The following is a 57671-nucleotide window of genomic DNA, read 5'->3' as shown; positions in this document are numbered from 1 at the left end:
AGTCCGGCTTGATCCCCCAGGACCGTACGAGACGGAACAGCGCGACCTCGACGGCGAACAGCGCGGGCTGGGTCCAGCCGGTCGCGTCCAGCAGGGCGGCCTCGTCGGTGCCCTCGTCCGCGAACAGCACCTCGCGCAGCGGGCGGTCGAGCAGCGGGTCCAGCTCGGCGAACACCGCGTCGAGCGCTTCGGAGAACACCGGGTGACGCTCGTAGAGTTCACGTCCCATGGCGGCGCGCTGGCTGCCCTGGCCGGTGAAGAGCATCGCGGTCCGGCCGCGCCCGGTCGCCTCGCCCTCGATCACCCCGGCGTCGGGGCGGTCGGTGGCCAGCGCGGTGAGCGAACGCAGCAGTTCCGCGCGGTCCCCGGCGAGCACGGCGGCCCGCTGGTCGAACCGGGTACGTGTGGTGGCGAGGGAGAACGCCGCGTCCACCGGGTCGAGTTCGGGATGCGTCTGCACATAGGAGAGCAGGCGTGCCGCCTGGCCGCGCAGGGCCGCGCGGGTCCGGCCCGAGACGAGCCACGGTGTTATTCCGGGGGCACGGCCGGTGGCGGTGCGCTCCGGGGCGGCGGGGGCCGGGGGCTGCTCGATGATGGTGTGGACATTGGTGCCGCTGATACCGAAGGACGAGACGCCGGCGCGGCGGGGGCGGCCGGTCTCGGGCCACGGCGTCGACTCGGTCAGCAGCTCCACGGCGCCCGCGGACCAGTCCACGTGCGAGGACGGGGCGTCCACGTGCAGCGTCTGCGGAAGCACACCGTGACGCATCGCCATGATCATCTTGATGACACCGGCGACACCGGCGGCGGCCTGGGTGTGGCCGATGTTGGACTTCACCGAGCCCAGCAGCAACGGCCGGTCCTCGTCACGGTCCCGCCCGTACGTCGCCAACAACGCCTGCGCCTCGATCGGGTCACCCAGTGACGTACCGGTGCCATGCGCCTCGACCACATCCACGTCCCCGGCCGACAACCCGCCGCTGGCAAGCGCCTGACGAATCACACGCTGCTGCGAGGGACCGTTGGGCGCCGTCAGACCGTTGGACGCACCGTCCTGGTTGACCGCACTGCCCCGCACCACGGCCAGGATCTCGTGCCCGTTGCGCACCGCGTCGGACTGCCGCTCCAGCACCACCATGCCCACGCCCTCCGACCAGCCGACACCGTCGGCCGACTCGGAGAACGCCTTGCACCGGCCATCGGCCGACAGACCCCGCTGCCGGGCGAAGTCCACGAACACCGCCGGAGTCGACATCACCGTCACACCACCGGCCAGCGCCAGCGAGCACTCACCACTGCGCAGCGCCTGCATCGCCCAGTGCATCGCCACCAGCGACGACGAACACGCCGTGTCCACCGTCACCGCCGGACCCTCAAGACCCAGGGTGTACGACACCCGGCCCGACGCCAGACTCGCCGAGCTGCCGCCACCGCGGAAGCCCTCGAACTCGGGGGCGGCCAGCACCGCGCCGTAGTCGCTGTACATGACACCGGCGAAGACGCCGGTCGCGCTGCCCTTAAGCGACACCGGGTCCATGCCGGCCCGCTCCACGGCCTCCCAGGATGCCTCCAGCAGCAGTCGCTGCTGGGAGTCGGTCGCCAGCGCCTCGCGCGGGCTCATCCCGAAGAACGCCGGGTCGAACTCGCCCGCCTCGTGCAGGAATCCGCCCGAGCGGGTATAGGCGGTGCCCTTGTGGTCGGGGTCCGGGTGGTAGAGGCCCTCGACGTCCCAGCCGCGGTTGGTCGGGAAGCCGGATATGACGTCCGCGCCTTCGGTGACCACGCGCCACAGGTCCTCGGGCGAGGTCACCCCGCCCGGGTACCGGCAGCTCATGCCGACGACCACGATCGGGTCGTCCGCCTCCGCCGCGGTGCGCCCGGCCGTGGGCGGCGCCACGGCCACCTCCGCACCGAGCAGTTCTTCGAGGATGTACCCCACCAGGCTCCGCACGGTCGGGTAGTCGAAGACCAGCGTGGCGGGCAGCCGCAGCCCGGTCACGGTGTTGAGCCGGTTGCGCAGTTCGACCGCCGTGAGCGAGTCGAAGCCCAGTTCGCGGAAGGCACGCCCGGCATCAATGTCGTCACCGCCGGCGTGCCCCAGGACCAGGGCGGTCTGGCCGCGCACGAGGTCCAGCATCAGGTCGAGGCGCTCCTCCGCCTCCAGCCGGTTCAGCTTCTGCACAAGGCCACTGGCCGTGCTCGATCCGGCGACGGAGGCACGGCGGGTGCGGGTGCGGATCAACGAACGCAGCAGCGGCGGGACTTCACCCTGCGCGCGGAGTACCGGGAGGTCCAGCCGTACGGGCAGGACGACCGGCTCCTGTGTGGTCTGGGCCGCGTCGAAGAGCGCCACGCCCTGCTCGGCCGTCAGCGCCCGCACCCCGGAACGGGCGTGCCGGTCCGCCTCGCCCTCGGCCAGGGTGCCCGTCATGCCGCTGGTACGGTCCCACGGGCCCCAGGCGAGCGACAGACCCGGCAGGCCCTCGGCCCGGCGGCGCTCCATCAGCGCGTCCAGGAAGGCGTTGCCCGCCGCGTAGTTGGCCTGGCCGGCGCTGCCGATCACCCCGGCGACGGAGGAGAAGACCACGAACGCGGAGAGGGCATGGTCCTGGGTCAGTTCGTGCAGGTTCCAGGCCGCGTCGGCCTTGGGCCGCAGGACCGTCTCCAGCCGCTCCGGCGTCAGCGAGCCCACCACACCGTCGTCCAGCACACCGGCCGTGTGGATCACCGCGGAGACGCTGTGGCGTGCCAGCAGGTCCACGAGCGCGTCGCGGTCGGCCACGTCGCATGCCTCGACCACCGCCTCGGCACCCAGCTGCGACAGCTCACCCACCAACTCCTCGACGCCCTCGGCGCCCAGGCCCCGACGGCTGACCAACAGCAGACGGCGCACACCGTGCTCCGTCACCAGATGACGGGCCACCACCGCGCCCAGACCACCCGTACCACCAGTGATCAGCACACGGCCGTCACCACCCCACACCGGCCCCGCCGCGATCTCGCCCGCCGCCCTGCGGACCAGCCGACCGACCAGAACACCACCGTCCCGCACGATCACCTGCGGTTCATCCGCACTCAGCGCGATCGAGGGAAGCGTGACCGGTCCCGCCGGATCCAGATCCACCAGACCGAAGCAACCCGGATTCTCCGACTGCGCCGACCGCACCAGACCCCACACCGAGGCCGCCGCCACATCCGAACCACCCACCGCGCCCCGCGTCACGAAGACCAGCCGTGAGGTGGTGAATTTCTCGTCGTCGAGCCAGCTCTGCACCGAGGCCAGGGCGTCGGCCGCCAGGGCGTGAGCGGACCGCGCCGCGTCGGCGCCGGTCCTGCCGTCAAGGGTCACCAGGACGACGGCGGGCACGGGCCCGTCGGCCGCCGCCAGCTCCGTCAGGTCCCGGTAGGCGGCGGCGGTGAGTGCCCCGTGCTCGACGAGTCCGAACGCGTCGGGACCGACCAGGGCGACGGACTCGGGAGCGGTCGCCCCCTGCCGTACGGACACCCAGTCCAGGCCGAACAGCGCGTCGCGCGCGGCCGTGGCGGCTGAGTCGAGCTGCTCGGCGGCGACCGCGCGCAGCACCAGCGACTCGACGGAGGCCACCGGCGCGCCGGAGGCGTCGGCCACCTGGATCGCGAGCGAGTCCTCGCCGGCCGGTGACAGCCGCACCCGCAGTGCGGAGGCTCCGGTGGCGTGCAGCGACACGCCCTCCCAGGAGAAGGGCAGCCCGCCGCGGCTCTCCGCGCCGAGTTCGACGAAGGAAGCGGCATGCAGCGCGGCGTCCAGCAGCGCGGGGTGCAGACCGAACGCGTCCGCTCCTGCGTCGCCGCCCTCGGGCAGCACGACCTCGGCGTAGACGTCGCCGTCACGCCGCCAGGCGGCCCGCAGCCCCTGGAAGACGGGTCCGTAGGCGAAGCCGTCCGTGGCCAGCCGGTCGTACATGCCCTCGACGGCCACCGGCAGAGCCCCGGCGGGGGGCCACTGCGTGGCGTCGAATCCGGCGCCGTGCTCAGCGGTCTGCTCGTCGACGGCCAGTACACCGGTGGCGTGCCGGGTCCAGGCGTTCTCGTCGCTCTCCTCGGGCCGGGAGTAGACGTCGACCGTACGACGGCCCGAGTCGTCGGGATTGCCGATCCACAGCTGGACCTGGATACCGCCCTGCTCGGGCAGGACCAGCGGCGCCGCCAGGGTCAGTTCCTCGACCCGGTCGCAGCCGACCTCGTCGCCCGCGCGGACGGCGAGTTCAAGGAAGGCGGTGCCGGGGAGCAGCGTGGTGCCGCGCACGGCGTGATCGGCGAGCCACGGGTGGGACTGGAGCGCGAGGCGGCCGGTGAGCAGCACGCCGTCGGAGTCGGCGAGCGACACGGCGGCGGCGAGCAGCGGGTGGTGCGCCGCGCCGAGCCCGGCCGCGCGCAGGTCGGCCGCCTGGTTCTGGGCGCCGCCCTTGGGCCAGTACCTGCGGCGCTGGAAGGCGTAGGTGGGCAGGTCGTGGCGGCGCGCGCCGGTGCCGGCGAAGTACTCCGCCCAGCGGACGGCGGCGCCGCGCACGTGGAGCCCGGCCAGCGCGGCGGTGAGGGCGTCGGTCTCGGGGCGGCCGGCGCGGAGCGTGGGCAGCGCGGTGTGCCCGTCCGCGTCGGCGGCGTCCAGGCAGTCCTGGGTCATCGCGGAAAGGACGCTGTCGGGGCCGAGTTCGAGGAAGGTGGTGACGCCGTGGTCCGTGAGCCAGCCGATGCCGTCGGCGAACCGCACGGCCCGGCGGACATGGTCCACCCAGTAGTCGGCGGAGGTGATCTGTGCGACGGTGGCGGGCTCGCCGGTGAGGTTGGAGACGAACGGCAGCAGCGGGGCCTGGAGGGACAGCCCCGACACGACCGCGCGGAACTCGTCGAGCATCGGTTCCATGAGCGGTGAGTGGAAGGCGTGCGAGACGGCGAGGCGTTTGGTTCTGCGGCCCTCGGTCTCCAGGCGGGCGGCGATGTCGGCGACCGCTTCCGCCTGGCCCGCGAGGACGAGCGAGCGGGGGCCGTTGACCGCGGCGACGGACACGGTGTCCTCGCGGCCCGCGAGCAGCGGGGCCACCTCGTCCTCGGTGGCCTGTACGGCGGTCATCGCGCCGCCCGCCGGCAGCGCCTGCATCAGGCGGCCGCGGGCGGTGACGAGCACGGCGGCGTCGCCCAGGGAGAGCACTCCGGCGACATGGGCGGCGGTGATCTCGCCGATGGAGTGGCCGGTCAGGTAGTCGGGCCGGACGCCCCAGGACTCCACCAGGCGGTAGAGCGCGACCTCGACGGCGAACAGCGCGGGCTGCGCGTACTCGGTACGGTTCAGCGCCTCGGCGTCCTCGCCCCAGAGCACCTCGCGCAGCGGGCGCTCCAGCAGCGGGTCGAGGGCGGCGAAGGCGGCGTCCAGTGCCTCGGCGAAGACCGGGAAGGCGGCGTGCAGTTCACGGCCGGCGCCGAGGCGCTGGGAGCCCTGGCCGGTGAAGAGGAACGCCAGCTTTCCCTCGCTCTGGGCGGCGCCGCGCACCTGCTCGGCGGTCTCGCGGTCCTCGGCCAGCGCGGTCAGCCCGGCGAGCGCCGTGTCGCGGTCGGCGGCCAGGAGGACAGCGCGGTGCTCGAAGCCGGCGCGGGTGGTGGCCAGCGAATAGGCGATGTCGAGGGGGTTCGTGGCGGGCTCGGACTCCAGCGCGGCCACCAGTGCGGCAGCCTGGGCACGCAGCGCCTCGCGGGTCCGTCCCGACACCAGCAGGGGAACCGGGCCCCGGTCCGCGACGGTGTCGGCCTCGGGGGCTGCGGCGTCGGCGTTCTCGGTCGCCGGGGCGGGCGGGGCCTGTTCGACGATGGTGTGCGCGTTGGTGCCGCTGATGCCGAACGAGGAGACTCCGGCCCGCCGGGGCGCGCCGGTCTCGGGCCACGGCCGGTTCTCGTCGAGGATGCGGACCGCGCCCTGCGACCAGTCGACGTGCGAGGAGGGTTCGTCGGCCAGCAGGGTCCGCGGCAGCACTCCGTGGCGCATCGCCATGACCATCTTGATGACACCGGCGACACCGGCGGCGGCCTGGGTATGGCTGATGTTGGACTTGACGGAGCCCAACAGCAGCGGCCGGTCCTCGTCGCGTCCCTGGCCGTAGGTCGCGAGCAGAGCCTGCGCCTCGACCGGGTCACCGAGTGTGGTGCCGGTGCCGTGCGCCTCGACGGCGTCGACCTCGGTGGCGGAGAGCCGGGAGTTGATCAGCGCCTGCTGGATGACCTCCTGCTGGGAGGGGCCGTTGGGGGCGGTGAGCCCGTTCGACGCGCCGTCCTGATTGACGGCGGTGCCGCGTACGACGGCGAGGACCTCGTGCCCGTTGCGCCGGGCGTCGGAGAGCCGTTCGAGCACGAGGATGCCGACGCCCTCGGCCCACCCGGTGCCGTCAGCGGTGTCCCCGAAGGAGCGGCATCGCCCGTCGGCGGAGAGGCCGCCCTGCCGGCCCATCTCGATGAAGGTGCCGGGGCTCGACATGACGGTGACGCCGCCGGCCAGGGCGAGGGTGCACTCGCCCGCGCGCAGCGCCTGGCTGGCGAGATGGACGGCCACCAGGGAGGAGGAGCAGGCGGTGTCGACGGTGACGGCGGGGCCGACCGTGCCGAAGGTGTAGGAGATGCGTCCGGACAGCACACTGCCGGTGTTGCCGGTGAGCTGGAATCCTTCCGCGCCGTCGGCGGGGCCGACCCGGTAGTCCTGGGCCATCGCGCCCATGAACACACCCGTCTGGCTTCCCTTGACCGAGGTCGGGTCGATGCCCGCGCGCTCGAATGCCTCCCAGGCTGATTCGAGCGCGACGCGTTGCTGGGGGTCCATGGCGACGGCTTCTCGGGGCGAGATGCCGAAGAAGTCCGCGTCGAAGTCGGGGGCGTCGTGGAGGAAACCGCCGGACCGGGTGCTGGACTCGGAGAGCGCCTCGGTGTCCCAGCCGCGGTCGGTGGGGAATTCCGAGATGCCGTTCCCACCGGCCTCGACCAGGCGCCAGAGGTCCTCCGGGCTGCTGACGCCGCCGGGGTAGCGGCAGGTCATGCCGATGATGGCGATGGGTTCCTGGGCCGCGGACTCCAGCTCGTTGACCCGCTGCCGCGTCCGTCGCAGGTCGGCGGTAGCAAGCTTGAGGTAGTCCCGGAGCTTCTGTTCGTTGTCCATCTCAACTCAACCCATCTCGACAGCCAGTGGCCGAACATCACGCGGGAACATCTCGCGCTCGCCGTGCAATACGAAGAATTGGAAAGCCACATGGCTTCGCAGCCGTTCAGCGGGAAGCCATGTGGCGATTGTCGTACGGACCGCGGCGGGATTTCCCTAGTCCTCTGCGGTCCTTCGGCCGACTACCAGTTGGAGGCCAGCAGAAGGTCTCCGTATTCGTGTTCCCGGGAGACCTGATTCAGGTCGGAATCGACCATCATGCTCATCAGTCCGGGGAAGTCGACGGTGGGCTTCCAGCCGAGCCGGGCGCGGGCGTGCCCGCTGTCGGCACAGAGGACCTCGACCTCGGCAGGACGGACCAGCGCGGGGTCGATGACGACGTAGTCCTGCCAGTCCAGGCCCACGTGGTCGAAGGCGATGCGCACCGCGTCCCGCACGGAGTGCATGGTGCCGCTGCCGATCACGTAGTCGTCCGGCTCGTCGGGCTGGAGCATGAGGTGCATCGCACGGACGTAGTCCCCGGCGAAGCCCCAGTCGCGTACCGCGTCGATGTTCCCCAGGTGCAGCTTCTCCTGGAGACCGAGCTTGATGCGGGCGACGGCCAGGGATATTTTCCGGGTCACGAACTCCGAGCCGCGGCGCGGGGACTCGTGATTGAAGAGCATGCCGGAGACGGCGTACATCCCGAAGGACTCACGGTAGTTGCGGGTGATGAAGTGCCCGTATGCCTTGGCGGCGCCGTACGGGCTGCGCGGGTGGAACAGCGTCGACTCGCGCTGCGGGGTCTCGGCGGCCTTGCCGAACATCTCCGAGGACGACGCCTGGTAGAAACGGATCTGGCCGCCCGACGTGGTGCGCGAACCGTTCAGGCCGCTCACCATGCGGATGGCCTCCAGAACACGCAGCACACCCATGCCGTTGACCTCGGTCACCAGCTCGGCCTGCTGCCACGACATCGGCACGAACGAGATCGCGCCGAGGTTGTAGACCTCGTCGGGTTGCACGGTGTCGACGGCGGAGACCAGGCTGCCCTGGTCCATCAGGTCGCCGTCCACGAACGAGAGCTCGGAGACGAGCCGGCTGACCCGCGACTTGCGCGGGTTGGCCTGACCTCGGTTCAGCCCCCAGACCTCGTAGCCCTCGGCCAGGAGATGCTCGGCCAGATAAGAACCATCCTGGCCGGTAATACCGGTGATCAATGCACGCTTGGTCATACGAACCCCTTCTCGACCACGGAGAGACCGCCCAAACGCACAGCTCGGTCGACGACCTCGCATCGAATACGCTTCTGTCCGGACGATAGACATCGGCACGCTCGCAAGCCGCCGACCACGGTGTCAAGAAATCCCGCGCTTACTAGGGAATTCCCGAGTCGGGGTCCTGCACGGAAGGCAGGAAGGGGCATAACACTAGTAATTTTTGACACCTCGATGGGGTGCACTGTGTGCGTCGGCGTTCGGGCCGGCTCTGCCAACCGGAGCGTCTTTCCGTGCTGCTGAGACTTCTGCGTACCCATGTGCGCCCGTACCGGCGTGCCGCCGCCCTGCTGATCCTCCTGCAACTGGTCCAGATCCTCGGGACGCTGCTGCTGCCGACGCTGGGCGCGGCCCTGATCGACAACGGTGTGGTCGCCCGGGACAACGGCTACATCGCCCGGCTCGGCGCCTTCATGGTCGCGGTGGCGTTCGTCCAGGTCCTCGCGGCACTCGGCGCGGTATCCCTGGCCTCCCGCACCGCGATGGCGATGGGACGCGACATCCGGTCCGTCGTCTTCCGCCGGGTGCTGGACTTCTCCGCCCGTGAGGTGGGCCGCTTCGGAACGCCGTCGCTGCTGACCCGCACGGTCAACGACGTCCAGCAGGTGCAGACGCTGGCCCAGTCGGGCTTCGGCATCGTGGTCGCCGCGCCCCTGATGTGTCTGGGCAGCATCGCGCTGGCCCTCCAGCAGGACGTACCGCTGGCCCTGGTCCTGGTACTGCTGGTGGTGGTCGTCGCCGTGGCGTTCGGTCTGCTCCTGGCCCGTATGGGCGCGCTGTACGCGCGGATGCAGACGGGTCTTGACCGGCTCGGCCGGATGCTGCGCGAGCAGATCACCGGAGTGCGCGTGGTGCGTTCCTTCGTCCGGGACGGCTATGAGCGCGAGCGGTTCTCCCGTACGAGCACGGATCTGTTCGACGTCTCGCAGCGGGTCGGCCGCCTCATCGCGTCGATGCTGCCCGTGGTGCTGCTCCTCATGAACGGCTTCACGGTCGCGATCCTGTGGGCCGGCGCCCACCGGATCGACGGCGGGGCCATGCGCATCGGTGCGCTGAGCGCGTTCCTGATGTACCTCTCCCTGATCCTGATGTCGGTCGTGATGGTCGCGTTCGTGTTCCTGTCGGTGCCCCGCGCGCGGGTCTCCGCCGCGCGCATCCAGGAGATCGTCGGCACGCCGTCGAGCGTCGTACGGGCGCCCCGGCCGGTGCCCGCCGTGCCGGACGCGGTGGGTCATGTCGAGCTGCGCGGGGCGCAGTTCCGCTACCCGGGCGCCGAGAAACCGGTCCTCCAGGGGATCGGCCTGACGGCCGGGCCCGGGGAGAGCGTGGCCATCCTCGGCTCCACGGGCAGCGGCAAGACGACCCTGCTCAACCTGGTGCTGCGGCTGTTCGACGCCACCGAGGGGTCGGTACGGGTCAACGGCGTCGACGTCCGGGAGCTGGACCCCGAGGACCTGGGCCGGGCCGTGGGCTTCGTACCGCAGCGCCCGTACCTGTTCTCCGGGACGGTCGCGAGCAACCTGCGCTTCGGCGATCCGGCTGCCACCGACGACGAGCTGTGGCGGGTCCTGCGCGTCGCCCAGGCCGACACGTTCGTCGCGAACATGCCCGAAAGGCTCGACACCGAGATCGCCCAGGGCGGCACCAACGTCTCGGGCGGCCAGCGCCAGCGGCTCGCCATCGCGCGCACCCTGCTGCGCCGGCCCGCCGTCTACCTCTTCGACGACTGCTTCTCCGCGCTCGACCATGCCACGGACGCCGCGCTGCGGACCGCCCTGGCGTCGGAGACCGCCGGAGCGACCGTCATCACCGTCGCCCAGCGGATCGCCCAGGTCCAGTACGCCGACCGCATCGTGATCCTCGACGCCGGCCGTGTCGTCGGCACGGGCACCCACGACGAACTGCTGCGCGACAACGCCACCTACCGCGACATCGCCCTCTCCCAGCTCACCGAGGAGGAGACCGTTCATGGTCTCGCCGCACGGCCGTAGGGCCTGTCTTCGACGTCACCCCCGGGCGAACGGCGGGCCGGTGAAGACCCGTACCGAACCGGCCGGGCCCTCCGGCACCGGCCGACGCCTGCTCGGCCTCCTGTACCCGCACCGCCGCCCGATCAGCGTCGCGCTCCTCGTGGGCATCGTCGGAATCGTCCTCAACGCGTTCGGGCCGCTCCTGCTCGGCCGGGCCACCGACCTGATCTTCGACGCCCTCGTCGACGGGTCGGACATCGACTTCGGCGCGGTCGGGCGGCTGCTGCTCCTGCTGCTCGCGCTGTACGGCGCGGCCTCGCTGTTCATGCTGGCGCAGGGCCGGCTGGTCGCTGCCGTCGTCCAGCGGGTGGTCTTCGGGCTGCGGCAGAAGGCGCAGGCCAAACTCGGACGGCTGCCGCTGCGCTACTTCGACCGCAATCCGGCGGGCGAGGTGCTGAGCCGCACGACCAACGACGTCGACAACCTCCAGCAGACCCTCCAGCAGACGCTGGCCGAACTGATCACCGCGGTCTTCTCCCTCCTCACCATGCTCGTCCTGATGCTGGTGATCTCCCCCTCGCTCGCGCTGATCATGCTCGCCGGCGTACCGGTGTCGGGACTGCTCGCCGCGTGGATCAGCAAGCGCGCCCAGCCCCGGTTCACGGATCAGTGGGAAGCCAACGGCGCGATGAACGCGCAGGTCGAAGAGGTCTACACGGGCCACTCCCTGATCAAGGGATTCAGCCGCCGCGAGCAGGCCGAGGAGCGCTTCGACGCCCACAACGACGCCCTGTTCCGGGCCGGCGCCAAAGCCCAGTTCGCCTCGGGCACCATCGAGCCCGCGATGATGTTCATCGCCAACATCGGCTATGTCGCCGTGGCCGTGGTAGGCGCCTGGAAAGTAGTGAGCGGCGAGCTGACGCTCGGGGACGTACAGGCGTTCATCCTGTACTCCCGGCAGTTCAGCCAGCCGATCGTGCAGGTCGCCGCCGTGGCCGGCCGACTGCAGTCCGGCATCGCCTCCGCGGCCCGGGTCTTCACCCTGCTCGACGCCGAGGAGCAGAGCCCCGACCCGCAGGACCCGGCGCGCGTGCGGGCGACGGCCGGACGAGTGGAGTTCGAGGGCGTGTCGTTCCGCTACTCCCCCGAGACGCCGCTGATCGAGCAGCTCTCACTGACCGTCGAGCCCGGCAGCACGGTGGCGATCGTCGGCCCGACCGGGGCCGGCAAGACCACGCTGGGCAATCTCCTCCTGCGGTTCTACGAGGTGGACGAGGGCCGCATCCTGCTCGACGGCACGGACATCGCGACAATGACCCGCGATGACCTGCGCACGCGGTTCGGTCTGGTGCTCCAGGACACCTGGCTGTTCGGCGGCTCGATCGCCGAGAACATCGCCTACGGCCGTGCCGGGGCCACCCGTGAGGAGATCGTGGCAGCGGCGAGCGCCACCTGCGCCGACCGCTTCATCCGTACGCTGCCGGACGGCTACGACACCGTGCTCGACGACGAGTCCGCAGGAGTGAGCGCGGGCGAGAAACAACTGATCACCGTGGCCAGGGCCTTCCTCGCGAAGCCCGCCGTGCTGGTGCTCGACGAGGCCACGAGTTCCGTCGACACCCGTACCGAGGTGCTCATCCAGCGCGCGATGAACACCCTGCGCGCGGGCCGTACCAGCTTCGTCATCGCGCACCGGCTCTCCACCATCCGCGACGCGGATGTCATCGTGGTCATGGAATCCGGCCGTATCGTCGAACGCGGCACCCACGACGAGCTGATCCGTGAACAGGGCGCCTACGCCCGCCTGTACGACGCCCGCACCCAGGGCCCCGGCCGGTCGGCCGGCATTGACGGGCAACCGAAACCGTTGGCGGGCGCGCGGCCCACGGGACCGGCGCTCGGGCCCCACCCCTTGTGAGCGAATCCGTCCGATGAACGACGACAAGGACCGTACTGTGCCTGCCGGAAAACTCCTCGCCGTCAGCGATCTGCACGTCGTCTACGACGACAACCGCACGCTGGTCGAGAAGCTGCGCCCAGCCTCGGACGACGACTGGCTGATCGTCGCGGGCGATGTCGGCGAGAAGTACGCCGACGTCGAGTGGGCGCTGCGACTACTCAGCGACCGGTTCTCCCGAGTGATCTGGGCTCCGGGCAACCACGAGCTGTGGACCCACCCGCAGGACCCGTGCGAACTGCGTGGCGAGGAGCGCTATCTGCGGCTGGTCGCCCTGTGCCGCGAGATGGGCATCGCCACCCCGGAGGACCCCTACCCCGTATGGCGGGGCGACGGCGGGCCGGTGGTGGTCGCGCCGCTGTTCGTCCTCTACGACTACTCGTTCCTGGCTCCCGGAGCCACGACGAAGGAGGAGTCGCTGCGGCTCGCCCACGAGGCCGGCGTGGTCTGCTCCGACGAGTACTTCCTGCACCCCGACCCCTACCCCAGCAGGGACGCCTGGTGCCGGGCCCGGATCGAGGAGACCGAGCGCCGGCTGTCAGCCGTCGATCCGGACCTGCCCACGGTCCTGGTCAATCACTATCCGCTGGTCCGCGACCCCACCCGCGTCATGCACTATCCGCAGTTCGCACAGTGGTGCGGTACGGAACTGACCGCCGACTGGCATGTGCGTTTCCGCGCCGCCGCCGCCGTCTACGGCCACCTCCACATCCCCCGGGTCACCCGTTACGACGGGGTGCGCTTCGAAGAGGTGTCGATCGGCTATCCGCGGGAATGGCGCAAGCGCCCGTCCCGGACGCCGCTGCGCCAGATCCTGCCGGAGCCGGCCGGACAGGCAGCCCGGTGATCCGCGCCCTGCTGCCCGCCGGGGTCGCGGCGGAAGTGGCGTACGACGACGCGCGCGCGCCGGAGGAGAGGCTCTTCCCGCAGGAGACGGCGCTGATCGCACACGCGGTCCCCAAGCGGCAGCAGGAGTTCACGACCGTACGGTTCCTGGCCCGGCGCGCCCTGCGCACCCTTGGGCAGGAGCCCGCGCCGTTGCTGCCCAACCGGCGCGGGGCGCCCCAGTGGCCGCAGGGCATCGTGGGCAGCATGACGCACTGCGACGGCTACCGCGCGGCGGTCGTGGCGCGGTCCGACACGACCGCCGCGCTCGGCATCGACGCGGAGCCGGACGCTCCGCTGCCCGACGGCGTGCTCGACGCCATCGCGCTGCCGCACGAGATCGCCCTGATCGGCTCGCTGACCGCCCGGCGCCCCGGCATCAGCTGGGACCGGCTCGTCTTCAGCGCCAAGGAGAGCGTCTTCAAGGTGTGGTATCCGCTCACCGGACGCGAACTCGACTTCCCCGAGGCGGAGATTGACATCAGTGAGGCCGAACGGACCTTCCGGGCACGGCTTTTCGTGCCGGGACCCCTCGTGGCGGGCCGCCGCATCGGTGAGTTCCACGGCCGGTGGACCGCCGAGCGCGGCCTGCTGGCGACGGCCATCCATCTGGCCCACGACGCGCCGCCCGCCCCTACCACGGCGGCCCGCACGGACGGGCGTCACGAGGGGACGGCCGGCCACCGTGCTCCAGGACGTTCTTCGGCGCGATGACGCAGAGCAGTGCGCGGCCTCAAGGAGGGGCCAAGTTCCCGGCGAGTGCGGAGAACGCTCTGTCGGACACGGCCGTTGCGACCTCGCCCAAGATCCCGCTGCCGTACGGCAGCGGGCCGCCCACCGTGCCGGTGAACGGGGCTGCGGTCCGCCTTTGCTTGGCCAACTAGGCAACCGAACTCGTTGATCGGAAAGCGGACGACGTCCCGGTCAGCCGTACCGGATCAGTGGCGGTCGTTCCGTGACGACTCCGCGTCTCGGTGATCGACCTCTCGCGTGGCGCTGTCCAGGTACTCGACAGTGCGGGCACCGGAACCAACGCGATTTTCCGCCGTACCTGCGTGGGCGCGGCGGATGCGGACCTAGGTATCCGTGCCCCGGGCCGGTGTCGGCCGGCCCACCAGCTTCGACAGCGAGCGCTACAAGAAACGCGACACCGTCGAACACGCCAGCGACCGTCTGAAAGGGTTCCACCCCGTCGCCACTCGCTACGAGAACCGCGCCTACAGCTGCCTCGGCACCGTCACACTCGCAGCCCTCGTTGCCTGGCTCCGAACATGATCCGAGAAACAGTGCCGCCTAGTGGACAGATGCCAGCTGCGTGTGAGGCCGGTCGCGTGCCCGCCGGGGTTCGGTTGAGTGGACGACTCCAGCGCCACGACCGGGTGTGCGTGCAAGACAGTGGTGGCCTGCTCGTGAGGCGCGGGCGCGGTGTGCAGGTCCAGGACGCCCCTGGTGGCAGCCAGCACGAGATCAGCCCGCGTTTCCCGGATGCTCACGTGCAGGTCGGTGCTCACGGTGGGCGCTCCTTCGCTGGCTCCCGGATGCAAGACCGGACGGGTGCTCATGGCGGGGTGAGCCCGGGCAGGGCCTGTGCGGCACCGATGCTGTTCGGGTCGGGGCCGAGCCATTCGCAGAACAGCACGGTGGCGTCGTCCTCCAGCTGCCCATGGTGGCACTCCAGGACCGCGTGGATGAGCCGGCGCAGCGTCTCGGGCACGGGCAGCCCGTCGGCGTGATGGCGGATGAGGAAGTCGGTGAACCGCTTCAGGCCGAACTCCGCGTCGCCCAGGCCGCGGGCTTCGGTGATCCCGTCGGTGCACGATCCGGTCACCCGGCTCCAGCTGTTCCCGGCACAGCACGGTCTTCAGCCCCAGGCCGGTGCCCATCGGGTGAGCCGGCCGGCAGTGCAGGTCGCTGCCCCAGCGACCCTGCCGGATGATCACCGGCGGGTGGTGACCGCGGTTGACCCACGTCAGGACACCGGTGCTGGTGTTCAGGTCGGCCAGGATCCCGGTCACGTAGCGCTTCTGCCCGTACTGCTCGATCGAAGCCTGCTCGATCCGCTCGGTGATCTCCGCCAGACCGGCTCCCTGGCGGCGGGAATTGCGGCAGGCGGCCATGGCAAGGTTCGCCGTCAGCCCGGCAGCGGTGTCGTGACCCATCGCGTCGAAGATCGACAGGTGCACGACCGGACCGGCCATCGCGTAGTCGAACGCGTCCCCGCTGATGCGGTAGGCCGGCTCCATCGCCGCTGCGACCACCACCCGCCCGTCGGCGTAGGTGCGCGGCGGCATCAGATGCCACTGCATCTCCGCGGCGATGTTCATCGGCTCGGCGCGCGTCAGACGGGCGAAGGAGTCGCTGTGCCCTCGCTTGCTGACCAGTATCAGCGCGACGAGAGATGCCAGCGCGGTCATGTCCTGCCGGATGCGCCCGCCGTCCGCGCAGGTGGTGACGCGCAGGACGCCCAGGCGTTCGGTGCCGTCCAGCAGAGGCACCCACCACCGGTACTCACCCGCACCGGCCGTTCCATCGGCCAGGACTTCGCTGTACTGGTAGGCCCGCCCAGGCAGCGTCCCCTCGATCCTCAGCTCGGCTTCCTCACCGTCCGCTGCCTGGCCCGCGTCCTCGCCATGACCGGTCAGCAGCCGCAACACGTTGCGCTGCAAATCCCCGACGTAGATCAGTACCTCGGACAAGCCCGCCGCTGCCGCATGCTCCGCCAACCGCGCGGGCAGCAGCTCCAACGGCATCAGGTGACTGGCGGCCAGCAGACCCTCCAGCATCCGCCGGCCATCACAGTTCCGCTCATCCACAGCCAGCACCCTCTCCTCGGCACACCACCACGCCGCCAACCACCAGCCGCGCCCTCCCCAGTCTCCTCCCTTCCGCCGACTTGATCCCGACCCTTTCCCGGCCCTCGGAGCCCGGAGCAGCCCGCCCACGCAGGGACAAAGAACAGTGGTGGACCCGAGGCAGACCTCCGGCGCAACCTGCCCGTCCCGCCGGGACCTGTCCACGGACAGTGGGACATCCGGGTGAGCGGACATGCCAAGGTTACGAAGCGCCTCGGTCGGAGGCAGGCCAGACGTAAGGCAGATCATCGGGGACGCCCGGGAAGAGCGAGGCATACATCTCCGGCGCCTTGCGCACCAGTGCCGACCGATGGCTGCGGTGGAAGGCGGGATCCCCCAGCCAGGGCGGCAACTCACCGCCGCTGGCCAGCTGTTCCTGGCCGCGAACGACGGCGCCGGGGCGGTGCCGGGTGAAGTCGGCGAGGAGCGTGCCGGCGCAGGTGTCGGCGCGCCCCTGGGCCACCCACACCGCGCATACGTCGAGGCCGTAGCGGGTCAGCGCTTCCTCGTAGCCGAGCCACATACGTACCGCGGGATGATGCCGCCATCCGTAGCCGGGCACGGTCAAACCACGCAGCACCTGGAGGGCCTCGACCCGCTGCTTGCCCAGACGTGATCGGTCCAGGGCCGCGGCGGATCTGGTGAAATCGGAGTACGGGAGAAAGGTCTGCACGCAGAATGCCTACCGCGGACAGTCCCAATTCACCCGCGCGCCTCGCCTGCAACTTCGCCGAACAGCGCCTATGACCCGGGGCGCACCGAGGGAACATTCGGTGCCCGACCCTCTCCACGCGCTCCGAGAAGGGACTCCATCACCCGCACCTCGCGCAAGAGCTTCGGCGAAGGAGGCCAGGTCTTCGGCGGCCAAGTCCCCGTTACCGCGATCTCAGTTGCCTCCTGCGCCACTGCGAAGGCGTTGCCCTCAACGGCTCCGGCTACCGGCTCAAGAACCGCCTCGAAATCATCGAGCGCGAGACCGCGGATGCTCCCACAGCCTGTCGCGGCCCTCAAGTGGCTCCGCGGCCCTGAGCGAGGCCCACAGCCGTGATGCGTCCCGCAGCCGGCGCGGACCGCAGGCCGTCTTGCTTCGTCTCCACCGCGTACAGGTGTTCCCGCACGGGCAGGGCCGTGCGCCCGGGACGGCGAGGGTCGGCGCGGACCGTGGCAGCACGACCACGCCCAGGGCCTCGCAGGGGTGCCCGCCGACCGCGACTGGTTTGCCTACCAGAGCGTCAGCATCCGGTGCGACTGCTTCGACGTGTCCTTGGGTGCAGCGCGGCTTGCCCGCGTCTGACGGATTCGACGAACTCCGGCACGCGCCGGATCAGCACTGCCGTCCCCCACGCGTACGCGACGCCGAAGGCCAGGGAGATCGCCAGCGCCAGCGGCTGCGAGATCTGGTCGAAGATGGGGTAGATCTGCCAGTGGGTCAGGTAGATCGCGAGCGAACTGCCGGCGAGCAGCCCCGCGAGCTGGTTGAGTCGGCGAGTGCCCGGCACCGTGGCGAGGCCCGCGACCGTCACCACCAGCCGCTGCCACAGCGTACGGGTCCGCGCCGCCGCCCATCCCAGGGCGAACAGCCAGAAGACGGTGACCGCGTCGGTGATGTGGGTGCGGTCGGGCAGCCCGATCGGCTCGTAGCGGGTGAGCAGGCCGAGGCCGGCGAGGGCGAGCACCTTGCCCGCACCCTGTGCACCGGAGAGAACCACCAGGTCGACAGTCACGAATGGGTGGGACGCGCCCGCGACGCCTGGGAGGAACTTCCACCTAGAGTGCGCCGCCAGGTGCGCCGGTTTCGAAGGCATTCCGGCCCGACAGGCACCCTGGTCATCAGCGGCCTGCCCGCCGGGCAGGAGGCCCTGCCCGCGACACCCGCGGAACCGGGCTCGGTCCAGCGCCAGGCCACCATCGCGGCCGCGATGCTCACCATGGTGGCCTGCGGTCTCGGGGAGCCCATCGCCTATCTTGCGGAGAAATCCGGTGCCCTCATACAGGACGTCGTACCCGTGCCCGGGCAGGAGACCTTCCACGGCAATGCCGGATCGGTTCCGCTGTCCTTCCACACCGAGAACGGCTTCCACCCCCACCCGCCCGACTACGTCGTCTTCCTGTGCCTGCGCGCCGACCACGACCGACGTGCCGGCATGTGCATCGCCGGCATCCGCCAGGCACTACCGCACCTGACGCCCGCCAGCCGCCAGGCCCTGTTCACACCGGAATTCCGCACCACCCCACCCCCCTCCTTCGGCCCCGCCGCCAGTGAGCCGGACGCCAAGCCCCGCACGGTGCTCTCCGGAGCCGTCGAGGACCCCGACATACGCATGGCCCAACTCGTCACCACCCCGCTCACCCCCCAAGCCGCCACAGCCCTGACCGAATTCGGCCACGCCTGCGAGGCAACTGCCCACACCCTGCACCTGACACCCGGCGACCTCGTCATCCTCGACAACCGCGTCACTGTCCACGGCCGCACCGCCTTCCACCCCCGCTACGACGGAGCCGACCGCTGGCTGCAACGCACCTACGTCACCGCCGACCTGCGCGGCTCTCGCGACCACCGACCCGACGACGGCCACATACTCGCCCGGTAACCCTGCGCACCATCGCGTGGCCGACAGCATCGCAACGGCGATGCGCTGGCAAGAAACCAGGACCGAACAGTAGGGCAGATCGCGGGGGTCCTCCCGGCTCAGACCGCTCGTCTGCAGCGCTCACCACCGTGAGGCCGCTCGGCGAACAGGGGACGTGGTGCGTCCGGCGCTGGATCAGCCGAGCTTCGTGGTTGCCGAGCAGCTCCCCCGGCAGTACGGGCCCGCGGTCCGGGGTGGCCAACCGGTGGGGCTCTGACTGGCAATAGTGACCATCCGACTGATCACTCCGGGGTGGGGCGTACCGCGTACTCAGCAAGGACGGTGCCGGACGTCCACGACGGAGCCCGCGTGGCCGCGAAGATCTCCGCGCATCTGATGCTGTTTCGACATCGCCTCGCTGGCCGTCCATGACCTGCCCCCCGTACTCCGAGTGCCGCGCCGTCCTGCAGACACCCGGGCCCGGCGGTCATGCGTGTCCGGGTGGTGGGGGGTTCGTGGGCCGGGCATGAGTGCAAGTGCGTTGGCAGATGTGGTTCCGGCGGCGGATGTGTCCGAGGTTCTCCGGCAGGCGGTGTTCGACGAATGGGAGGAATGGCACGAGCCGTGGCGGCAGTTGTTGTCCGGTGAGGAGTTCCGGCGTCGTTCGCACTCTTCGGCCGATGAGCACTTGCGGTGGGTGTATGAGCGACTGCGGCTGGTCGGTGAGGCCCTTGGGGCCCGGTTGGAGCCCGTGCGCAATCCGGTGCGGCTGGCCTCTCTGCACGAGTGGCTGGCCTTCGTCGATCCGACACTGGCAGCGGTGGCCACCATCCACTACAACCTGTTCCTGGGCGCCCTCCAAGGCCCGGACGGGACCTGGACGCGGAACATGGGTGACTTCACCTCGGTGCGGCAGGTGGGCACGTTCCTGCTGACGGAGGTTGCGCACGGCAATGACGTGGCCGCGATGGAGACAACGCCCCCCCAGGACTACATCCGCACTCTGCGCGCCTGGTCGGCACGGCCCCTTACCGCACGGGCACAGGCCGAGAAGACAGCGGGCGCGGGCACCTACCAGCGCTACCGCCTCTACCTCAACACCTGCGAGCTCCTGTTCCTGCGAGGAGAGGTGACCTTGTACCGCATCGCCCTGCGTCGAAGGCCTCAACGCCTCCACCTGTTCACCTGAAGCCCCGGCCGGTTCCAGGCTTCGGAGCCGCGTCCCGGCATCTCCCGTCCCACTGGTGCGTACGCCTGTCGGCGTTGCGCCGACTGTGCCGCCGACCGCCACCGCCCTGCGCTGGCACACATGATCAGGCTGGCGTGAACCGCTCGAACACCCAGAGCCTGCTGTTGTACTGCGCGTATGACCGATCACAGGCAGTGCACCGTGGTGCGGACCGGGCACTACGAGGGCGTCCAGGGCGGCGTATTCGGGGCAGGCGTGAGTGCGCAGTCCACCGGGGCCGAACGGCTGTGCCTGCACCAGCTGGTGATGCCCGCCGGCACCCGCGGCCGCCCTCACCTTCACGAGGGACACGAGTCAGCCATCTTCATCCAGTCCGGCCAGGTCGAGGTCTGGCACGGGCCCGACCTCACCGAGCACGTAGCCCTGCGCGCGGGCGACTACGTCCACATCCCCGCCGACACACCCCACCTGCCGGTCAACAACGGCGCCCAGGACATGGTGTGCCTGGTCGCACGGACCGACCCGAACGAACAGGAAGGGGTCCGACTCCTGGACCTGCCGACCTGGTTGGAACAGCGCATCGGAACCCTTCCCGTCGGGGCCGGTTGAACCCCCGCCGCACCCGGCGAACACGGGATCCATGCCCCCGCAGTGGAAGCGGAGCCGATGTCAGCCGTGATATCGCCGGCCGGCCCGAGTGAACTACGTCCGCGCGTGCCTGCGACCTGGACGGCGACACGGGCGCCTGATGGGTGCTGACGGAGCTCTGCCTGGCCCGGCGGGAGGCGAAGCGCACCCGGCGGGCGGTCCCAAACCCTGACGAGCACGGCGTACGTCTGGTGCGGGAGCGGGCCCGGGTTGGGGGCGTAGTGATCGTGGCCGTACACCCGGCCGCGCAGCAGCTGCTCGTCATCGGCGTTCATCCGACCAGCCTCCCAGCCACCACCGACAGCGCGGGCTCCGTTCCGCTCCCGGGGACGCAGCCCCTGGGAGCGGAACGCCTCGAAGTGTCTCGTGGGGGCGACTGACATCACAGGCAACCGGTCTGTCATCAACCTCGTGCGCGTCCCAAGGATTCAGACCCTGGTGCCGCCAACGGGCGCGCGTCCCGGCCGGGTCGTGCGCACCGGCCCGAATCGGCGGGTGCGCCGCACGAAGAATCGACGCACCCGATGGCGCGCCAGCGCGCGCCACGGTGCGGTGATCGGGAAGCGCGTCGGCACCGGCGTGAACCACGACATCGTCGGCGCGCGCGGTGCGCCCGATGCCGAACATCGTCCCCACCCGGCGCGCGCCACCGAGGCGAGCACGCACCGGGTGCCGCGATGTCGTGTACTCCCCCACCGGCCGCTGCTCACCGGAGAGTGGAGTCCACTCCATCCGATGAACATCGCGGTGGGTGGCTCTGTCCACGAGAATGGGTTCTGGTCCCACTTTGTGGAGCTCTTACGCTCTGTAACCTGTCGGGACCGGATGGCCCTTCGTGGCTCGTTGACAGAGCCGTTTGGGATCATGCCCGCATGGACTTCGACCTCGCCCCACCGACCGGCGTTGGCCCGTTGCGAATCGGTATGACTCAACACGCGGCCAATACGGCGCTGGACTCGCTCCGCGATCTCTCTACGATTTCGGAGTCTGATCGGCCGGGGCAGCACATCTCCCGTCCCAGTGGGCTGATGATCAGCATCCACTGCGTGCGCGACATGCTTGAAGCCACCGAGCTGGGAAGGCCGTCGTCCCAGACGGACCGAGTCTTGTTCCAGGGTGTGGACATATTCGCGCTTCCGGCCCGAGAGGTTGTCCGGCGCGTCGGGGAGTTCACCTCGATCGAGGAAGATCCTGACGACGATGCTTCATTCATCGCCCCGGACTTGCTGTTGAGCTTCTGGCGTCCGTTCGCAGCCGACGAGGAGCCGGAGGAAGAGCAGGGCTATTACTTCAACTCGGTCCTGCTGGCTCGGCCTGGCTACTATGACACCCCTGCTCAGGCTGCGGAGCGGCTCCAGCAGAGCTCGTGACGGTTTCGTCAGGATGCCAGCAGGACTCGTTTCCGCAAGAGGCCGAAGCCGGCCCGGCCGTACATCTGGCGCTTGATCATTTTGATCCGGTTTACGTGTCCTTCGACGATGCCGGGGCTCCACGGCAGTGTCAGGCCGGCGGTGACAGCGGCGAGATCCCGTTCGATGCCGTTCACGAAGGTGTGGAGGCTGGGCAGGTCGTCGGCGCGAACCTCCTTGATCCATTGCGGGAGCTGGTCGCCCTGGAGCTGGGTGAGCATCTTCCCGAACGCGCGGACGTGCCCGGTGAGGGCATCGAGTTCAGGGCAGCCGGCGAGAACGGATGTGAGCTTCAGACGCTCGCTCTCCGGCAGGGTGTCGGGGTGAGTCAGGATCCATCCGGTGACCGTGCGTGGGGACGGCGGACGGGCCGCAGGCGCGGTCGGGGATGTCCGGAACGGCTGGAGGTGGGCGGGGACGGCTCCGTAGCCGCCGGTGTAGCCGTGAGTCTTGATCTCTTCCCAGAGGGTCCAGGCGTTCGTGCAGCCCTCGGCCCATCGCCCGTGCAGGTAGGGCTTGAAGTCGTCGAGCTTGGTCCTGCGGTTCTGCCACTGTCCCTGGAACAGGTCTTCCGGCCTTGCGGCGTCGGCCAGCCGTTGGACGGTGCGGTAGGTCATGCCGAGCTGTCGCTGAATCGCGCGTCGGCTGTGGCCGGCGGCCAGCAGCGGGTGGACGGTGGCGTGCTTGGCGCGGGTGCGGTCGGCGAAACGGTGCCCGGTGGGCCATGGCGACCCACTCTCGGCCGGTTCCGGAGCCGGAGCCTTCTCCGGCGCCGGCTCGGCGAAGGTCGCACGGAGGCACGCGCGGTGATGGGCGACGCACCGCTCGGCCGCTTCGCCGAGGTTGCGCCAGAGGTGGAATCGGTCAGCGACCTGGACCGCGGTGGGTGCCCCGATCCTGGCACCCTCGGCAAAGTAAGGGGCGCGGTCGCGGCAGACGACCTCGATCCCCGGGTGATCGGCCAGCCAGGCCGCGACACTGCTTGCCTCGCGATCCGGCAGTAGGTCAACCGGCCTGCGAGTCTCGACGTCGACCAGCACGGTCCCGTAGACACGGCCCTTTCGCATCGCGTACTCGTCGACGCCGGCCACACGCGGGTCCTGTGGCTGGGGCTCCGGGAGAGCGCTGACCAGCCGCAGGACCGTGTTCCGGCTGACCCTCGCCCCGAAGACATCGGCCAGCCGGGCACCGGCGCGACCGGCCAAGGCGAGGCCGACCTCGGCCAGCACCGACCGCATCCGTTCGGTCCGCTGACTGTACCGCCGGGTCAGGCCGGCAACCTGCTCGACGAACGTCCGCCGTCCGCCGGAGATGTCTTCGCACGTGAAGCGCCGGACACGAAGCCGCAGAACCACCCGCCGTCCTGCCACAGGGAGGTCAGCGGGAAACCGCAGGTAAGAGCCGTGCACCCGCCTCGACCAGCTTCCGCAGCCTGGGCACCGCGCCCCGGCCGTCCGGCATCTGGCACCAACTCGGATTACCTCGCCATCGTCCTCCACCGACTCCACCCTGATCCCCGGATCCGCCAGGAAGAGCAGCTCTTCCAGCCTGAGCAGTACCTCGCGCACAGTCAGAACCATCAGGCCGAACGCGATCGGCACCGGCAGTTTCTAGACGATCTCGCGAGACCTATCACCAAGGCCAACGATCACAGTGAGTAGGCAGACCACAGAAGTTGGACCAGAACCGCTTGAAAGCGAACAAAGCCAATCTGGCCTATGAGGCAGCGCTCGACGGTGCGCTGGGACACCCCCAGCGCCTGGGCGGCCTCCCGGGTGGAGCCTTTGAGTTGCTTGGGGCTGTCAAACAAACGGTGTAACTCGGGTTGTTGGAGTTACTGGCGTGCTGCGGAGAGTCGGCCGTCGAAGGTGATGTCGAAGGCGTTCAAGGCTGTCTTCCAGCGCATGGTCCAGCGGGCCTGGCCCTTGCCGGTCGGGTCCAGCGACATGATCGCCATGTAGATGCACTTCAAGGCGGCCTGCTCGTTCGGGAAGTGCCCGCGAGCTTTCACCGCCCGCCGGATCCGCGCGTTCACGGACTCGATCGCGTTCGTCGTGCAGACGATGCGGCGGATCTCGGTGTCGAAGCGTAGGAACGGAGTGAACTCCTCCCGGGCGTTCTCCCAGAGCCGGACGATCGCCGGATACTTCTTGCCCCACGCGTCGGCGAACTCCGCGAACCGCTCGAGGGCCGCGTCCTCGGACGCCGCGGTGTAGACGGGCTTGAGGACCTTCGCGATCTTGTCCCAGTCCTGGTGGGCGACATAGCGGAAGGAGTTCCGCAGCAGGTGCACCACACAGGTCTGCACGCCTGAGCCCGGCCCACCAGCTCATCGATCAGCCGGTCGTCCACAGACTTCGACGGCGCCGTCTCAGACGGCTCGACGGGCTCGGCCTCGGTCACGTTGTTGCTGGTCATCGATGCATCTTCCATGATCGGGAGTTACACCGAACGTTTTACAGTCCCGCTCTTCAGCGCGCTTCGCGGCGCCGCCTAGGCCACGGGGCGGGACTGGTTGGCCTCGGCTTCCGGTGGGTCCAGCAACAGCTGTGAGACACCGCAGCCGCTTTGACTTCCGCTTCATCCAGCGAAGTTGGTACGCACTTCGTACGGCAAACGTACGCGTCTCGTACGTTCAATGAGGTAGGGTGCCGGTCAGGAGGTGCTCCATGTCCGAGTTGTTCGATGCGGTCGACGCGCTGGTCGCGTCCCGCGCCACCCTGCCGCCCCCGGCGGAGCGCAAACGCCTGCGTGCCGCGCACGGCTTGACGATCGATGAGGTCGCCGGCGCGCTGAAGGTGCGCCGGGCCACGGTGTCCGGGTGGGAGTCCGGCAAGACCGAACCGCGCCCCCCGGAGCGCGACGCCTACGCCCGGCTGCTGGACAAGCTCGCGGAGCTCTACCCCGCCGCGTCGGCCCCGGCCGCTGAGACCGCGCCGGCGCCGGACGCCCCGGTGCCCGCTCCGGCGCAGCCTCTTTCCGCCGAGCCGACGTCCGGCGCCGGGGTATGACCGGGCCGGTGAACCCGCAGGAGCCCGCTGAGGACCTCGCGGACGTTCCGGCGGCTGCGCTGCGTCCGGCGAGCGCCACCGAACCGTCGACGCCGCGCCGCCCGGGTGCGCGGAAGGCGCCTGCGGCCGGCACACCGGCGGGCGTCGTCGATCCGCGGTTCGGGAACGGGCCGCTGGCGATCGTCGACGCTGACGCCGACGGGCAGGTGGCCGCGTACTGCGTCGGCGGCCTGGTCCTGGACGTGCCCGCCAAGTCCCTGCCCTCGTTGGTGGAGTGGACGCTGAAGGAGGCGAAGCTCGGGCAGCCGAAGTTGTCCGGCCCGGGAAGGCCGGCCGACCCGCTGCTCGTGCTTACCGAGGCCGCGCTGGAGCGCTACGGCCTGCCCACCACACTCACGGCGGAGGAGAAGGACGCTGGTCGAATCCCGGAGGGACACAAGGTCATCAAGCAGCTGGCCCGCGCCGACTGGAAGCTGACCAAGAGGGGCTTCGGCCCGTGGGCCAGGATTTACCGCCCGGCCAAGGGCTCGGACCGCCAGTGCGTCCAGCTGTGCATCGCCTCGTGGAACGCGCTGGACCCCCGGTTCTGGGGCCACGCCGCGCAGCTGCCGCCGGCGGAGCTCGCCCGCGTCCTGGGCACCTACGCAACGAGGGTGATGACGCCGCGCGGCTCCACCGCCGTCACCGGCCTGGAACTGATGACCGCGCTGCACCCGCCGACCCACGCCGTACGGGACGAGGAGACCGGCGCCCTGCGTCAGGCCGAGACCAAGACACCCGGCTCGCTCGGCAACGACCCGGTGGACTGCGCCCCGTGCGAGGCCCCCGACGGGCACCCGGTGCTCACCGCGCTGGACCTGCCGCGCTTCCACGTGCGCGGCCCGTCGGAGAAGCTGTTCGAGGAGGCGTACGACTGGGCGCGGCCGATGACCGACGAGGAGTGCACCCTGCGCTACCTGGTCGGCCTGGACGTGAACATGGCCTTCGCGGCGGGCGCCAACGGCCTGGTTGTCGGCCTCGGTGAGCCGACGCACGTCAAGGCACCCGCGTTCGACCCGAAGCTGCCCGGCTCGTGGCTGGTCGACCTCTCCCACGTCGACCTCTCCCGCGTGAAGGCCGGCAAGGAGTGGGTGGAGCTGGACGGATCACTGCTGCCGAGTCCGTTCACGCCGAAGGGCGACCGCCCCACCGGCCCGGCCTGGTACGCGACACCGACCGTGGCGTACGCGGTCGAGCTGGGCTACGACGTGACGCCGACCGAGGCGTGGGTGCGGTACGACAACGGCCGCTATCTGGACGGCTGGTACCAGCGGCTGCGCGACGCCCACCTGGCCACGATGGCCGACCTCGGCGTCACCGCCGACCTCTCACCCGAGGACTTCCTGACGGCGATGGACAGCTACAAGGACCGGGACCCGGAGCTGGGCATCGTCATCACAGCGATCAAGGCAACGGTCAAGGGCGGCCTGGGCAAGCTCCGCGAGCGCCCCCGCGGCGAGGGCTGGCGCCCAGGCGAGCGGTGGCGGGCCCTGGAACGCCCGACGTGGCGGCCCGACATCCGCGCGGCGGTCATCTCCCGCACCCGGATCAACCTGCACCGCAAGATCGTCAAGCACGCCGCCTTCACCGGCCAGTACCCGATCGCGGTCCTCTCCGACTGCGTCGTCTACGCCGCCGACGGCCCCTCCCCGCTGGACGTCCTGCCCTACCGGGACGGCAAGCCGCTGCCCGGAGGGTTCAAGCTCGGCATCAACCCCGGCCTGGTCAAGCACGAGGGCACCCAGTCCGTGCTCTGGGGCGAAGGAGTGCGCGAGCAGTTCGACGCACCGCAGCTGAACTTCGCCCGGTTCATCAAGGACGGCACCGTCACCGATGCCGACAACGGAGAGTAGGAGAAGACCGGCATGAGCCTGATCGGGGACGGCCTGGAGAAGGCGGTGCAGAAGGCGTTCACCCGCCCGGCGCCGAAGAGTGCGGGTGCGCAGATGCGGTACCTGGTGAAGCAGCTCGGCGGCACCAAGGCGGTCGCGCAGATGCTGCGGGTCTCCCAGCGCACCGTCGAGCGGTACGTGAAGGACCAGATCAAAAAGCCCCGCCCCGACCTCGCCGGACGCATAGACCGTGAAGTGAAGGCCCGGTGGCAGCCCCAGATCCGGGCCAAGGCGAAGGCGAAGGCGGCGTCCACGGGCGGCATCATCATCGACACCCGCGCCCGCCTCGGCTACACCGCCCCGATCGGCTCCACCGACCAGGACCGCATCCGACACCTCACCGTCGCCCTCCCGCCGGTTCACGCTGCCCGCCTCTTCGAGGCCCAGGAGCAGGGCGCCAGCGACGCCCGTCTCCAGCAGATCGCCGCCGAAGCACTCAAGGAGGTGTACTTCCAGGACGGCGGCCGCCGCGCCGGATCCCTGGACGAGGTCCGCTTCACCGACATCGAACACCTCGAGTTCGACCTGTAGCCGGAGCGCCCTGAACAGCCTGCGAGCCACGGATGTGACTGAGCGCTTCAGATGGCCACTGTGTACTTCAGTTGGCCAGTCTGGTGCTCAGCATCGGTCGCGTGGCGAGGCCGCCGAAGCAAGGCTGCCTCGCCACCCCCGGGCGTGATCAATTGGCTTGGGCTGAGGGCACGGGTTGGCGGCGGAAGAAATGGGCTTGGTTGCGGCTGTTCAAGCCTGCTGAGCGATAAGCGGAAGCCTGCTAAGAGGTGTCCGGTGGGTGCTTCTCCGCTTCTGCTTCCGCCTCCAGCTCATCTCTGACCGCCTCATCGAGTTCACGCCGAAGCGGCGCCACCTCCTCGGCCCAGTAGCGTGGAGCATGCGCCGCGCTGATCGTGGAGCGTGCGCTCCGGGGCCAGATGATGCGCAATGCCACGTATGTAACGCCGCGAGCCAGGGATGAGACACGTCTGCTTGCATGCATGGCGAGTGCGTGTTCCGCCCGATGCACGTGGCTTCCGGCTTCCCTGACCGCCTGCGGGTCATAAGGCTCAGCGAACACAGCCTCCCGCATCTCCGATAACGCATTCTGGATACCCATGTACCTGGCGTGCCGTTCTTCACGTCTTCGGCGTTCCGTCTCCGCCTGGTTCTGGCGACGCAGGACTTCCAAGGCGCCCCGGTGGGTCTTCTCCGCGACCTCCAACGCAGTTCGATGAGCGGCTTCTGCTTGTGCCATCGCCGTTCTGTGAGCAGCCTCGGCCTGCGCCAGCACGGCCCGCTTCTGCCAGTGCCCTACCAAGGCCGTAACTGGGATACCAGCAAGAGCGATGAGTGCCGCAAGGTCACCTAGGTCCATGCTCTGCCCCCCTACGTTGTCTGGGAGGGATCATGCCGCAAGGCGAGCTCTCCTAGGGATGGGAAGGCGAGTTCGAAAAAACGGACTGGCCAACTTATACCGTGTCCTACATGGTCAGTTGGTCGTTGTGTTCGCTAGGGGGAGTGGACAGTGGGGATGGATTGTTCCGGACGGGCTGGGGGAGATAGCGAGGCCGTTGTTGCCGCCGGCGCGCGTGCGGCCGCAAGGCGGCGGGGTTGTGAACATCGATGATGAGGCGGTCTTCGCGGCGGTCATCTACGTCCTGGTCAGTGGCTGCGCATGGCGGGCATTGCCGCCATGCTTCGGGGCGTCGAAGTCAACCGTGCACCGTCGGTTCGTCATCTGGTCGAGAGCCGGCGTGTGGGGCCGACTGCATCAGAAGATTCTCCAGCTCCTGGACGAAAGGGACTTGATCGACCTGTCCCAGGCGGTCCTGGATTCCGCGCACGTCCGCGCTAAAAAAGGGGCGAACTTGCAGGTCCGAGTCCCCTGGACCGGTGCAAGCCGGGTTCCAAGATGCACGTCCTGTCCGACGCGGACGGACTGCCCCTACGCGTCGGGCTCTCCGCGGCCAACACCCACGACAGCCAGGCCCTGAAGCCGAAGCTGTCCCATTTCCACATGGGACACGAATCCCACGCGACCGAATCCAAACCGGTCCGCCTGCACGCCGACAAGGCGTACGACATCCCTCACCTGCGGAAATGACTCTGGGGCAAACACATCGGGGTCCGCATCGCCCGCAAAGGCATCGACTCCAGCGAACGGCTCGGCCGACGCAGATAGGTCATCGAACGCACCATGTCCTGGCTGACCGGCTACCGCAGACTCAACCACCGCTACGAACGCCACCCCCGCAACTACCTGGCCATTCTCGGACTCGCAGCCGCCCTCTGCTGCTACAAACGGTTCCTCAAACTGACCATGTAGGACAGGGTCTTAGTGAGGTGCCGCTGTACGCCACCCCGAGATGCTCGAGGCGTACACCGCGACGTTCGGGACGTTCCTGTTCAGCGCTGACACTGTGCTCGGGTGCGTGACCGTAACCGGCACGTACACCCCGCCGAAGCCGTGAGGTGAGCCTGGGCCCGGACTCAGAACGCCCCGGGCCCAGGCTCAGGAGGGCTTAAGCCGGCTTTGCTGAGCGGGCTGGCTCTGTCGGCCGGGTGGGTCCGGGGAGAGTGCCGCCGAAGCGGCGTTGGCGGCCGGCGTAGATGGTGACCGCTTCCCGTAGCTGTTCCAGGCCGAAGCTGGGCCAGGGAGTCGGGTCGAAGACCATCTCGGCATAGGCCAGATGCCAGGGCAGGAAGTTGCTGATCCACTGCTCACCCGAGGTGCGGATCAGCAGATCGACGTCCGGGAGACCGGGCACGTACATGTTCCAGTCTAGGTCAGCGGGGCCGATGTCCTGGGGCAGGATCGCTCCACTGGCCGCTTCGGCAGCCAGCGCGCGGGCAGCCTCGACTAGTTCTTCGCGCCCGCCGTAGTCAACGCAGATGGTCAGTGAAAGCGTCTGGTTGTTCGACGTCATGCTTTCCACCAGAGTCAGCACGGAGGCCAGTGACGGGTCGATGCGGTCACGCCGCCCGCACCAGCGCGCCCTCACCCCCAGGTCGTGCAGCCACTCCGCCCCCGGGCGATCGCATCGCCCATGGTCTCGAACAGCGCGTCCAGTTCATCTTGAGAGCGGTTCCAGTTCTCGGTGGAGAAGGCGTAGAGAGTCAGGTGCCGCACTCCCATTCGCAGCGCGGCGTTGACCAGACGCATAGCGGACCACTGACCTGCCTGATGTCCCCGGAAGGCCGGCTGTCCCTGCTCCAAGGCCCACCGTCGGTTGCCGTCCATGATGACCGCGACGTGCTCCGGCACCACATCCACCTCCACGTGCGGCCATACCGCGCGGCGAGGGGCCCCGCCAGCAGCCACCAGCGGCTCAATGCCTTGAGTGAAGATCCGCTCCTGGCGGAGAGCGGTCTCGTCGCACTGCAGATGGATCCCCAGCGCCAGTAGGTGCAGGAACGGCTGGTATTCAGGCTTCACCATGCCCGTCATCGGCGCCGCCTGTTTCACAAGGGGGTTCCAGCGGCCGAGTTGCATGCGGACCAGTTCCGCCAGTGCCCCGGGACGTTCACCGTGTACGAGATCATCTACCTCCAGTCCCAGTGCCCGCAGATCGGCGCGCGGCAGGTAGCATCGGCCGGCAGCGAGGTCCTCCGGCATGTCCTCGAAGTTGTCCACCACCTGGGCCGCCTCCCCTAGCAAAGAGGCCATCGCCAACATTTCTGGATCCCTCACACCCAGCAGCGGGAACCACAGCTCAACGGTCGTACCCCCCGCTCCCCTCAGATATCGCCGCCGGTCCTGGAACGTCTCGAAGACAGGCGGATTGACGCAGTCGGCCTCCAGAGTTCCCAGGAGCTCCTCGATCACCGTGCGGTCGAGATCCCACCGCCACACCGTGTCCACGAACGCCCGCAGTACCGGATGGTCGCTGGCCCCCGAACGCAGCCCCTCGCGGGTGGCGGAATACCAACGGGCAAGCCGCTGCTCACGCTCTGCCGCAGTTCCGTCCCTGTCGGCGATGGTGTCGGTCCGTAGAACAAAGCCGTTGACAGCATGCATATGAGGGTGAACCGGGGCGGGCAGCAGCTCGGTAGCCCGCCACATCGGAGCATGGAACTGCCTGGTCAACGCCTCGCACAGCTCGTAGGACTCACGCAACTCGGACGAACCAAACAAAGTCTCATCGATCATCATGCACAGACCTCCTCTTCAACCCCGCGGTCGACAGCACGCCCCCGCCCTAGGCAGCGTGGCGGGCAACCACTCCGCCTCACCGCCCCGCAGGCGGGAAGCATCCCCCGGGCCAGTCGTCCTCCGGCCCCGTTGCTCTGCCATGCAGCCCTCCACCGACTCACCCAGTTGTCGCGCATTACCAGCCACGTACTGGTCTCATCCAGGCCCGCATTCGGCGACATCAACACATCCAGGAACATGGAGCGGAACAGATCTGGCCATACACCTTCGGATTCACCGCACCAGATCACCAGCTCGCGCGAAGCCCCGCAGCAGATGATCACAACTGATCGCTCCGAAGGTGACCGCGCATCAACATCAACGACTTTTGCCAACAAGCGTGATGATTTGCCAACCATCCTGCGTCGTCACACCGCTCACAGCAGTCGTCGCCGACGCCGGGACGGCTTCCAACAGCCGTCGTGAGCAGAGGCAAAGCACCGACATCGGTGCAGTGAGCCATGAGCTTTCGCTCTTCGCCACTGGTGACAGAAAGGCTGCCGAATGAACATGCGTGACAACCGCGTGCCTCATCGGTGACAACCCGACTGCTTTGATCGGCCTCCTGCACCAGCACAACCGGCTCTGGCGGTGACAACTACTGAGCGTCGGCTCACAGCCATCGATCGCGACAAGAGCCCTCCGCTCGACGCCGACCACGACTCGGTCCGCATCGCCGACGCGCTGCGCGGCAGCCCGCACATCCTGGGCGCTCACGCCGAACCACGCTGGCGGGCAACGACTTCGACCTCACCCTCCATGACGCCGAACCGACCACGGACGACACCCTGCCCGCGCCGGCCCTCACCGAGGCCCTCGCCGCGGCGATCCTCAACCACCCCGACTTCTCCGTCCCCACCCCCGACTCGCCGCGCGAGGAAACCATCACCGTCCAGACCCGGGGCTGTATCCGCTACCTCCTGGCCCTGGACGTCGACCCGGACGCCGACGACTACCCGAACCCCGCCGAAGACGTCTCGTACGCCGCCGACCGGCTGCTGACCAGCGACCCGAGCGACTCGGAGCGGGCGACGGCCGAACTCCTCAACTACATCGCTGCCACCTGGGAGAAGCAGGACCTGGCGCTGCGCCAGCATGCCCAGGCCGTCGCCCGTGCCCTGCGCGGGCAGGAAGGGATCACCGCATGTCCCCTTCCACGGCTACCCGGCGCGCGTACCGTGAGGTGACGACCCGCCGGGAGGACCAGATGAGCGCGCAGCCCGACCACGCCTCCTCACCCCGTACGCCCCCGCGCCGGGAGCTCCGGCCGAACTGCTCCACCAGCTGCGCGCCGACCGGCGCGCCGCGCAGTGGGTGCCGGCCTTCGAGCAGGAGTGGGCGGCCGCGCTCAAGGAGTCCCGCCGGACGTTCTCTCTCGGCGAGCTGTACGAGGTCCTCCAGGACTGGCAGGGCCGACTCGCCCACGCCCCGGCCGTCGATGCGTTCGTCGTCTCCGGCTACCACGACAGCGAGGCCGTCGACATGGCGGAGCTGCGGGCAAGGCGAAAGCGCCGGTGAGCGGACAGCCTTACGCGGTCCGCTTCTCCGCACCGGCCTCCTGCCCGAGCACGTCGAAGACACCGTGTGGAACGTCCTGAGTGCCGCCGCCACAGACCCGTGGGGGTTCCGGCAGTGGAACGCGCAGGACCTCGAGGGCGAGGACGTGCGCTACGCGGCCGTCGGCCAGCTCTCCCTCACCTACTGGGTGAACCGGCCGCTGCGCCGGCTGACCGTGCTGAACATCGTCTGGCTCGGGTGACTACCCGGTGACAACGCCACGACCCCGGCATCGCAACGACACTGTTGGCGAATCCCGTCTGTTGCGATTCGGATGGGCAGTCGTTTCCACGGCACCCGCGGGGCAGAAGCAAGGCTGTGTTGGGGCGGTGTTTCAACGACGACGGGGGTTCGGGTCTTGTTCGAGGACTTTGAGGCCAGGCAGGTTCAGGTCGATGGAGCGTCGATTTTCGTGCGCTACGGCGGGGAGGGGCTGCCGGTGGTGCTGCTGCACGGCCACCCCCGGACATCCGCGACCTGGCATCGTGTCGCCCCGCTCCTGGTCCGGCGCGGTTTCACTGTGATCTGTCCCGATCTCCGGGGTTACGGCCGGTCCACCGGCCCGGCGCCTACCGCGGACCACTCCGGATACTCCAAGCGGGCCGTCGCCGGTGACGTGGTCGAGGTGATGCGCTCCCTCGGACATGCCCGGTTCGCGCTTGCCGGGCACGACCGCGGCGGCAGTGCCGCACTCCGTCTCGCACTCGATCATGCCGACGCGGTTTCCCGGGTGGCGCTGCTCGACTGGCTGCCCGTCACCGAGCACCTGTCCCGCATCACGGCCGAGTTCGCCACGCAGTGGTGGCACTGGTTCTTCTTCGCCCAGCCGGACATCCCCGAGCGGGTCATCAATGCCGATCCGGACAGCTGGTACCGCGGCGATCCGCAGAGCATGGGACAGGAGAATTACGAGGAGTGGCGCGCGGCTACGAGGAAGCCCGACGTGGTGCGGGCGATGCTGGAGGACTACCGGGCCGGCCTCACCGTCGACCGGCGGCATGAGGAGGACGACCGCGCCGCCGGAGTACGGGTGGGGTGTCCGGCACTGATGCTGTGGTCGCTCCGGGACGATCTCGAAAACCTGTACGGGGACCCGTTGAAGATCTGGCGGCAGTGGGCACCGGACGTACGGGGCCACGGCATCGACTCCGGGCACCACATGGCCGAAGAGGCTCCAGAAGAGCTCGCGTCCTCCCTCGCGGACTTCTTCGCCGGACGACCGGCTACGTAACTGCAGTGCTCAGCCACTGCGCGTCAGTCAACGACACACCGAACCAACGACCGGGTGAGCCAAACGAAACTCCCTAGGTCCACGACGTCGCCGGCGCGAAGACGCCGGGAGGCTGGTGCGGGTCGAGAGTGACTTGAGCGGGAGTGGTGGGCGGGGCGGCGGCTCATGATCATGATTATCGACGTGAGGGTCATCGCTGCGCTGGTGGGGGTGCGGAATCTCGTAGTCGCAGGCCAGGCGGCCCGAGCGCATCACCCAGCCGATTGACCACCCCGAACTGGGCCCGCCCCCGCCACGGCGACATAGCCGCGTGGGCCGAAATTGTCATGCTCCTGGAAGCGGCTGCCACACACATGGGCGACGACGACCCGTGATACGGGCACGTCACACCCATCCTCACCGCCCTGCTCAACGCCTATACGGCCCACAACACAGTGGCGGTCCTCAAAAGACACACCTACAGCTTCTGTTGTCACCACCATGGTGGTGCCCGGCAGCGAGGACACCTTCCTACGGAAGGAGAACCAGGCCCAGTACTTGCAGTACGCCCTCACTCACGGCGAAGACCTACGCGACGACCCGGCGGCCCGCGCCCTCCACGCCGCTCTGACCATGCGGTCTCCTCAACCTTCACTCGCGACGGACACGCCTGCTTCTGCGGGGAGGGATGACGAGGGAAAAGGGCGCTGCTGGAACAGGCTGGCCGACCTCTTCTCCGACCCTGCTGACTTCACCGACCTCACGGGACATATTGCCGAGCACAAGCTCGACCGGCTGGAACTCGCCCTTCGAAACCAGGAGGGCATCCTCACAATGATCGCGGATGCCAAGTACAGCCGACTGCTCACCCGACTCGTTCGTGAGCTGGAGCAATCCCGCGACTGGCTGCCCGACATCGCCCCCTTCATCCTGCTGCTCGAAGCCACAGTTCGCTATGCCTACATGTGCTACGACGTCGGCCGGAAGATGGGCGGAAGCTACACCGAGTTCCTGCGCCTACGGGACAAGGACAAGAAAAGGCAAAATGTCGACGAAGCCCTCTTTCACCAGCATTACAGGGAGACGCTGACCTATACCGCCCTATTCCGCATCGTGCACTCCGAAGTGATCGACATCGGAGGCGGGCCAATTGACATTCTCTTCACCTTTCCGACCGCCCGATTCCATGTCGAATGCAAGATCGAAGAGAACGACGCGAGCGAGAGCGGTTTGCGCCGGTATGTTACGCAGGCCGCCCCGTACCAGAACACGAATCCCTCCTTCGCTATACGGCTTGCGCTGGACAGAACAGTCGGGGCTGAAAGAGCCGTAAACCTGTTCGGCAGCGTCTGGATTGAAAACATCCAGCGGCGAGGTGAGCGTGACGCTTGCCGCGTCGTCATCATCCGAGTTCCGGGAAGCCGAGACACCCCGAATCAACTGCGGGCAGCCCTCTGATGACGCCAGAAGCGGCAAGCAGATAGCCAGTCCGTGACCTGGCAGAAGAAGTCGCTGTTGCTGCGGTGACCGAACGGCGGTAGGACGATGTCAATATCGCGTTCTATTGCACTGCCCGTTGTACTTCCTTGGGACTGACCACGAGGGCGGGACATCGGCGCCTGGCGTACGACACACACCGCCTGCGGCCTGTCCGACTGCGCAACGCCTCCTACCGCTTGGAGGTCATCGCGGAGGTCACCTTGCGACGGTGACGCTCAGAGGTCAGTACGTGAACTGATATCTGCTTCGTGACTGGTGATCCTGCCGTGAGTAAAGGTGCAGGTCAGGGCAAGGACCGGTGGTATACATAGGCGGAGGCCAGCCGCCCGGCACAAGCGACCTTCTTTCCCTGCGAGGGGATCTGCTCTCGCGCGGCTCAGTTGCTTGCCGTCGCCGCCGTGGCCGAGCCATTGGCGGTGCACAAGGCATTCCCCGCCAAAGTAGCGTCCGAACCGGCCAGTCTGAGCGTCCTGGCGGTAGCCTTGGTTGCTGCGTGTCAGCCTGGAACCATCAGCTGTGTAACAGCCTTCGGGGGAGGGCGCCCATGGAGATTTTGCTCGCAGTCGCGAACGTACTGATCTTGCTATGTGTTCTCAGGATCAGCGGCCGTGGCCGGAGTGGGGGAAAACAGGCAGGGGCCGCGCTGCTATGGCTTGCCGGTCTGGTCCTGATGCTGACTTCAAGCGATCCGAAGTTTCTCACCATGGGCGCCACCGCGCTGCTTACTGGCTTTCTGCTTCTCGCTGAACTCGTGGCAGGGCGCCCGACGTGTTTCGTCTCGCTGCTGTGGGTCGTGGCGGGCGGGGCACTGATCTGGCTCCATGACGACCTCGGAATATGGCTGACGCACACGAACGTCAAGGTCGTCGCGCTTGCTGTCATGGGTGTAGTGTCCCTGTCCCTGGCATTGCTGGTGCAAGACGAACGCCGCAGGGACAGAGATCCCTACGGCGGGGCACCGGGAGTGTGACGGCCCGTGCCCAGCACTCCATCCAGTGTCCTGCAGGTGGCTCTCCTGATCCTGTTCGTGCTGCCCGGCGTTGTCTATCAACTGGCCCGCGATCGCTGGACCGGCCCGGTTCCAGGCGAACGAGTCCTGGGGGAACGGGTTCTCCGCGCGATCGTGGCCTCCATCGTGCTGGACGCCGTCTACGCGACAGCGGCGGGGCCCTGGCTCTTTGAGTTCGCACGCGGCGCAGGAGGGCGCGGCTGGCCAGCCGGGATCATCGAACGTCCGCGTGCCTCGGGGCATTGGCCTTGCTGCTGCTGGTCGTGGTGCCGGCTCTCGTGGCCGGAGGGGAAGCGTGGTGGTCGCGCCGCCGGAGGGCGGTCGAACGCGTCCCTACACCGGGGGCATGGGATCACATGTTCCGTACGCACGGTTCTTGCTTCGTACGGCTTCGGCTGCGCGACGGGACGTGGATCGGAGGCTGGTTCGGCGCATCTTCCTACGCCAGCGCCTATCCGCAGAATCCAGAGCTGTTCTTGGAACGAGCCTGGCGGATGGGTGCCGACGGCACGCCACTCGGTCGGATCGAGAGTTCGCGCGGGCTGTACGTCCGGGCCGCAGACGTCGATGTCATCGAACTCATGAGTCCTGAGCCCAGGGAGGGACGCGCATGACACAAGCCGATCAGAGTCATCAGGACGACGAGCTCACCCCGCTCGAGCGCCGTCTCCTGGCCAAGCCTGACCCACGAGGTGGGTATGTACCGCGAGACTTGGTCTCCGAGCCCGAGAACATGCCTGGCGAACCGGCCAGCACTTCCCCCTCCACCGGTGCCCACTCTGAGGGCGAGCACGCGCCGGAGCCGTCACAGCAGCGGGAAGACTGACATGTGGCAGGACTTCATGGTGCTCTGGGGTTCGCTGCTCGTGCTGATCTGCTCCACAGTCTCCGACCGCGTACTCAAGACGACCCAGGCGCGCATGAGCGGTGTGCTGGCCGGCCTGTTCATGTACTTCAACGGCACCGGATTCTTGCAAGACCGGGCCCAGGAGCCGGAGTACTCCTGGGTCCGTGTCACGGGTGCCGTCATGCTCGTCCTCGCCGGACTGGGGAGCCTGAACCGCTCACGTCGGGCCAGAGCCAAGACGCGGATCTACCCGCACCACAACCAGGACACGGCAGACGTCCTCATCGGCCGGGCACGCCGCGCCCTGCACGCCTTCGCCCAGGGCAAGGAGGACACCCTCGACCAAGCGGTGACATGGGGAGAGAGGCCGTCAAGGCAGCTCGAGGCACGTCGATGTTCCCCCAGACCACCGCCAATCTCGTACTCGCGCTGCGTACCCGCTATGAGCGCGCACACCGCCGCCAGGACTTGGACGAGGCGATCGAAGTCGGGCTCCTGCTGGTCGGCGACCGCGACTGCCGCAACGAACAGGAGTACTTCGCGCTCCTGGCCTACGTGGGCGGCGCGCTGCGGCTACGCCACGATCACTTCGGGGACTACGACGACCTGCGGCAGGCGCTTCTGCTCGGGAAAGCGTCGGTGGCCCCAGGCCGCACACTGGAGACCTACATCGCCGTTATCTGCCACGAAGAGCTGAGCGCCACCTTCCACAGCGCACACTTGCGTACCGGCGAGTACTCATATGTGGACTCCGCCATCATTCACCTGGAGGCGACAGCCGCGCTCACCGAGCGGCTCGGCCGCGTCGGCCGCCGGGCAGTGGACCAGGCCGCGCTGGGCCGACTGTGGTGTGACCGCAGCGTGGCCCAAGACGCACCGTCCCCCGCCGTGGACGCACTCAAGGCCATCACCGAGTTGTCGTCCGCCATGAGGCACATTCCGCCAAGCCACCGAATGTTCGGCCCGGTGCGCCGCGAGTACGCCCGCGCCTTGCGATACTTGGCGGCAGTACAGGACAACATGCCCGACGTGACGGATGCGCTGGACCTCGCGGCGACTCTCAGGGCGGACCTCGTCACCGACCTCCTGGTACAACACCCCGAACGCCTCAGCACCCTGCACCTGCTCACGGACCCCTCACAAGGTGGCACACTCCCGCATGCCCTCTTGGATTTCGCCGCGGACGTGATGGAGCGCACCCTCACCGAGGTGGACTCCGACGATCCGGAGTACGCCCGCTGCCTCCTGGAACAGGCCAGGATCAGCGCAGTCCGGGAGACGAACCGGGCCCATGCCGTTCAAGCCGCACGCGAAGCGGCCGACCACGCCACCGCGGACCTGGCCACTCGAATCGAGGGCGCACTCCTGCACGCCCGCACGGCACAGGCACTTGGCTGGTTCCCCCAGGCGACCCGCGGCTATGAGCAAGTGATCACCCTGTTACCGCGGGCTGCCTCCCGCGCGCTGCGTCGTGGCGACCAAGAGCACCAGCTCGCCCGCTGGGAGGGAATACCCTCCGAAGCGGCCGCCTGCGCGCTGGCCGAGGGCCGGCCCGAGCAGGCGGTGCAACTCCTCGAACAGGGCCGCGGGGTCCTCCTGGCCCGGGCCCTGGCGACGCGTGGCGACGTAGCGGAACTGCGTGAAGCACATCCGCAACTGGCCCGTCGCCTCGACGAACTCAGAGCCAGGGAAACCGAGTACGAGAACACCGGCCTGACCGTTGCCGGCAGTACCGCTCCCGCAACCACCGCCACGCCTGGCGCCGCACTCGTCACGATCAGCGCCGCAGGCTGGGCCGGGCATCAGAAACTGAGCGGGTTACGCCAGCAATTGGCTGAAGGATGGGATGCGCTACTCGACGAGATACGCGCCTGCAGCGGCTTCCAGGACTTTGCTCAACCTCCACACCTCGGCCGGCTCAAGGAACAGGCCGTAGAAGGACCGATCGTCTACGTGAACGTCGCCTCGTTCCGCTCCGACGCGCTGATACTGCTACCGGACCAGGTAAAACACCTGCCCCTATCGGTGACGCCCCACGACGTCGAGACACAACTGCACGTCTTGCGCCGCGCTCTCACCCCAGACACAGGGGCCACGCGCGAAGCACAGAGCGCGGTACACGACGTCCTGGAATGGATGTGGGACGAACTGGCCGAACCGGTCCTCAATGCGATGCCCGACGGACTGCGTCGCCTGTGGTGGGTTCCTGCCGGACAACTGACGCAACTGCCTCTGCACGCGGCAGGTCACCACCGCACGCACCATGGGCAGAGGCCGCGCACCGTCCTCGATCGAGTCGTCTCTTCGTACACGCCCACGGTGGGGGCCCTGGTAGCTGCCCGTGCACGCCCGTCGGCCGAACAGGTACGCGCCCCCCTCGTGGTCGCAGTTTCGTCGGCTTCGGGGCACCGCCCACTCGCCTTCGCACGGAATGAAGCCGAACTGCTGCGCGGACTGTATCCCGCTGCTCGCGTACTGACGGACACCCAAGCGGTCGCTGCTGAGGTCCGGGCAGCACTACCCGAAGCTCTCATGGTCCACTTCGCATGCCATGCCCTGGCCAGCGACGCCGAGCCGTCCGAAGGGCGCCTTCTGCTCCACGACCATGAGGCGTCACCCTTCACCGTCGGCGACATCTCACGGCTCAATCTCCACCGAGCGGAGCTGGCCGTACTGTCCTCGTGCGACACGGCCCGCATCGGACCGCGTCTCCAGGACGAAGTGATCCACCTTGCCTCGTCCTTCCAGGTCGCAGGGTTCGCCCAGGTCGTCGCCGTCCTGTGGATGGTCGACGACGAGGTTGGGCACCTCTTCGCCCAGGACTTCCACCAGCGGCTTGCCAAGGTCCCGCTCGCCTGCGCCGCACAACAGGTCCATGAGGCGGTTCTGCGGGCCAGGGAGCGAGCACCGAACTTTCCCGTGCACTGGGCCGGGCATCTCCATGTGGGCCGGTGACTCCGGAGCATGCCCACCGGCACGTCGGGCCCGCACGAACCGCACCACGGGTCCCCTGGCCGCTGGGCGGTTCGGCTTGCTCAGCGCTGCTCGCTCTCCGGCGGGTTGCCGCGAGTCTCCATTTCACGCAGTGTCTCGTCAGCGCCGGTGATCTCCGGGTAGTACTGCCGGTGCACCTTGCACGAACGGTCGAACTTGATCTTGTGATACATCCCGGTTGGAGCGCCGAAAGAGCAGTTCGGCGTCGAAAAGCCAGTCCCGAAGGTAGCCGGCCAGGAACCAGATTTTCTCCAGCAGATGCGGGTCCGGCTCGCTCCACACCTCTCGATGACCCGTACGTGCCCGAGTAGTGCTTCTGGCCCTAGTGTCACCGGAAGGTCCGCCACGGCCGGGCGGTTCGCAGCAGCCGGAGCGGGGCGGTCGACCACTCCAGGTCCTCGGCAGCGGCCTCGTCACCGCACCGGATACTCACCCGTACCGACGTCGCCAGCTCCGCTGCCCCCATCGGACCCCCACCCGCGTTGAGCCAGGCGACCCGGATGGCTGTTAGGTTCCCGCGAGCTATGTCCTCACAAATCGTGGTTCTGTACCGCCCGGTGCCGAAGCCGCTACCAGGCCGTGCGCCGCAGAGGTCTCCTGCCCGGCGGCCTCCTTCCAGCGTTGCTGCGTCCACGAAAGGACCGCCTGGCACCCGGCGCCGCGACGGTGGCGGCGCCACACGCCAGCTGCCCGCCCCGGCCCGCGCAGCCTTCCACACCGCCGCGCCCGCCGGGTGCCGGTCGGTGCTCCCGCTGGTGGTGAGTTCCACTCCCCACAGCAGGTCAGAGCATCCTGCGCCCGGAACTCACCACGGGCTGCCGCCAAGTGAAGCCGCGGCGAGCCCGGAGTCGGCGCGCCGGCCCAGGAGCGGCTGCGCCGTCCGGCCCGGGGTGACGTAAGGCCCCACGACTCCGGCAAGATCAGCGGCAATCTCCGCCGGCCACGGCGCTACAACCGCCGCCTACAACGCGTCTTCTACATCTCCGCGTTGTTCAGCATCCGTCACTGCGACGAGTCCGGCCGGTTTTACGAACGCAAACGAGCCGAAGGTAAGCGCCATATCCAAGCCGTCCTCGCCCTGGCCCGCCGCCGCGTCAGCGTCCTCTGGGCCCTCCTCCGCGACGGACGAACCTACGAACCTCTGCCACCCACCGCTCTAGCGGCTTGACAGACCGCATTAGGAATTAGTGCCGCGAGCGTCATGCGTCATCGCTTGCGTGCCAGTACCAGTCGTTCGGGGGTGAACACTTTCCCCAGCTCCTGTCGTGTTTAGTCGATTTTCCTGACCTCGAAGTCCAGGTCGCCGCCGTCGGGTGCGTCCAGGAGGGAAATGTCGAGGCCCGGGTCGGTTCGGGTGAAGAGCGGCAGACGCTCACTCCACTCATTCACGTACTTCCCCTCCATTTTTTGGGGCTGGAAAGTTCTGCGGAGAGCGTGCCGTCTTCTTCGTTTCGTTCGTAGAGCAGGAACCACAGGGGCATGGAGTCGAGCTCACCGCCGAACTCGACTTCGTCCCGGGAGCTGAAGACTCCCTGGCCGCTGCGTTCGTATTTCGTGTTGTTCTCGACCAGCTGGGCCATGACCCGGCCTCGGGGGTTCTTCGACCGGCCTCCGTTCCCTGCGGGGCCGGCGGATCCGGGTCGGCCGCCGTCGAAGGCCCCCGGTACCTCCATTCTCCGCCTCTGGACGCGACGGCACCTGGCCGCACCGTGAGGTGCGGCCAGGCGCCGTCGCAGTACGGCCGGGTCAGTGGTAGGCGTGGACGACGGCGTGGCCCTTGCCGCGGCCGATCATCCACTTGTTGACCGGTGTGGTGATCAGGAAGGCCACGGCGAAGCCGCCCAGGAGGGCCGTCCAGAACAGTGCGTCCGACAGGTGGGCGTCCATCGCGCCGGGCGTCAGGGCGATGATGCCGTTGTCGACGAGTTCCATCACCGCGATCGAGACGGTGTCGGCGGCCAGTGCGACCTTGATCGCGCTCTTCCAGCCCAGGCCCGCCTTGCGGACCGCGAACAGGGTGAAGGAGTAGCCGAAGACGAACGCGAGGGTGATCGCCAGGATCATCGTCTGGACATTGCCCCACATCAGGGCGGTGCCGATGACCATGCCGAGGATCTCGCCGATGGCACATCCGGTCAGGCAGTGCAGCGTCGCCTTCGCTGCGGCCCTCCACGTCACCCCGCCCATCTGGTGCCCGGCGTGACCCGCGTGCGCCATGTGCGCGTCGTGGTCGTGTGCGGTGCTGGTGTGGTGAGCGCTGTGGTCCATGACCGTCATCCCCAATCCCGTCCAGTGTGACCCGCCCCTGCGGGTCACGTCCACCGTATACCCCTGGGGGTATACGCAAGATGGGGTCTCGGATCCTGCATCGGGGCCTTGGCGCCGCACACTTCCGGCCGCGCCCTCGGATGGAGTGAGCGACCTGCGGGCGGCATGGATGTGCCCATCGCCCGAGAGCGCGCGCATGAGAGGGGACGTCGGCTCCAGGCGCGCAAGGGACGCAGGAGCCTGCGTTCCTTGAATGTCATACCCCCCGAGGGTACTTCTCACGGGCGGCATCCGACCCTCGCCTCGCCGCCCGCCAAGGGGCCCGCTTACGATGCGCACATGGACGGCCAGGTGGTACGAGCAGTAAAGCCTTTCGGGTTGCGCTCCTACCTGCTCCTCGTCCTAGCCGTAGTGGCGGGGCTGGTGGCCATGCACGGCCTGGGGCCGGCGCCGGCTGCCGCACACGCGGCGGCCTCTTCCCACCACGAGCCGACCGCCAACCACGAGAAGGCGATCGCCGACGATGCCGCATGCCCGAACGGGTGCGTCCATGCCGACGATCCGGCCGACAGCGGAGGCAGCGGGCACGCGGAGCACGCCGATGCGACGTGCTCCGCCACCGGCACGGCCGGCGCGCCGGTTCTGCCCGCGCCAGCGGTCCTGCCCGGCCACGTGCAAGCCCAGGCGGTCCCAGCGCACGGGGTCATCCCCGGCGCCACTGCCTGCGGGCGGGCACCGCCGTCACTGAGTGAACTGCAACTCCTGCGCATGTAGGGCGGCCCCCGGCCCCGGCCTCCAAGGGCCGGCGAGCCCTCGGCCTCGCCCTACCTCCGCACGCCCGCAGACGCGCGCGTGCTTCACCGCAGGAGTTGCACCATGAGCACCAAGCGTTCCCTGATCCGCCGCGCCACCGCCGTGGCCGCGGCCGCCACCGCCGCCCTCGCCCTCGCCGCGTGCGGCGGCAACGGCGATGACAGCGGCTCGGCCCACAACGGGCACAACGCGGCCTCCCCGGCCGCTTCCACCCCCGCACAGCAGGGCGACCACAACGCCGCCGACACCGCGTTCGCGCAGGGGATGATCCCCCACCACCGTCAGGCCATCGAGATGGCCGACCTCGCCGCGACGCGCGCCGAGTCGGCCGAGGTGAAGAAGCTGGCCGCTGAGATCAAGAAGGCCCAGGACCCGGAGATCAAGACCCTGACCGGCTGGCTGACCTCCTGGGGCGAGCAGATCCCGGCCGAGGGCGCCGGCCACGAGGGGCACGACATGGCCGGGATGATGGCGGCCCAGGAGATGAACCAGCTGGAACCGGCCTCAGGCAAGGCGTTCGACACCGCCTTCCTGACCATGATGGTCAAGCACCACGAAGGCGCCGTCGCCATGGCCAAGACCGAGCAGGCAGACGGCACCTACCAGCCCGCCAAGGACATGGCCCAGGCGATCATCACGTCCCAGAGCGCGGAGATCGCCAGGATGAACACCCTCCTCGGGAAGAGCTGAGCCGCATCACCACACCTCGGGTGCGGGCAGCCGGCAACGACTGCCCGCACCCGCGGCCTGCCAGTCTTTCTCCCCCTCAAGTGTTTTGGACTCACACATGACCATCCGCCTCCGTTTCCGCATTGCCGCGTTCGGGGCCGCCGCGGCGGCCGGCGCCTTGCTGCTGACCGCCTGCTCGCCCCCCCGGCACCGGGCCCGCGCAGGGTAAGGCCGGTGCGACGAGCGATACCGACCCGGGGACCGGGCACCTGCACGGTCTCGGCGTCGACCCGGCCGACGGCACTCTGTACGCCGCCGGACACCTCGGCGTCTTCCGCCTCACCCCCGCCGGCGCGGCACCGATCGCCGACCGCTACCAGGACACGATGGGCTTCACCGTCACCGGCCCGCGCACCTTCCTCGCCAGCGGCCACCCCTCACCCACCGACCCCGCCGCAGCCAGACCGCATCTGGGCCTGATCCGCAGCACCGACGCCGGCCATGCCTGGAGCACCGTCTCCGCCACAGGCGAAGCCGACTTCCACTCCCTCCGACAGGCCGGACCCATCCTCTGCGGCCTCGAAAGCCAGACCTCGCAGGTCTGGGCAAGCACAGACGCCGGCGCCACATGGCAGCGACGCGCGAAGATCCCGGCCGGGGACCTCGCCGCCCACGCCAGACCCGCAGGAGCTATGGGCGACCAGCCGCGACGGGCTGCTGCACAGCACCGACAGCAGCGCCACCTTCCGGCCCGTACCCGGCGCGCCGGCCCTGTCCGCCGTGGAACAGCCGGCTGCCGGCCAGCTGACCGCTCTCACCATGGACGGCAAGGCATTCTCCAGTGGCGACGGGATCTCCTGGACCGAACGCGGCCGCCTCCCGGACGGCGTGCAGGGCTCTGTGCTCAATCCGGTCCGCCCCGACCACCTCCTCGCCGCCGACAGCAACGACGCCGTACACGAGTCCAAGGACGGCGGCCGCACCTGGACCACCGTGCACCAAGGGGGCCACACGAACACCGGACACCGAGCCGCCCGACCCGCGCGCCCGAAGGTCCCTGCCGGAGTGAATCCGGCGGCGACCGCCCTGCAGACCGCCACGGGGACCCAGGGACGGACAGGGACACCCGGTGCTCGGGACTGCGGCAGCTGCCGCTGCTCAGCCGCCGAGGAGTACGGCCAGCAGTCGCTGCGTGGTCGCCTGCGCCTCCTCGCCCTGTCCGGGAGTACGGGTCATCAGCAGGTGGTGGGTCGTGCCGACGAGCGCGAGCGCGACGGTGGCAACGTCGGCGCCGACGGGCAGCCGGCCTCCGCGCTGCTCCGCCCGCAGGTAGGCGGTGAAGGCGTGCTGGATCGCGTCGAACGCGGGCGCCCCGGACTGAAAACCCTCTCGGGTGTGCAGCGCGGCTGCCGGGCGGGTCATCGCCAGTCCCACCACCGCGGGAGGCAGGGAGTCCAGCAGGGCAAGGACGACCTCCTGGAGGTTGTCCGCAACCGTGGCCTGCCCCACCTTGGCCTGCAGCGCCGCGGCGTCACGGGCGCTGCAGGCGAACCGGTCCAGAAGCAGCTCGGCGACGAACTCGTCCAGGCCGGCGAAGTGCGTGTGCAGGACGCCCTTGGCGCAGCCCGCCTCTGCGGTGATCGCGCGGCTGGTCAAGGCCGCAGCGCCGTCGCGGGCCACCACCCGTTCCGCGGCCGCGAACAACCGCTCACGCAAGTCTGGAATCGCCACTCCACGAGGTGACACAACAGCCCCTTTCCGCTGACCCATTGCAAGTATGGGCGAACGCCCATACTGTTTGGGCGCTTGCCCATACTAGGGCCGGGGCGCCATACCGCGCCCCGGCGGAAGGGAGTTCACCCATGGGTCAATTCGCCAACACCGCGCAGGCCGAGGCGTGGAACGGCTACGAGGGTGCGCAGTGGGCCCGCAGCCAGGAACGGTGGGACGCCGTCAACGACGGCTTCAACCAGCCCCTCCTGGACGCCGCGGCCATCTCCGAAACCGACTCCGTCCTGGACATCGGCTGCGGAGCCGGCCGCACTACCCGCCTCGCCGCCCGACGCGCCGGTCGCGGCCGGGCGCTCGGACTCGACCTGTCGGGCCCGATGCTGGACAAGGCCCGCGAGAGCACCCTGAACGAAGGAGTGGAGAACGTCTCCTTCGTTCAGGGCGACGCACAAGTCCACCCGCTGGAAGCCGCAGGATTCGATGCGGTCATCAGCCGGTACGGCATGACCTTCTTCGCCGACCCCATCGCCGCGTTTGCCAACCTCCACCGCGCACTGCGTCCCGGCGGCCGGCTGGCCTTCATCTGCGCGGCCGAAGCCGATGCCAACGAGTAGCTCGAGGCACTGGCCTCACTCAAGGGCATCCTTCCGCTCGGCGGCTTCGGGAACCCTGCCGGTCCCGGCATGTTCTCGCTCACCGATCCCGACCGCATCCGCAGCTTGCTCACGGCGGGCGGGTTCACCGGCATTGACGTGGAGCGCATTGAGGTACCGGGGAAGTGGGGAGTCGACGCGGCAGATGCCGCGGCGTTCCTGCTGGGCACCGGTCCGGGACGCCATCTGCTCGACCAAGTGACCCCGCCCGAGCAGGACGAGGCCCGCCAGGCGCTGACGGCCGCCCTGCAGCGTCATGAGGCGGACGGCACTGTGTGGCTGCGGAGCAGTTCCTGGCTGGTCACCGCCGAACGCGAAGGTGCCGCGCAGAACTGACCGCCTGCCCCGGCCGGTCTGCGGTGGGTCAGGAGCGGACCATGCGGGCGATTGCCTGGGACGCTTCGGTGATCTTGTTCTGGGCCTGGTCGCCGCCCTGCGCGATGGCGTCGGCCACGCAGGACTGAAGGTGGTCGTCCATCATCGTGGGGGCGAATGACTGCAGCGCCTTGGTGGTGGCGCTGACCTGAGTGAGGACGTCGATGCAGTAGGTGTCCTCCTCGACAAGATCGACAAGTTGGCTGAGTGCCGAGATCATTAGGAACCTCCCTTTTCGACTCCAACCCTGGCAGCAGGCACCCCGGCAATGCCCGACCGCTGCGATCCGATCTGGTCAGGTGCTTGGACTGACGCGGTTCGCCGCTTCCGACCTATCGGTCTTAGGCTCAACTCGCCGACTCGACCTCTCACTCGCCAAATGAAGCGCCCAGTCACAGGCGGGAATTGCGTGGTCCTCCTTTCCGCTCCTATTCAGTAGTCCTGATCCAGATAATCGATGTCGTTGAATTCCACGTCCGACAGCCCCATAGCGCGACCACCACCGTCCTGGAAGTGCACTTCCTTGAACCCTTCGGCGATGATTTCACGCATCTGCTGGTCGCCGGCTCCCGTGTCGCGGGCGTCGAAGAGGCGCTGCGCGTATGCGGCGGGGAGCTTGACGGTGAGGCGGCGGAACCGCCCGTCGTCGGTCGTTCCGGTCGCTGCGGAGTATCCGAAGCGGGCCCGGGTCTCCACCGTGATCCCGCCGGATGCGGCGGCCTGCCGTGGCAGGCCAGTGTCGAAAGCCGCCGCCATGCTGCACGAGGCGGAGGCAGGAAGCGGGCTGCAGGTGCCGGCGCCCGCCACCAGTTGGTGTTCATCGACCGGCTGGCGGCCACACTGATCCATCTGCGGCACGACCTGCCGCACTCGGTCTTGGGCCTCCTGTTCGGCGTCGACCGCTCCACCATCCCGCGCGATCGGGGAGATTCGTCGGCTCCTGGCCGAGCGGGGGTGCGCGGTCCCCGACCGCCCCGGCCTGCGTCTTCGGACGCTGACGGACGTGTTCGCCTGCGCCCAGGCCGAAGGCATCGAACTACGGCTGGACGCCACCGAGATCCGGGTCCGCAGACCACCGGCCAACCGCGGCGGTCGCCGTGCGTTCATCTCCGGCAAGAAGAAACAGAACACCATGAAGGCCACCATGGTCGCCGACTGGCGAGGCCGCACGTTGTGGACCGATGCCCTGAGACCTGGACGTATGCACGACGCCACGGCCACCCGCAACGAGGGCATCGCCGCCTGTTTCCCGCACTTCCCCGACATCGAGGTCCTCCTGGACGACGGCTACCTCGGTCTCAGTCGCGACCATCACGGGCAAGCGATCACGCCACCCAGAAAACCGCCGCCGGGAGCACTGCCCAGCAGAGCCGAACAGTGGGAACGCGACCGCCACGGCCACTCCTCCGACCGCATCACCGTCGAACACGCCCTCGCCGACCACAAACGCTGGAAGCAACTGATGCGCTGGGCCCATCGCCGCGACCGCCTGCCAGACACCTACGGCGCCATCGCCGGCCTCGTCTCCGACCGCACCACCAACATCTGAAAACAGCCCCGGACAGGCCAACGACGCCTCGCCCGCTATCACGCACCAACTCGTTAAGGCTCGCAGCGAATCAACATGCTGACTTGATCTCTGTGGGGGGTCGCTTTTCGTGAGGAACGCGGTGACGTCGGCGGGTGTGCGGAACCTGGCTGTTGAAGGTCGAACGGTGCAGCCGTGGTCGGCAAGGAGGGACTGGATCTGGTGGACGGCCCTGGTGATGGTGCTGCCGTTGACGCCGAGAAGCTGGGCGATCAGGTCTCGTGTTCCGAGTTTGCGCAGGTAGAGAACGGTGGCCATGGACTCGGTCGGCGGTGGTCAGCTTGTCCTTGGCGCCGGCTCCGCGAGCCCGGATGCGGCCTCCTCCTCGGTGCTGTGACCGCCCGTGTTCACGGAGCGCATCGAGTTTCTGAGACAGCTGGTCGACGAGCTCATCCAGTGCCGGTTCGGTCATGCCGGTCAGTTCCGGGTTGCGCAGACCGCGGGCTCGGGACTGAGGCGGCAGACCCCCGGCTGACCGTGGGCCTCGGCCGCGCCGGCCGTGTCGTCGAGTTGTGGATGGAGGGTGTAGTTCCAGTCGCCGTGGAAGCGGTGGCGGTGCATGGGTAGTGCGTCGATGTCTGTGTCGGTGACCTTGATACCGGTGTCGTAGGTGCCCGGGTCGAGTTCCGCGAGGACTCTCAGCCCAGTGTGGGTAGTGGTTGCCTTGATGCTGTTCACGATGACGTCGTGGCTGGTCAGGGGCCTGCCACGACAGTTCATAGAGATGTGGGAGAACAACCGGTGCTCGATCTTGTTCCACTTCGAGGTGCCCGGAGGCATGTGGCAGACCGTGACCTCCAGGCCCGTCTCGGCAACCAGGGTGGCAAGTTCGGTCTTCCAGGCGCCCGTGCGGTATCCGATGGAGCCGCCCGCGTCCGCGGTGATCAGCAGCCGGGCGGCCCGAGTAGTCGTGACTGCCACGGGCTTGCCACCAGCGGCGGATCGAGGCAACGGCGAAGGCTGCCGTGTCGTGGTCGGTGCCGACGCTGACCCAGCCGGTGTTCGCGGCGACGTCATAGATCCCGTAGGGGATCGCCTTGCCGGGGCCCTGCCGGTCCAGGAAGTCATGGGTCTTGACCTGGGCCGGAGCTCCCTTCGGCCCCCACTCACTGCCCCCGTTCTTGTAGAGGCCGACCAGTTCCTTCTTCTTGGTGTCCACGCTGATCACCGGGTCGCCAGCGCCCATGTGTTCCTCGGCCCGGTCGTTGATGTAGTGGAACTGGGCATCCCGGTCGGGATGCTGGGCACCTTCGAGGGTCTTGGCGTTGGCCTGGAGGCTGAATCCCTCCTCCCGCAGAAGGTCAGTGACGGTATCCGCCGAGACACGGTGGCCCTGCCTGGTGAGCTCGTCGGCGAGTCTGCGGGTGGACTTCGTCGTCCAGCGCAGCGGCGACATCGGATCCCCGCGCATGTCGGGCTCGACTAGCGCCAACAGCGCGGGACGCAGTTCTGGATCCACCTCGGCCGCCCGCTTGCGCCCGCCACCTGGACGGCGGACCCGGCGCAGGGGTTCCGCCCCGGCCTCCAGCTCGTCCACGCCCTTGCGGACTGTGGTCTCGCTGACTTGGGCCGCCTGGGCGACCGCCCGGATCCCGCCGTGGCCCAGGATCCTGGCCTCAGCCTCCATCAGTAGACGGCGCGGCCTCTCGTCCAAGTGCGGGAACAACACCGCGAACTTCAGACCGAGTTGTTCACGGACCTCGCCAGATATGCGCATACCACACCAACGAGCCGAACCACTGGAAGCAACACGTTGATTCTCTGCGAGCCCCTACTGCGGCCGCTGCTCATGTACGGCCCAGTCCCGGCGGCGCTCCCGTCGCCGGGAGACGAAGGCGGCCAGGATCGAGCCGACCACGAGCGGCCCGGCGACCCAGCGGGTCACGTCCGCCGCCCGGCCCGGCTCCCCGCCAGCCATCAGGGTCACCGTCTCAACGGTGATGGAGATTCCCAGCAGGACAAAGCCGAGCCCCCAGGCACGGACGCCCCACACAGGCCCCTGGATCGGCTCCGGTGGCCGGCGCGGCCGGAGCACGGCCCGGCATCCCAGCCACACCAACCCCATCCCCACGGCCACCATGAACACGTCCACGGACCTGTCGAACACATCGGTCACTGTCCCCCGCCTCTCTGTCTCCCTGCCCGCGGCCCAGAAGCCGGGAGCCCCCCACACACATAGCATCATGACCGTGCGAGCCGCGCCCCCTCATCTGCCGGGCACGGCAGACGGCCTGCGCACGGCTTTCCGGCACCCGGCGAAATGGGGGGGACTTGACGTCACTTCTCATGAACATCCGGGAGTCTCAGGATCACCGACCGCTGTCCAACCCATGGCCGAGAGCAGGTAGCTGGCCGCCACTGTCACCACGGCCCTCGGACTGGTCTCGGGTCCATGTCTCAGCCCGTCCTGTTCCATCGCTGGCGGTCAGCCGCGCACATGCAGCGCGAAACCCGTGCGACCCGCCGGTTCCAGTCCCTCCTTCAGGTGCAGCGAGGGGATCTCGTAATCGCCGAAGTTCTGCCGCCGGAACGCGATCGGCTCGGTCGACTCCAGGGCGAGCAGGCGCTGTTCCCAAGCCTTGGCGACGTCCGAATAGTCTCCACCGGTCATCCGGTCAGCGCCGTACAGCACGAACGGCGGCAGCACCTCAATGCCTGGGTAGTAGAGGATGCCGTGCTGGATCGGGAACAGCAGATCGTCGATGGGACCGTTGATCCCGCGAGCGGCGTAATGCGACTCCGGGCCGCCGGCGGTCACCGACAGCAGAGCCCTCCTGCCCACGAGGGTGCCTTCGCCGAAGCGCTCGCCGTATTGGGTGTCGCTGTGCTCGCCGACGCCATAAGCGAAGCGGTAGGTGAACACCCGGTCCACCCAGCCCTTGAGGATCGCGGGCATCGTGTACCACCACAGCGGGAACTGGAAGATGACCGTGTCGGCCCACAGCAGCTTCTCCTGCTCGGCAAGGACGTCCGCGGTGAGCGTCCCGGAGTCGAAGGCCCGGCCCGAGTCCAGGGCGACCTTCAGGGGACGTGCGGCCTCGGGGCCGTAGTCCTCGGCGTCCACGACCGCCTTCCAGTTCATCGCGTACAGATCGCTCACCCGTACCTCGTGCCCGGCGTTCAACAGCGTGGACACCGCGAGATCCTTCAGCGAGCCGTTGAGCGACTTCGGCTCCGGGTGGGCGTAGACGATCAGCGTCTTCATGGGAACTCCTTCGGATCGGATGCCTCCGATCCTGGGCGCCGCGCCGCCCGGCGTTCAGGGGCTCCTCATCCATCGGACGGGACTTCCTGGTAACGGCAGGACCCCCCTCACAGGCCCCCGCCGAGGCCATACTGGGCACATGGACGATCTTGCGGGCTTCCTGCGGACCCGGCGTTCCCGGGTCGATCCGGCGGCCGCCGGCATCCCCACCGACAGCCGCCGCCGGGTCGAAGGGCTGCGCCGCGAAGAGGTCGCGCACCTGTCCGGAGTCAGCGTCGACTACTACGTACGCTTGGAGCAGGGCCGCGCGACCCAGCCCTCCGAGCAGGTCCTCGACGCCCTCGCCCGCGTCCTCGGCCTCGACGAGACCGAACTCGGGCACCTCTACCGGCTCGCTCGGCAGCGCCGCCATCGCGCGAAGGCACCGAGCGGGCGGGTCCGGCCGGAGCTGCTGCGCGTCCTGGACCTGGTAGGCGACGTACCCGCGCTGATCATGAACCACCGCATGGACGTACTCGCCGGGAACCGCCTTGCCGGACTCCTCTACGGCCGCCCGATGCCGGGCCTGAACACCGCCCGGCACATCTTCCTCGAGGAAGCCGAGCGCGGCCTGTACGCGGACTGGGAGAACTGCACTCTCGACGTGGTCGGGCACCTGCGCCTGGCCGCCGGCAAATACCCCGAGGATCCCCGCCTGGCCTCACTCATCGGCGAGCTGGCGATGGGCAGTGAACGCTTCCGCCGCCTCTGGGCCCGCGCGGACGTGCGCGCCCGCACACATGGACGCAAGGCGTACCGGCATCCCCTGGTCGGACTGCTGGAACTGCACCAGGAGAACTTCGCGCTCCCGGACGAATCAGGCATCGAGCTACTGGTGCTGTCCGCGGCCCCCGGCAGCCCCGCCGAGGACGGACTGCGCCTGCTCGCCGGCCTGGGCGCTGACAACGGCAATGCACATCCCCCAGTAAACGCCCAGATCCGCAAGTAGCTCAACGACGCCCCCACGGCCGGAAACCCCCACCACACAAGAGGCCGGGATGGTGCTGGCCGCTGTCGAGTCTGCTGGACAGTTCGATTTCTGTGTGCGGCGGGGTGCCTCACGAAGTGCTGTACATCTGCTGTCCATTCCCGGGCTCTGGTCCACTTCTTGTGGTCGCGTACGCAGCGTGACGGTTGGTCGTCGTTCGAGGGCGCGTGACATCGCCCGAAAAGCGACCTGCCCGAGGGTGTTGGCGTCGAAAGTTCTGCGCCGTGAACAACGTGCGGCCGCAGCTGGAAGAGCTGCTGTCCGGGTCGGTGCAGAACATGTCGGTGGAGTCGGTCGACGTTGCTGACGCCGTCGTAAGAGTGGAGGCCCAGTCCACGGCCAAGCGGGCGGTCTCGCGCTCGCGGGACGGGCCGGCGCCCGGATGTCGGACGCCTTCGGCGTGCGGGTCAGCCGGAACACCTTGCTGAGGCTGATCACGGTTCCTTAGATCAGGTCCCTGCGCAGCGGAGTCCCCAAAAACTCATGGATCGCGAGCAGAAATGCTGCAGAACATGGGGGGTCAGCTTTTTGCCCCACCCGGGTAGGTGCGCTTCGGCAGCGTCCTTGAGCCCTTGCGCAGGGCGTCGTCGCCCACCCGTCGGGAGGACTCGTCTGCGTTCTTGCGCTCGGAGGGGAACAACGGGGCGCCGGGGCGGGTGTGGTCATCGTCGAACCGGCGCCAGATGTCCTCGATGATCCACCGAAGGGTTGAGTCGGCGCCGTTGATCAGCGGGACCATGCGTTCGCGCGGGCCCGATCCGCGAGCGACCTTGCCGTGGCGGACGTGGAGCTTGCCGAAGCGGCCCAGGTCCGAACTTGATGTCGTCCAGGTCGAGCCCGCATGCCTCGCTCACCCGCAGGCCGACCTGGGACACAGGCTCGATGCGGTTTCCATCCGGGCGGTAGGGACGTACGTGCGGCAGGTCGCCGTCTCACTGCCCCAGCCGGTGAAGAGCACCCCGACCTCCGGCTCGCTCGGCGGGATCCGCAGCTGGGCGTCCTCCGCTCCGCGCGGCTCGTTCATCTCGTCGATCGGGCACTCGATGACCCGGCCGGTCATCCGGTGCAGTTCAACCTTGTTCCGCATTTCCAGGAACATGAAGTACGTGCTCAGCGTCTGGGACCGGGCCAGCGGGGTGCCGCTCGGCGAACCACGCAGCACGTTGCCGAAGTACGCGTCGGCGTCGGCTGGCTCCATGTCCCACAGCGGCCGGCCGAACCACTCTGGTCTGGTCCAGGTGTCCGACCTCCCCGCGGAACGTGCCTTCCGCCAGTCCCGCCGAGGCGCGTGCGAAGACGAACCCGGACAGCGCGTCGGTCTCGAACTGCTCCAGTTCCTCCGCCGACACGGGCGCCCAGTGCTCGCGCATGTCCCGACCAACTGCCAGCGCCGCCAACCCGAGCCTCCTGACCTTCGGCCCGACTGCAGATCGGTCGGACATAGTGAGAACGCTTCAGGAAGTTACGTCACGCGACAACAGAACACTCGAAGGAGTAGGAACTCCCTGGCCACAGGGGCAGAGACTCAGCAAGGCTCAGGAGAACTCACGGGATGTTTCGCACACAACGTTTCGCCGATGCCGGCTGTGGCGCCGACGGGCTTGTCCCGCGGCGGCCGCTATGTGCTGTTTCGCGCCCAGGAGGCCAGCACGTCCAGCCTCGTCGGCGTATCGCCGGGCGGTGGCCCGGGACATCCCGAAACCGGCTCCGAGCCGTGCGAACGTCTCGTTCTTACGCAGGTGGACCAGCGTGAGCAGCGCCTGCTGGAAGCAGCCGAGTTCGCGCCGGACGATCCCGCACGGGGCCCGCGATGCCGCCGCGAACGCCGGCCGGGTCAATATCGGCATCGCCCACGGCACCGCAGCCTTCATCGTTGCCTCCATCCGCCGCCGGTGCCAGGCCCGTGTCGGCCACGACTACGCGAGGCCACCCAGCGGCCGGTTGCTCACCTTCGACAAGGTCGTCCACCACGGCCGCACCACAGGAACGACGCTTCACCCGTCTCAAGCAGTCCCCTGCGAGCACGGCCCGGTTCGACAAGTTCGCCGACCGACCCGTGCCGGGGTCGTCCTGGCTGTCCTGGCCCTCTCGCTCCGCAGGACCGCCGAGTGATCACCTGCCAGCAGGGTCAGGAGCGCGCCGTGTGGTTCTTGCGCCGTCGGCGTGCCAGGGCGGCACTGATCGCGGCCGCCGTGACCACTCCTGCGCCGATCACCGCCATCAGCCTGGCAGATGTCCCTTCTTCGGCAGTGCTGGCCGAGTCTGCGGATGTCGCAACGGTGGACGGTGCTCGGGTATGTGGGGCAACTAGTTCAGCAGTGGTCGGCCGAGGAGTCACGTCCTGGTCGGCGGGAGAAGGGGGTGCGGCGGGGTCGATGAGCAGAACCGGTGCGGGGTAGGGCGGTTCCTTGCTGCCGTCCTGGTCCTGGTTCCAGGTGGCGATGGTCCCGTTGGAGTACGTCTGCTCGGTGTTGAAGGTGGCAGATCGCTGGTTGGGCAGGGGTCCGACCCGCACGTTGAAGCTCACGTGGTCGTCAGGTTCGATCCCGTGCCTGGGCTTCGCCGTCCAGATCAGTCGGGTGGCCCGGCCGGCGGATCCGGGTACCGTCTTCTGGGTCCATCCGTCGATCGGTGGAACCGCGGTGACGGACAGGGCCGGTGGGACGGCGACGGCGACTCGTACGGTGGTGGCGCCGGCCAGTTCGCTGGGGACGCGGAACCGCAGGGTGGCGGGTTGTCCGGGCGTGGCTTCGGCGATGACCCGTACGTGTGCCGTGGCGGGCCCGGCCAGTGCGAGCACTGCTCCTGTCGTGACGGCCGCGGCAGTGAGGATGCGAGCGAGGCGTCCTGTACTTCTTCGGGGCACGGGGTCGGTCCTTTCTCTCGACGCGAGGGTCAGCAGCAGTCGCAGTAGATGAGGTCGGCGGCCTTGACCGCGTGGCCGTGCATGCTGCCCTGGTAGGCCAGTACGGCCTGCTGGACGGGGGTCGCGGCGCCCTTGGCCGCGATGGAGATGCTCTTCCCGTCGAAGGAACTGAACCCGAGCACCATGGGAGCGCCGCCGTTCGCGTCCGTGGTGAAGGACAGGAGGGGGGTTTTGCGGCCGTCCGCTGCGACCGAGTACGCCTGGTAGACGGTGTTTGCAGTAAGGCGCCGGGCTTGGAGCTGAACCATGTCCAGTCCGCCCACGGGGCGGATGGTGGCTTCCAGAACGCGTCCCTTTGCCGTGTCCAGCGTCTCGCCGGCGGTGCCGTCCGCCAGTGTGGTGGGAACGTTGCGGGCCTGCTGGCCGAGTCCTTGGCGGCCGAGGTTGGCGGCGCTTCCGGCAGCGGCTGCCCGGGGCGCGTAGACGACGGCCTGCGGCTCCTGCCCGCTCTTGATGGTGTCGATCACCTTGTGGGTGGTGGTGTCGATGACGTCCACCGCGTCGGACTTCTCCAGGCCGACGTACATCCGGGAGCCGTCGCCGCTGGCCCAGGCCCCGTGCGGGGCGTGCCCATTGTTTTTGATCTTGGCTGTCAGGACCGGCGTGCCGCCGGTGAGACGGTAGGCCCAGGTCTCGTCCAGGCCCCCCATGGTCAGGTAGGCGTACTTTCCGCCGCGGGAGTCGGCGAACTGAGGGTGGTTGGTGTCGGGCCCCGTGGTGAGAATTGTGCTGACCCTGCGGTGGACGAGATCGACCACCGAGACCTTGCCGGCGCGCTTGTGTGCCGCCCACAGCTGTGTGCCGTCGGGGGATATCGCCTGGTCGGAGGAGAAGCTGTCCCCGAGCCCGGAAATGTGGTCCTCGACCTTGCGGGAGGCCACATTGATCACGGTGATTTCGGGCAAACTGATGTGGTTGACGTAGGCGTGCTTGCCGTCCGGGCTCATCACCACCTTGGAAGGGCCCCGACCGACCGGCAGGTTGGCGATGACTCCGCCGCGCACGGCGTCGACGATGGTGACAGTGTCCCGGCCCCGGTTCGCGACCCAGAACTGCTTGCCGTCGGCGGTGAAACTGCCCTCATGGGCGGCACGCCCGACGTCGGTGGTGGTGAGGACCTTGTTGGTGGTGGTGTCTATGATGTCGACCGTGTTGCTCGTGACGCTCACCACCGCGAGACGCTGGTGGTCCGGCGAGAACGCCAGGCCGTGGACCCCGACATCGCCGAGGTACTGCGGGCTCAGAGTGCCGCCCACCCGCTGGTCACCCAGCTTGATGGTGCCCAGCGTCCTGTGGGACGAGGGATCGATGACCGACACGGTGTTGGATGTCTGGTCGGCCGTGTACACACGGTCCCGGCCGGAGACGGGGATCGGTGCGTGCCAAGTGGTCGCTGACGGGGACAGGGCAGGTTCGGGGCCGGCCTGAGCAAGGGCTGCGGCGGCCAGGGTCCCCCTCCGCCGGCCAGCGCCGCAGTGAGAATCCAGGTGGCACGACGTACAGAAGGCATGTCTCTTCTCCATAAGTGGTGTGGTTCAAGAAGTGGTGTGGTTCAAGGGCATGACGGATCGCCTGATCGCCCGGGGAAGTTCAGCGTCAGGGGGCTTGGGTGTCGGCCGTCAGGCCAGCGGGAGCGGTGTCACGGGGAGGTGGGCCACTACCCGGCCCTCGTCGTCCTCCACGATCAAAGCGGTGATGGTGTCGCGGTGCATGGCGGTCACCATGCGGGTGGACACCTGTGCCGTGCTGGGGGCCCGGACGCTTCCTCCGGGGCTCCGCACACCGTCGGCGTTGACGGTCATCATGCGGTAGATCTCCCCCGACCGGAGTCCCGACAGGACCACCGGCACCTCGGTGCCGCCAGGACCAGTGACCATGTGGCCCTGGCGGGCCAGTGCCACGGTCGACGCAGGCGCTGGGTCCTGCTGTGTGGTGAGCGGTACGGCCACTGCGGCGGCAGCGACAAAGGCCGCAGCAGCAACCCCCAAGGTGATCCTGCGCCGGATTCTGTGCCGCCCGGCCACCGCTCCGGCGATGTCCCGGCGAATGCGGTCACCGAGGGCCACCGAGGGCCGCCCGCCGGTGGCCGCGACGACCGGGGTGGCACGGCTGGGCAGCGGATCTGCTCTGCGCAGCGTCCGCACCACATCGCTGATCTCGGACATCTCCCGGCTGCACTCCGGGCACCGGTCGAGGTGCTCGCAGAGCTCCTCGGTGAGAGCGACGCCGAGAAGCAGACGCTCGGTCAGCACGGGGCGGTA

General features: G+C 68.8%; 40 protein-coding genes and 12 pseudogenes (2 of these 52 only partly in view). 25 read left to right on the top strand and 27 right to left on the bottom strand.

The annotated features are described in order from the left end of the window. A pseudogene (locus Sfulv_RS31775) lies at window positions 1-7174 on the bottom strand (type I polyketide synthase); its annotated part reaches 21053 nt to the left of the window's first position; the annotation flags it as partial. A gap of 182 nt (window positions 7175-7356) precedes the next feature. Beyond that, a complete protein-coding gene (locus Sfulv_RS28825; RefSeq protein ID WP_173317329.1) occupies window positions 7357-8388 on the bottom strand; it encodes a GDP-mannose 4,6-dehydratase in 1032 nt (343 codons plus the stop codon). 275 nt (window positions 8389-8663) lie between these two features. Here Sfulv_RS28825 and Sfulv_RS28820 point away from each other — a divergent pair, with 275 nt between their 5' ends. Genes Sfulv_RS28820 through Sfulv_RS28805 form a run of 4 tightly spaced genes read left to right on the top strand, consistent with a single transcriptional unit; the run spans window position 8664 to window position 13956 of the window. After that, a complete protein-coding gene (locus Sfulv_RS28820; RefSeq protein WP_173317327.1) occupies window positions 8664-10421 on the top strand; it encodes an ABC transporter ATP-binding protein in 1758 nt (585 codons plus the stop codon). Next, the gene (locus Sfulv_RS28815) at window positions 10399-12318 is read left to right on the top strand and encodes an ABC transporter ATP-binding protein (RefSeq protein WP_173317326.1); all 1920 of its coding nucleotides are present in this window, start codon (window positions 10399-10401) and stop codon (window positions 12316-12318) included. Before Sfulv_RS28820 ends, Sfulv_RS28815 begins: the two co-directional genes overlap by 23 nt. Before the next feature lie 13 nt (window positions 12319-12331). After that, window positions 12332-13204 carry a metallophosphoesterase family protein gene (locus Sfulv_RS28810; RefSeq protein WP_173317325.1) on the top strand — a complete coding sequence of 291 codons (873 nt, stop codon included), beginning with the start codon at window positions 12332-12334 and terminating at the stop codon, window positions 13202-13204. After that, the gene (locus Sfulv_RS28805; protein WP_173317324.1) at window positions 13201-13956 is read left to right on the top strand and encodes a 4'-phosphopantetheinyl transferase family protein; all 756 of its coding nucleotides are present in this window, start codon (window positions 13201-13203) and stop codon (window positions 13954-13956) included. Before Sfulv_RS28810 ends, Sfulv_RS28805 begins: the two co-directional genes overlap by 4 nt. A gap of 844 nt (window positions 13957-14800) precedes the next feature. Here the strand turns inward: Sfulv_RS28805 and Sfulv_RS28800 are convergent. The 3 genes and pseudogenes from Sfulv_RS28800 to Sfulv_RS28790 form a co-directional block, all read right to left on the bottom strand. After that, window positions 14801-16025 (bottom strand): annotated as a pseudogene (locus Sfulv_RS28800) (PP2C family protein-serine/threonine phosphatase). A 271-nt stretch (window positions 16026-16296) separates the two neighbouring features. Next, entirely contained in the window at window positions 16297-16767 is a 471-nt protein-coding gene (locus Sfulv_RS28795) for an MSMEG_6728 family protein (protein ID WP_173317323.1), read from the bottom strand. A gap of 559 nt (window positions 16768-17326) precedes the next feature. Continuing rightward, window positions 17327-17818, bottom strand: coding sequence for a hypothetical protein (locus Sfulv_RS28790; RefSeq protein WP_173310111.1), 492 nt, complete (start codon window positions 17816-17818; stop codon window positions 17327-17329). A gap of 48 nt (window positions 17819-17866) precedes the next feature. On the opposite strand from Sfulv_RS28790, the gene Sfulv_RS28785 reads away from it, so the two are divergent. The 4 genes from Sfulv_RS28785 to Sfulv_RS28770 all read left to right on the top strand — a co-directional run bounded on the left by Sfulv_RS28785 (window position 17867) and on the right by Sfulv_RS28770 (window position 21871). After that, the gene (locus Sfulv_RS28785) at window positions 17867-18685 is read left to right on the top strand and encodes a TauD/TfdA family dioxygenase (protein WP_256669179.1); all 819 of its coding nucleotides are present in this window, start codon (window positions 17867-17869) and stop codon (window positions 18683-18685) included. 547 nt (window positions 18686-19232) lie between these two features. Continuing rightward, a complete protein-coding gene (locus Sfulv_RS28780) occupies window positions 19233-19853 on the top strand; it encodes a class I SAM-dependent methyltransferase (RefSeq protein ID WP_173317321.1) in 621 nt (206 codons plus the stop codon). Between the two features lie 177 nt (window positions 19854-20030). Then, window positions 20031-20462 (top strand): cupin domain-containing protein, encoded by a 432-nt coding sequence (locus Sfulv_RS28775; protein WP_173317320.1) that lies wholly within the window; start codon window positions 20031-20033, stop codon window positions 20460-20462. Between the two features lie 911 nt (window positions 20463-21373). Continuing rightward, on the top strand, window positions 21374-21871 hold the full coding sequence (locus Sfulv_RS28770) for a hypothetical protein (protein ID WP_173317319.1): 498 nt from the start codon (window positions 21374-21376) through the stop codon (window positions 21869-21871). Window positions 21872-21879: 8 nt separating this feature from the next. Here Sfulv_RS28770 and Sfulv_RS28765 read toward each other — a convergent pair whose 3' ends face one another. Both Sfulv_RS28765 and Sfulv_RS28760 read right to left on the bottom strand, forming a co-directional pair. After that, window positions 21880-23478, bottom strand: coding sequence for an ISL3 family transposase (locus tag Sfulv_RS28765; protein ID WP_218578098.1), 1599 nt, complete (start codon window positions 23476-23478; stop codon window positions 21880-21882). 266 nt (window positions 23479-23744) lie between these two features. Beyond that, window positions 23745-24230, bottom strand: a pseudogene (locus Sfulv_RS28760) (transposase); the annotation flags it as partial. A 349-nt stretch (window positions 24231-24579) separates the two neighbouring features. Between Sfulv_RS28760 and tap the strand changes: the two are divergent. Further along, window positions 24580-26813: pseudogene (gene tap / locus Sfulv_RS28755) on the top strand (telomere-associated protein Tap). Window positions 26814-26825: 12 nt separating this feature from the next. Continuing rightward, window positions 26826-27383, top strand: coding sequence for a telomere-protecting terminal protein Tpg (gene tpg / locus Sfulv_RS28750; protein WP_173317318.1), 558 nt, complete (start codon window positions 26826-26828; stop codon window positions 27381-27383). Between the two features lie 241 nt (window positions 27384-27624). Here the strand turns inward: tpg (Sfulv_RS28750) and Sfulv_RS28745 are convergent, their stop codons facing one another. Further along, complete coding sequence (locus Sfulv_RS28745) at window positions 27625-28137, bottom strand: hypothetical protein (protein WP_173317317.1); 513 nt, start codon at window positions 28135-28137, stop codon at window positions 27625-27627. A gap of 211 nt (window positions 28138-28348) precedes the next feature. Here Sfulv_RS28745 and Sfulv_RS28740 point away from each other — a divergent pair. Then, window positions 28349-29172, top strand: a pseudogene (locus Sfulv_RS28740) (IS5 family transposase). Between the two features lie 196 nt (window positions 29173-29368). On the opposite strand, the gene uppS reads toward Sfulv_RS28740, so the two are convergent. From uppS to Sfulv_RS28725, 3 genes are all read right to left on the bottom strand, one after another. Further along, window positions 29369-29848 (bottom strand): polyprenyl diphosphate synthase, encoded by a 480-nt coding sequence (gene uppS, locus Sfulv_RS28735; RefSeq protein WP_173317316.1) that lies wholly within the window; start codon window positions 29846-29848, stop codon window positions 29369-29371. Then, on the bottom strand, window positions 29845-30999 hold the full coding sequence (locus tag Sfulv_RS28730) for a squalene/phytoene synthase family protein (RefSeq protein WP_173317315.1): 1155 nt from the start codon (window positions 30997-30999) through the stop codon (window positions 29845-29847). Before Sfulv_RS28730 ends, uppS begins: the two co-directional genes overlap by 4 nt. Window positions 31000-31751: 752 nt before the next feature. Further along, on the bottom strand, window positions 31752-32135 hold the full coding sequence (locus tag Sfulv_RS28725; protein WP_173317314.1) for a hypothetical protein: 384 nt from the start codon (window positions 32133-32135) through the stop codon (window positions 31752-31754). Window positions 32136-32245: 110 nt separating this feature from the next. On the opposite strand from Sfulv_RS28725, the pseudogene Sfulv_RS28720 reads away from it, so the two are divergent. From Sfulv_RS28720 to Sfulv_RS28695, 7 genes and pseudogenes are all read left to right on the top strand, one after another. Continuing rightward, window positions 32246-32556 (top strand): annotated as a pseudogene (locus tag Sfulv_RS28720) (DUF6247 family protein). A 64-nt stretch (window positions 32557-32620) separates the two neighbouring features. Beyond that, window positions 32621-32797, top strand: coding sequence for a hypothetical protein (locus tag Sfulv_RS28715; protein ID WP_246353282.1), 177 nt, complete (start codon window positions 32621-32623; stop codon window positions 32795-32797). Between the two features lie 156 nt (window positions 32798-32953). Beyond that, window positions 32954-33826, top strand: a complete 873-nt coding sequence (locus Sfulv_RS28710) for an alpha/beta fold hydrolase (RefSeq protein WP_173317313.1) — start codon at window positions 32954-32956, stop codon at window positions 33824-33826. Between the two features lie 480 nt (window positions 33827-34306). Continuing rightward, the gene (locus Sfulv_RS28705) at window positions 34307-35263 is read left to right on the top strand and encodes a hypothetical protein (RefSeq protein WP_173317312.1); all 957 of its coding nucleotides are present in this window, start codon (window positions 34307-34309) and stop codon (window positions 35261-35263) included. A 586-nt stretch (window positions 35264-35849) separates the two neighbouring features. Further along, window positions 35850-36275 carry a hypothetical protein gene (locus Sfulv_RS28700; protein ID WP_173317311.1) on the top strand — a complete coding sequence of 142 codons (426 nt, stop codon included), beginning with the start codon at window positions 35850-35852 and terminating at the stop codon, window positions 36273-36275. Between the two features lie 6 nt (window positions 36276-36281). Continuing rightward, window positions 36282-36928 (top strand): annotated as a pseudogene (locus tag Sfulv_RS31655) (DUF6338 family protein). A gap of 626 nt (window positions 36929-37554) precedes the next feature. Next, the gene (locus Sfulv_RS28695) at window positions 37555-40116 is read left to right on the top strand and encodes a CHAT domain-containing protein (RefSeq protein ID WP_173317310.1); all 2562 of its coding nucleotides are present in this window, start codon (window positions 37555-37557) and stop codon (window positions 40114-40116) included. 80 nt (window positions 40117-40196) lie between these two features. Here the strand turns inward: Sfulv_RS28695 and Sfulv_RS30975 are convergent, their stop codons facing one another. Both Sfulv_RS30975 and Sfulv_RS28690 read right to left on the bottom strand, forming a co-directional pair. Continuing rightward, window positions 40197-40328 (bottom strand): hypothetical protein, encoded by a 132-nt coding sequence (locus tag Sfulv_RS30975; protein WP_256669177.1) that lies wholly within the window; start codon window positions 40326-40328, stop codon window positions 40197-40199. A 155-nt stretch (window positions 40329-40483) separates the two neighbouring features. Further along, window positions 40484-40621 carry a hypothetical protein gene (locus Sfulv_RS28690; protein ID WP_173317309.1) on the bottom strand — a complete coding sequence of 46 codons (138 nt, stop codon included), beginning with the start codon at window positions 40619-40621 and terminating at the stop codon, window positions 40484-40486. A gap of 435 nt (window positions 40622-41056) precedes the next feature. Here Sfulv_RS28690 and Sfulv_RS28685 point away from each other — a divergent pair. Further along, window positions 41057-41323, top strand: a pseudogene (locus Sfulv_RS28685) (IS110 family transposase); the annotation flags it as partial. Between the two features lie 217 nt (window positions 41324-41540). Here the strand turns inward: Sfulv_RS28685 and Sfulv_RS28680 are convergent. Beyond that, on the bottom strand, window positions 41541-41735 hold the full coding sequence (locus Sfulv_RS28680) for a hypothetical protein (protein ID WP_173317308.1): 195 nt from the start codon (window positions 41733-41735) through the stop codon (window positions 41541-41543). Window positions 41736-41901: 166 nt separating this feature from the next. Then, window positions 41902-42423: a DUF4396 domain-containing protein gene (locus Sfulv_RS28675; RefSeq protein WP_173317307.1), complete on the bottom strand. Its 522-nt coding sequence runs from the start codon at window positions 42421-42423 to the stop codon at window positions 41902-41904. A 339-nt stretch (window positions 42424-42762) separates the two neighbouring features. Here Sfulv_RS28675 and Sfulv_RS28670 point away from each other — a divergent pair, with 339 nt between their 5' ends. Then, window positions 42763-43197 carry a DUF6153 family protein gene (locus Sfulv_RS28670; protein WP_173317306.1) on the top strand — a complete coding sequence of 145 codons (435 nt, stop codon included), beginning with the start codon at window positions 42763-42765 and terminating at the stop codon, window positions 43195-43197. 102 nt (window positions 43198-43299) lie between these two features. Next, entirely contained in the window at window positions 43300-43926 is a 627-nt protein-coding gene (locus tag Sfulv_RS28665) for a DUF305 domain-containing protein (RefSeq protein ID WP_173317305.1), read from the top strand. Window positions 43927-45063: 1137 nt separating this feature from the next. Here Sfulv_RS28665 and Sfulv_RS28660 read toward each other — a convergent pair. Next, window positions 45064-45651 carry a TetR family transcriptional regulator gene (locus Sfulv_RS28660; RefSeq protein ID WP_173317304.1) on the bottom strand — a complete coding sequence of 196 codons (588 nt, stop codon included), beginning with the start codon at window positions 45649-45651 and terminating at the stop codon, window positions 45064-45066. Between the two features lie 116 nt (window positions 45652-45767). Here Sfulv_RS28660 and Sfulv_RS28655 point away from each other — a divergent pair. Next, window positions 45768-46625 (top strand): annotated as a pseudogene (locus tag Sfulv_RS28655) (class I SAM-dependent methyltransferase). Window positions 46626-46653: 28 nt separating this feature from the next. Here the strand turns inward: Sfulv_RS28655 and Sfulv_RS28650 are convergent. Together Sfulv_RS28650 and tpg (Sfulv_RS28645) are read right to left on the bottom strand one after the other, a co-directional pair. Next, window positions 46654-46854: pseudogene (locus Sfulv_RS28650) on the bottom strand (metal-sensitive transcriptional regulator); the annotation flags it as partial. 242 nt (window positions 46855-47096) lie between these two features. Continuing rightward, window positions 47097-47534, bottom strand: coding sequence for a telomere-protecting terminal protein Tpg (tpg, locus tag Sfulv_RS28645; protein ID WP_256669176.1), 438 nt, complete (start codon window positions 47532-47534; stop codon window positions 47097-47099). A gap of 133 nt (window positions 47535-47667) precedes the next feature. On the opposite strand from tpg (Sfulv_RS28645), the gene Sfulv_RS28640 reads away from it, so the two are divergent. Then, window positions 47668-48213 carry a transposase family protein gene (locus tag Sfulv_RS28640; RefSeq protein WP_256669175.1) on the top strand — a complete coding sequence of 182 codons (546 nt, stop codon included), beginning with the start codon at window positions 47668-47670 and terminating at the stop codon, window positions 48211-48213. A 70-nt stretch (window positions 48214-48283) separates the two neighbouring features. On the opposite strand, the pseudogene Sfulv_RS28635 reads toward Sfulv_RS28640, so the two are convergent. The 3 genes and pseudogenes from Sfulv_RS28635 to Sfulv_RS28625 form a co-directional block, all read right to left on the bottom strand. Then, window positions 48284-49969, bottom strand: a pseudogene (locus Sfulv_RS28635) (ISAzo13 family transposase). Between the two features lie 54 nt (window positions 49970-50023). Further along, a complete protein-coding gene (locus Sfulv_RS28630) occupies window positions 50024-50359 on the bottom strand; it encodes a hypothetical protein (protein ID WP_256669173.1) in 336 nt (111 codons plus the stop codon). Between the two features lie 318 nt (window positions 50360-50677). Further along, on the bottom strand, window positions 50678-51457 hold the full coding sequence (locus tag Sfulv_RS28625) for an NAD(P)H-dependent oxidoreductase (RefSeq protein WP_173317302.1): 780 nt from the start codon (window positions 51455-51457) through the stop codon (window positions 50678-50680). A gap of 139 nt (window positions 51458-51596) precedes the next feature. On the opposite strand from Sfulv_RS28625, the gene Sfulv_RS28620 reads away from it, so the two are divergent. Then, entirely contained in the window at window positions 51597-52445 is an 849-nt protein-coding gene (locus Sfulv_RS28620; RefSeq protein ID WP_173317301.1) for a helix-turn-helix transcriptional regulator, read from the top strand. Between the two features lie 559 nt (window positions 52446-53004). Here Sfulv_RS28620 and Sfulv_RS30970 read toward each other — a convergent pair. The 3 genes and pseudogenes from Sfulv_RS30970 to Sfulv_RS28610 form a co-directional block, all read right to left on the bottom strand. After that, window positions 53005-53223, bottom strand: coding sequence for a hypothetical protein (locus tag Sfulv_RS30970; RefSeq protein ID WP_246353280.1), 219 nt, complete (start codon window positions 53221-53223; stop codon window positions 53005-53007). 111 nt (window positions 53224-53334) lie between these two features. Then, window positions 53335-53682: a hypothetical protein gene (locus Sfulv_RS30965; RefSeq protein WP_246353278.1), complete on the bottom strand. Its 348-nt coding sequence runs from the start codon at window positions 53680-53682 to the stop codon at window positions 53335-53337. A 435-nt stretch (window positions 53683-54117) separates the two neighbouring features. Further along, window positions 54118-54268: pseudogene (locus tag Sfulv_RS28610) on the bottom strand (helix-turn-helix domain-containing protein); the annotation flags it as partial. Here Sfulv_RS28610 and Sfulv_RS28605 point away from each other — a divergent pair. Further along, on the top strand, window positions 54234-54596 hold the full coding sequence (locus Sfulv_RS28605) for an ISAzo13-like element transposase-related protein (protein ID WP_173317300.1): 363 nt from the start codon (window positions 54234-54236) through the stop codon (window positions 54594-54596). The pseudogene Sfulv_RS28610 and the gene Sfulv_RS28605 overlap by 35 nt on opposite strands. Window positions 54597-54612: 16 nt before the next feature. Here Sfulv_RS28605 and Sfulv_RS28600 read toward each other — a convergent pair whose 3' ends face one another. The 3 genes from Sfulv_RS28600 to Sfulv_RS28590 form a co-directional block, all read right to left on the bottom strand. Next, window positions 54613-55350, bottom strand: coding sequence for a DUF1775 domain-containing protein (locus Sfulv_RS28600; RefSeq protein ID WP_173317299.1), 738 nt, complete (start codon window positions 55348-55350; stop codon window positions 54613-54615). 29 nt (window positions 55351-55379) lie between these two features. Further along, window positions 55380-56759, bottom strand: coding sequence for a YVTN family beta-propeller repeat protein (locus tag Sfulv_RS28595; protein ID WP_173317298.1), 1380 nt, complete (start codon window positions 56757-56759; stop codon window positions 55380-55382). A gap of 270 nt (window positions 56760-57029) precedes the next feature. Continuing rightward, window positions 57030-57671 carry the 3' portion of a hypothetical protein gene (locus tag Sfulv_RS28590; protein WP_173317297.1) on the bottom strand. It continues 33 nt past the right edge of the window, so only the last 642 of its 675 coding nucleotides appear in the window; its start codon lies beyond the right edge, outside the window — the gene reads right to left on this strand; its stop codon occupies window positions 57030-57032.

The sequence above is a fragment of the Streptomyces fulvorobeus genome (assembly GCF_013167895.1).
GTDB lineage: Bacteria > Actinomycetota > Actinomycetes > Streptomycetales > Streptomycetaceae > Streptomyces > Streptomyces fulvorobeus.
The sequence above is the reverse complement of the archived record's forward strand: the minus strand, read 5'-3'. Positions and strand labels throughout refer to the sequence as shown.

Excerpts from the sequence above, each read along its gene's own strand:
- Sfulv_RS28775 (WP_173317320.1), top strand. The coding sequence starts at position 20,031 with ATGACCGATCACAGGCAGTGCACCGTGGTGCGGACCGGGCACTACGAG.
- Sfulv_RS28770 (WP_173317319.1), top strand. The coding sequence starts at position 21,374 with ATGGACTTCGACCTCGCCCCACCGACCGGCGTTGGCCCGTTGCGAATC.
- Sfulv_RS30975 (WP_256669177.1), bottom strand. The coding sequence starts at position 40,328 with ATGTATCACAAGATCAAGTTCGACCGTTCGTGCAAGGTGCACCGGCAG.
- Sfulv_RS28810 (WP_173317325.1), top strand. The coding sequence starts at position 12,332 with ATGAACGACGACAAGGACCGTACTGTGCCTGCCGGAAAACTCCTCGCC.
- Sfulv_RS28620 (WP_173317301.1), top strand. The coding sequence starts at position 51,597 with ATGGACGATCTTGCGGGCTTCCTGCGGACCCGGCGTTCCCGGGTCGAT.
- Sfulv_RS28705 (WP_173317312.1), top strand. The coding sequence starts at position 34,307 with ATGGTGGTGCCCGGCAGCGAGGACACCTTCCTACGGAAGGAGAACCAG.
- Sfulv_RS30965 (WP_246353278.1), bottom strand. The coding sequence starts at position 53,682 with ATGGAGCCAGCCGACGCCGACGCGTACTTCGGCAACGTGCTGCGTGGT.
- Sfulv_RS28725 (WP_173317314.1), bottom strand. The coding sequence starts at position 32,135 with ATGCTGGCGCAGCGCCAGGTCCTGCTTCTCCCAGGTGGCAGCGATGTA.
- Sfulv_RS28695 (WP_173317310.1), top strand. The coding sequence starts at position 37,555 with ATGTTCCCCCAGACCACCGCCAATCTCGTACTCGCGCTGCGTACCCGC.
- Sfulv_RS28665 (WP_173317305.1), top strand. The coding sequence starts at position 43,300 with ATGAGCACCAAGCGTTCCCTGATCCGCCGCGCCACCGCCGTGGCCGCG.
- Sfulv_RS28680 (WP_173317308.1), bottom strand. The coding sequence starts at position 41,735 with ATGGCCCAGCTGGTCGAGAACAACACGAAATACGAACGCAGCGGCCAG.
- tpg (WP_173317318.1), top strand. The coding sequence starts at position 26,826 with ATGAGCCTGATCGGGGACGGCCTGGAGAAGGCGGTGCAGAAGGCGTTC.
- Sfulv_RS28625 (WP_173317302.1), bottom strand. The coding sequence starts at position 51,457 with ATGAAGACGCTGATCGTCTACGCCCACCCGGAGCCGAAGTCGCTCAAC.
- Sfulv_RS28690 (WP_173317309.1), bottom strand. The coding sequence starts at position 40,621 with ATGGGGGCAGCGGAGCTGGCGACGTCGGTACGGGTGAGTATCCGGTGC.
- Sfulv_RS28825 (WP_173317329.1), bottom strand. The coding sequence starts at position 8,388 with ATGACCAAGCGTGCATTGATCACCGGTATTACCGGCCAGGATGGTTCT.
- Sfulv_RS30970 (WP_246353280.1), bottom strand. The coding sequence starts at position 53,223 with ATGGTCCCGCTGATCAACGGCGCCGACTCAACCCTTCGGTGGATCATC.
- Sfulv_RS28730 (WP_173317315.1), bottom strand. The coding sequence starts at position 30,999 with ATGATGATCGATGAGACTTTGTTTGGTTCGTCCGAGTTGCGTGAGTCC.
- Sfulv_RS28815 (WP_173317326.1), top strand. The coding sequence starts at position 10,399 with ATGGTCTCGCCGCACGGCCGTAGGGCCTGTCTTCGACGTCACCCCCGG.
- Sfulv_RS28670 (WP_173317306.1), top strand. The coding sequence starts at position 42,763 with ATGGACGGCCAGGTGGTACGAGCAGTAAAGCCTTTCGGGTTGCGCTCC.
- Sfulv_RS28675 (WP_173317307.1), bottom strand. The coding sequence starts at position 42,423 with ATGGACCACAGCGCTCACCACACCAGCACCGCACACGACCACGACGCG.
- Sfulv_RS28700 (WP_173317311.1), top strand. The coding sequence starts at position 35,850 with ATGGAGATTTTGCTCGCAGTCGCGAACGTACTGATCTTGCTATGTGTT.